Annotated in this window: 54 protein-coding genes (2 of these 54 running past the window's edge); 18 read left to right on the top strand and 36 right to left on the bottom strand. The window is 25.5% G+C overall.

The features are described 5' to 3' along the window. From KQI36_RS12095 to KQI36_RS12080, 4 genes are all read right to left on the bottom strand, one after another. On the bottom strand, window positions 1-665 hold the 5' portion of the coding sequence (locus KQI36_RS12095) for a DUF3298 and DUF4163 domain-containing protein (RefSeq protein WP_216451096.1). 34 nt of this gene lie to the left of the window's left edge; only the first 665 of its 699 coding nucleotides appear in the window; the start codon lies at window positions 663-665; its stop codon lies beyond the left edge, outside the window. A 268-nt stretch (window positions 666-933) separates the two neighbouring features. After that, complete coding sequence (gene cysS / locus KQI36_RS12090; protein ID WP_216451095.1) at window positions 934-2340, bottom strand: cysteine--tRNA ligase; 1407 nt, start codon at window positions 2338-2340, stop codon at window positions 934-936. A gap of 220 nt (window positions 2341-2560) precedes the next feature. Next, the gene (locus tag KQI36_RS12085) at window positions 2561-3013 is read right to left on the bottom strand and encodes a hypothetical protein (protein WP_216451094.1); all 453 of its coding nucleotides are present in this window, start codon (window positions 3011-3013) and stop codon (window positions 2561-2563) included. Between the two features lie 141 nt (window positions 3014-3154). Further along, a complete protein-coding gene (locus KQI36_RS12080) occupies window positions 3155-3523 on the bottom strand; it encodes a hypothetical protein (protein WP_216451093.1) in 369 nt (122 codons plus the stop codon). 315 nt (window positions 3524-3838) lie between these two features. Between KQI36_RS12080 and KQI36_RS12075 the strand changes: the two genes are divergently transcribed. Further along, window positions 3839-4066, top strand: a complete 228-nt coding sequence (locus tag KQI36_RS12075) for a DUF378 domain-containing protein (protein WP_010298401.1) — start codon at window positions 3839-3841, stop codon at window positions 4064-4066. A gap of 133 nt (window positions 4067-4199) precedes the next feature. Continuing rightward, window positions 4200-4841: a DUF2284 domain-containing protein gene (locus KQI36_RS12070; protein WP_216451092.1), complete on the top strand. Its 642-nt coding sequence runs from the start codon at window positions 4200-4202 to the stop codon at window positions 4839-4841. Here the strand turns inward: KQI36_RS12070 and KQI36_RS12065 are convergent. Beyond that, window positions 4831-5298: a hypothetical protein gene (locus tag KQI36_RS12065; protein WP_216451091.1), complete on the bottom strand. Its 468-nt coding sequence runs from the start codon at window positions 5296-5298 to the stop codon at window positions 4831-4833. The two genes, KQI36_RS12070 and KQI36_RS12065, sit on opposite strands and share 11 nt — an antisense overlap. A 29-nt stretch (window positions 5299-5327) precedes the next feature. On the opposite strand from KQI36_RS12065, the gene KQI36_RS12060 reads away from it, so the two are divergent. Both KQI36_RS12060 and KQI36_RS12055 read left to right on the top strand, forming a co-directional pair. Then, on the top strand, window positions 5328-5645 hold the full coding sequence (locus KQI36_RS12060; protein ID WP_216451090.1) for a hypothetical protein: 318 nt from the start codon (window positions 5328-5330) through the stop codon (window positions 5643-5645). A gap of 112 nt (window positions 5646-5757) precedes the next feature. After that, entirely contained in the window at window positions 5758-7200 is a 1443-nt protein-coding gene (locus tag KQI36_RS12055; RefSeq protein WP_216451089.1) for an NADP-dependent glyceraldehyde-3-phosphate dehydrogenase, read from the top strand. 56 nt (window positions 7201-7256) lie between these two features. On the opposite strand, the gene KQI36_RS12050 is transcribed toward KQI36_RS12055, so the two are convergent. Next, on the bottom strand, window positions 7257-7973 hold the full coding sequence (locus KQI36_RS12050) for a lysophospholipid acyltransferase family protein (protein WP_216451088.1): 717 nt from the start codon (window positions 7971-7973) through the stop codon (window positions 7257-7259). A gap of 181 nt (window positions 7974-8154) precedes the next feature. Here KQI36_RS12050 and KQI36_RS12045 point away from each other — a divergent pair, with 181 nt between their 5' ends. Continuing rightward, window positions 8155-9000: a ComEC/Rec2 family competence protein gene (locus KQI36_RS12045; RefSeq protein WP_216451087.1), complete on the top strand. Its 846-nt coding sequence runs from the start codon at window positions 8155-8157 to the stop codon at window positions 8998-9000. A 217-nt stretch (window positions 9001-9217) separates the two neighbouring features. Here KQI36_RS12045 and KQI36_RS12040 read toward each other — a convergent pair whose 3' ends face one another. The 10 genes from KQI36_RS12040 to KQI36_RS11995 all read right to left on the bottom strand — a co-directional run bounded on the left by KQI36_RS12040 (window position 9218) and on the right by KQI36_RS11995 (window position 20846). Beyond that, complete coding sequence (locus KQI36_RS12040; protein ID WP_216451086.1) at window positions 9218-10105, bottom strand: undecaprenyl-diphosphate phosphatase; 888 nt, start codon at window positions 10103-10105, stop codon at window positions 9218-9220. 167 nt (window positions 10106-10272) lie between these two features. Beyond that, the gene (locus KQI36_RS12035; protein ID WP_216451085.1) at window positions 10273-11406 is read right to left on the bottom strand and encodes a hypothetical protein; all 1134 of its coding nucleotides are present in this window, start codon (window positions 11404-11406) and stop codon (window positions 10273-10275) included. Window positions 11407-11593: 187 nt separating this feature from the next. Continuing rightward, on the bottom strand, window positions 11594-13165 hold the full coding sequence (pckA, locus tag KQI36_RS12030) for a phosphoenolpyruvate carboxykinase (ATP) (RefSeq protein WP_216451084.1): 1572 nt from the start codon (window positions 13163-13165) through the stop codon (window positions 11594-11596). 480 nt (window positions 13166-13645) lie between these two features. Continuing rightward, window positions 13646-14062 carry an HIT family protein gene (locus tag KQI36_RS12025; protein WP_216451083.1) on the bottom strand — a complete coding sequence of 139 codons (417 nt, stop codon included), beginning with the start codon at window positions 14060-14062 and terminating at the stop codon, window positions 13646-13648. A 144-nt stretch (window positions 14063-14206) separates the two neighbouring features. Then, window positions 14207-15175, bottom strand: coding sequence for a nucleoside hydrolase (locus KQI36_RS12020; RefSeq protein WP_216451082.1), 969 nt, complete (start codon window positions 15173-15175; stop codon window positions 14207-14209). A 337-nt stretch (window positions 15176-15512) separates the two neighbouring features. Then, window positions 15513-16271: an acyl-CoA dehydratase activase gene (locus KQI36_RS12015; RefSeq protein WP_216451081.1), complete on the bottom strand. Its 759-nt coding sequence runs from the start codon at window positions 16269-16271 to the stop codon at window positions 15513-15515. Between the two features lie 53 nt (window positions 16272-16324). Next, complete coding sequence (locus KQI36_RS12010; RefSeq protein ID WP_216451080.1) at window positions 16325-17473, bottom strand: double-cubane-cluster-containing anaerobic reductase; 1149 nt, start codon at window positions 17471-17473, stop codon at window positions 16325-16327. A gap of 235 nt (window positions 17474-17708) precedes the next feature. Further along, window positions 17709-18563, bottom strand: a complete 855-nt coding sequence (locus KQI36_RS12005; RefSeq protein WP_216451079.1) for an FAD-binding oxidoreductase — start codon at window positions 18561-18563, stop codon at window positions 17709-17711. Between the two features lie 134 nt (window positions 18564-18697). Next, window positions 18698-19648, bottom strand: a complete 951-nt coding sequence (locus tag KQI36_RS12000; RefSeq protein WP_216451078.1) for an L-lactate dehydrogenase — start codon at window positions 19646-19648, stop codon at window positions 18698-18700. Between the two features lie 298 nt (window positions 19649-19946). Further along, a complete protein-coding gene (locus tag KQI36_RS11995) occupies window positions 19947-20846 on the bottom strand; it encodes a LysR substrate-binding domain-containing protein (RefSeq protein ID WP_216451077.1) in 900 nt (299 codons plus the stop codon). Window positions 20847-21079: 233 nt separating this feature from the next. Here KQI36_RS11995 and KQI36_RS11990 point away from each other — a divergent pair, with 233 nt between their 5' ends. Then, complete coding sequence (locus KQI36_RS11990) at window positions 21080-22099, top strand: YeiH family protein (RefSeq protein WP_216451076.1); 1020 nt, start codon at window positions 21080-21082, stop codon at window positions 22097-22099. A gap of 29 nt (window positions 22100-22128) precedes the next feature. Here the strand turns inward: KQI36_RS11990 and KQI36_RS11985 are convergent, their stop codons facing one another. From KQI36_RS11985 to KQI36_RS11950, 8 genes are all read right to left on the bottom strand, one after another. Further along, window positions 22129-23466, bottom strand: coding sequence for a D-serine ammonia-lyase (locus tag KQI36_RS11985; protein ID WP_216451075.1), 1338 nt, complete (start codon window positions 23464-23466; stop codon window positions 22129-22131). Between the two features lie 222 nt (window positions 23467-23688). Continuing rightward, entirely contained in the window at window positions 23689-24033 is a 345-nt protein-coding gene (locus KQI36_RS11980) for a TM2 domain-containing protein (protein ID WP_010299005.1), read from the bottom strand. 6 nt (window positions 24034-24039) lie between these two features. Then, a complete protein-coding gene (locus KQI36_RS11975) occupies window positions 24040-24486 on the bottom strand; it encodes a TM2 domain-containing protein (RefSeq protein ID WP_216451074.1) in 447 nt (148 codons plus the stop codon). 160 nt (window positions 24487-24646) lie between these two features. After that, window positions 24647-26089 carry an amino acid permease gene (locus KQI36_RS11970; RefSeq protein ID WP_216451073.1) on the bottom strand — a complete coding sequence of 481 codons (1443 nt, stop codon included), beginning with the start codon at window positions 26087-26089 and terminating at the stop codon, window positions 24647-24649. A gap of 403 nt (window positions 26090-26492) precedes the next feature. Beyond that, window positions 26493-26633, bottom strand: coding sequence for a hypothetical protein (locus KQI36_RS11965; protein WP_155844788.1), 141 nt, complete (start codon window positions 26631-26633; stop codon window positions 26493-26495). Between the two features lie 4 nt (window positions 26634-26637). Beyond that, the gene (locus tag KQI36_RS11960; protein ID WP_216451072.1) at window positions 26638-27930 is read right to left on the bottom strand and encodes a hypothetical protein; all 1293 of its coding nucleotides are present in this window, start codon (window positions 27928-27930) and stop codon (window positions 26638-26640) included. Between the two features lie 294 nt (window positions 27931-28224). Beyond that, window positions 28225-29865 (bottom strand): hydroxylamine reductase, encoded by a 1641-nt coding sequence (hcp, locus tag KQI36_RS11955; RefSeq protein ID WP_216451071.1) that lies wholly within the window; start codon window positions 29863-29865, stop codon window positions 28225-28227. A 178-nt stretch (window positions 29866-30043) separates the two neighbouring features. Then, a complete protein-coding gene (locus tag KQI36_RS11950; protein WP_216451070.1) occupies window positions 30044-30235 on the bottom strand; it encodes a hypothetical protein in 192 nt (63 codons plus the stop codon). 182 nt (window positions 30236-30417) lie between these two features. Between KQI36_RS11950 and KQI36_RS11945 the strand changes: the two genes are divergently transcribed. Further along, window positions 30418-32022, top strand: a complete 1605-nt coding sequence (locus KQI36_RS11945) for an amidohydrolase (RefSeq protein WP_216451069.1) — start codon at window positions 30418-30420, stop codon at window positions 32020-32022. Between the two features lie 72 nt (window positions 32023-32094). On the opposite strand, the gene KQI36_RS11940 is transcribed toward KQI36_RS11945, so the two are convergent. Then, complete coding sequence (locus tag KQI36_RS11940) at window positions 32095-33066, bottom strand: patatin-like phospholipase family protein (protein ID WP_216451068.1); 972 nt, start codon at window positions 33064-33066, stop codon at window positions 32095-32097. A 377-nt stretch (window positions 33067-33443) separates the two neighbouring features. On the opposite strand from KQI36_RS11940, the gene KQI36_RS11935 reads away from it, so the two are divergent. Then, window positions 33444-35093 carry a SulP family inorganic anion transporter gene (locus KQI36_RS11935; protein WP_010299023.1) on the top strand — a complete coding sequence of 550 codons (1650 nt, stop codon included), beginning with the start codon at window positions 33444-33446 and terminating at the stop codon, window positions 35091-35093. Window positions 35094-35130: 37 nt separating this feature from the next. On the opposite strand, the gene KQI36_RS11930 is transcribed toward KQI36_RS11935, so the two are convergent. The 9 genes from KQI36_RS11930 to KQI36_RS11890 form a co-directional block, all read right to left on the bottom strand. Next, a complete protein-coding gene (locus tag KQI36_RS11930) occupies window positions 35131-36630 on the bottom strand; it encodes a phytoene desaturase family protein (RefSeq protein ID WP_216451067.1) in 1500 nt (499 codons plus the stop codon). Window positions 36631-36666: 36 nt separating this feature from the next. Next, window positions 36667-37308 (bottom strand): undecaprenyl diphosphate synthase family protein, encoded by a 642-nt coding sequence (locus KQI36_RS11925; RefSeq protein ID WP_010299029.1) that lies wholly within the window; start codon window positions 37306-37308, stop codon window positions 36667-36669. A 232-nt stretch (window positions 37309-37540) separates the two neighbouring features. Further along, window positions 37541-38800 carry a Gfo/Idh/MocA family protein gene (locus KQI36_RS11920; protein ID WP_216451066.1) on the bottom strand — a complete coding sequence of 420 codons (1260 nt, stop codon included), beginning with the start codon at window positions 38798-38800 and terminating at the stop codon, window positions 37541-37543. A 49-nt stretch (window positions 38801-38849) separates the two neighbouring features. Then, complete coding sequence (gene nagA / locus KQI36_RS11915; RefSeq protein WP_216451065.1) at window positions 38850-39944, bottom strand: N-acetylglucosamine-6-phosphate deacetylase; 1095 nt, start codon at window positions 39942-39944, stop codon at window positions 38850-38852. A 168-nt stretch (window positions 39945-40112) separates the two neighbouring features. Beyond that, window positions 40113-41039 carry a 1-phosphofructokinase gene (gene pfkB, locus KQI36_RS11910; RefSeq protein ID WP_216451064.1) on the bottom strand — a complete coding sequence of 309 codons (927 nt, stop codon included), beginning with the start codon at window positions 41037-41039 and terminating at the stop codon, window positions 40113-40115. Between the two features lie 5 nt (window positions 41040-41044). Next, window positions 41045-41896, bottom strand: a complete 852-nt coding sequence (locus KQI36_RS11905) for a class II fructose-bisphosphate aldolase (RefSeq protein WP_216451063.1) — start codon at window positions 41894-41896, stop codon at window positions 41045-41047. Between the two features lie 244 nt (window positions 41897-42140). After that, window positions 42141-43319 carry an SIS domain-containing protein gene (locus tag KQI36_RS11900; protein WP_216451062.1) on the bottom strand — a complete coding sequence of 393 codons (1179 nt, stop codon included), beginning with the start codon at window positions 43317-43319 and terminating at the stop codon, window positions 42141-42143. A 13-nt stretch (window positions 43320-43332) separates the two neighbouring features. Beyond that, a complete protein-coding gene (locus KQI36_RS11895; protein ID WP_216451061.1) occupies window positions 43333-44319 on the bottom strand; it encodes a BadF/BadG/BcrA/BcrD ATPase family protein in 987 nt (328 codons plus the stop codon). A gap of 370 nt (window positions 44320-44689) precedes the next feature. Continuing rightward, window positions 44690-45784 carry a HEAT repeat domain-containing protein gene (locus tag KQI36_RS11890; RefSeq protein ID WP_216451060.1) on the bottom strand — a complete coding sequence of 365 codons (1095 nt, stop codon included), beginning with the start codon at window positions 45782-45784 and terminating at the stop codon, window positions 44690-44692. Between the two features lie 378 nt (window positions 45785-46162). Here KQI36_RS11890 and KQI36_RS11885 point away from each other — a divergent pair, with 378 nt between their 5' ends. From KQI36_RS11885 to lipA, 10 genes are all read left to right on the top strand, one after another. Beyond that, window positions 46163-47239, top strand: a complete 1077-nt coding sequence (locus KQI36_RS11885) for a M24 family metallopeptidase (RefSeq protein ID WP_216451059.1) — start codon at window positions 46163-46165, stop codon at window positions 47237-47239. Between the two features lie 185 nt (window positions 47240-47424). Then, a complete protein-coding gene (locus tag KQI36_RS11880; RefSeq protein ID WP_216451058.1) occupies window positions 47425-48222 on the top strand; it encodes an N-acetylmuramoyl-L-alanine amidase in 798 nt (265 codons plus the stop codon). Window positions 48223-48396: 174 nt separating this feature from the next. Further along, entirely contained in the window at window positions 48397-49629 is a 1233-nt protein-coding gene (locus tag KQI36_RS11875) for an aminopeptidase (protein ID WP_216451057.1), read from the top strand. Between the two features lie 254 nt (window positions 49630-49883). Beyond that, window positions 49884-51152, top strand: a complete 1269-nt coding sequence (locus tag KQI36_RS11870) for a hypothetical protein (RefSeq protein ID WP_216451056.1) — start codon at window positions 49884-49886, stop codon at window positions 51150-51152. Between the two features lie 48 nt (window positions 51153-51200). Next, window positions 51201-51917: a DUF6320 domain-containing protein gene (locus KQI36_RS11865; protein ID WP_216451055.1), complete on the top strand. Its 717-nt coding sequence runs from the start codon at window positions 51201-51203 to the stop codon at window positions 51915-51917. 164 nt (window positions 51918-52081) lie between these two features. Beyond that, window positions 52082-53386: a condensation domain-containing protein gene (locus KQI36_RS11860; RefSeq protein ID WP_216451054.1), complete on the top strand. Its 1305-nt coding sequence runs from the start codon at window positions 52082-52084 to the stop codon at window positions 53384-53386. Window positions 53387-53409: 23 nt separating this feature from the next. Then, window positions 53410-54126: a DUF6320 domain-containing protein gene (locus KQI36_RS11855; RefSeq protein WP_216451053.1), complete on the top strand. Its 717-nt coding sequence runs from the start codon at window positions 53410-53412 to the stop codon at window positions 54124-54126. A gap of 314 nt (window positions 54127-54440) precedes the next feature. Beyond that, window positions 54441-54656, top strand: coding sequence for a hypothetical protein (locus KQI36_RS11850; protein ID WP_010299093.1), 216 nt, complete (start codon window positions 54441-54443; stop codon window positions 54654-54656). 104 nt (window positions 54657-54760) lie between these two features. Further along, complete coding sequence (gene lplA / locus KQI36_RS11845; protein WP_216451052.1) at window positions 54761-55741, top strand: lipoate--protein ligase; 981 nt, start codon at window positions 54761-54763, stop codon at window positions 55739-55741. A 37-nt stretch (window positions 55742-55778) separates the two neighbouring features. Further along, window positions 55779-56639: a lipoyl synthase gene (gene lipA / locus KQI36_RS11840; protein ID WP_216451051.1), complete on the top strand. Its 861-nt coding sequence runs from the start codon at window positions 55779-55781 to the stop codon at window positions 56637-56639. Between the two features lie 61 nt (window positions 56640-56700). On the opposite strand, the gene KQI36_RS11835 is transcribed toward lipA, so the two are convergent. Together KQI36_RS11835 and KQI36_RS11830 are read right to left on the bottom strand one after the other, a co-directional pair. Next, a complete protein-coding gene (locus KQI36_RS11835; RefSeq protein ID WP_155844791.1) occupies window positions 56701-56877 on the bottom strand; it encodes a hypothetical protein in 177 nt (58 codons plus the stop codon). Window positions 56878-57065: 188 nt separating this feature from the next. After that, a protein-coding gene (locus tag KQI36_RS11830; RefSeq protein WP_216451050.1) for a peroxiredoxin crosses the window boundary here: on the bottom strand, window positions 57066-57671 show its 3' portion. Its footprint extends 36 nt past the window's final position; 606 of the gene's 642 nt are visible here — the last part of the coding sequence; its start codon lies beyond the right edge, outside the window; the stop codon is at window positions 57066-57068.

Here is a 57671-nt window from a genome sequence, read left to right as displayed (position 1 = left end):
ATACCTAAAGTGTATGGACCTATATCATTCATATTAAAATATATAACCACATTTTTTCCCTCACAATAAAAATTAAAATTTTCATTTGAATTAATTTTTTCTATATAATACTTATCTTTACTTTTACGAATTTCTTTTCTTAATTGTGTTTTTAATCTTCTACATTCCTCATCTCTTACTAAATCTTTTAAAGATAATAACTTATCTTTTTTTAAATCAATATTATATGATTTTTTTTCTTTTATTTCATAATCACCACCAGTAAACTTATATATATTAAGTACTATGCTAATTATTTCTTTTCCTGTTTTTATGTCATAATCTACTTTACATCTATAATTTTTCAAGTCATAATTATTTAAATTAGCATATTCGTGATCATTAACGCTTAAGTCCTCTATATCTTTTTTTATAGAAGTTATGTCATTTTTTATCATTTCATTTATATTGTATTCTAAATTTTTATCTTGCAGTCCTGAAATTTTAGGAATTCTTATATTGTAATCTACTTTTCCTGTAGTAAAAATTTCGTTATCTTCTATTATTACAATATTAGACGCTTCTATAGCTTCAACATTTAAATTCAATTTCATACAAACAATAAAAGTAAACAAAATACATATTAACAATACAACTTTGTAATTTTTAAAATACTTTTTAAACATACTCTTACCTCCATACACAATAATCATATATTAGAAATTTATATAGATTATTTTTATTTGCACATCAACTTAAGTACATCTTACCATTTTATTCCAGTAAAATCTCAATTATTCTGTAACCTATCTATATTTTTTTATTACAATACATCATAATTATTGACACTTTATGGTTTTTATATTTCTTTTAATACCTTATTTTTATAAGACTTTTAAATTTTTGTCATAAAAAAAACACCTTAAAATGATTTATCATTTTAAGGTATCTTTTTTATTTTAATCTCCAAGTTGTTCCTTCTTTACTGTCTAATATTTCTATATTCATTTTAAGCAATTGATCTCTTATTTCATCTGCTCTAGCATAATTTTTAGAACTTCTAGCTTCATTTCTTTCTTTTATAAGATTTTCTATAGATTCAACATCTATATTTGATAAATCTTTTTCTACAGATGTTAATTCTAAAGATAATACTTTATCAAAATCTTCTATTAAAAATTTCTTTTCTAAATTTGTTAAATTTTCATCTTTTAAAACATCTAAAAGCACAGTAAATGCATTTGGAATATTTAAATCATCACTTATTTGTTTTTTAAACTTTTCATTATAATTATTTATATTTTCATTATTAAAATTATCATTTTCACAAACATTTTCTAATATTGTAGCAATTCTCTTTTTAAGTGCTTTAAAAGACTTTCTAGCTGCATCTAAATTTTCAAAACTAAATATTAATTGTTTTCTATATCTTGATTGTAAACAAAAATATCTATAATCTAATGGTGAAAACCCTTCTTCTTCTAATCTTTTTACCGTTAAAAAGTCTCCAGTTGATTTAGACATTTTACCACCATCTAATACTAAAAATTCACCGTGCATCCAATAGTTGACCCATTTTTTTCCACTATAAGCTTCTGATTGAGCAATTTCATTAGTATGATGTACTGGTATATGATCAATACCTCCACAATGTATATCTATACTATCTCCTAAATATTTCATTGACATTGTTGAGCATTCTAAGTGCCAACCTGGAAATCCTCTACCCCATGGAGATTCCCATTGCATTATTTGATTTTTAAACTTAGAATTCGTAAACCAAAGCACAAAATCAAGAGGATTCTTCTTATTAGGATCTACTTCTATTCTACTTCCTGCTTCTAATTCTTCAATGCTTAAATTTGCAAGTTTTGTATAGTCCTTAAATTTATCTATTTCAAAATATACATTCCCATTAGATTGATATGTATACCCTTTTTCTTCCAAAACTTCAATAAAATTTATCATCTCTTTTATATGTTCAGTTGCTCTACAAACCACATTAGGTCTCTTAACATTTAATTTTTTACAATCATCTAAAAATGCTTCTTCATAGAATTTTGCTATTTCCCAAACTGTTTTCTTTTCTCTTGAAGCACCAAGGGCCATTTTATCTTCGCCTTCATCACCATCTGACTGAAGATGCCCTACATCTGTTACATTCATTACATGTTTAACTTTATAACCAGCATATTCTAAAGATTTTTTAAGTACATCTTCAAATATATATGTTCTTAAATTTCCTATATGGGCATAATTATAAACTGTTGGTCCACAAGTATACATACCAACTTTTCCTGGAACTACAGGAATAAATTCGTCTTTTTTTCTTGTCATTGTATTGTATACATAAAAGCTCATTTTTAACTCTCCTTTTTGTAGATTTTTAATCAATAATAATCATTTTAATTCTATTATTTAATCTTAATGTTTTTATATTATTTTACATTAACTCTCAATATTAAACTTATTTAAATTGTATCACATTGAGATAAATTTACAATAATAATTAATAAATTAGTTTAGTATACTAAAATATAAAAATACAGAGTATATTAAATCTCTGTATTTTCACATTATACTATTTACATATACTTTTTATCCAATTTACTAAACTAATATAAAAATTTTCTGTTTTTATGTCCTTTGTATTTATATACTTTTCTCCTATTATATTGCATCCTAAAAATACACTTTCTTTATCAAAACACAAATTTTCATTAGCACCTAATGTAATTAAAATAACTTTTTTTCCATTTAAAATATTGCCAAAGCTACTTCTTTTTATACCAAAGTAAGATTTATAAAACCAACTAGGAAGAAGCAATATTAAACACTCATATTCCTTAAATTCTCCATTTAACTTTTTAACTAATAATACATCCTGAAAAAATTTAATATACTTATTATTGTTTTTCAAATCAGGCTCTATATTTTGTAATTCTATAACCTCACAATTCAACTCATCCTTTATCCTATGTGAAACTTCTTTTAATAAACCGTTACATGAATGAAATACTAAAAGAGTTTTCAAATTATCACTCCTTATTTTATTGATAATTATTATATATTTAAATTAACATTTTATACAAGTATATGTAATAAAATTACTTTTATATCTAAACTATAAAAAAATAAAACCTTTTGATTTTAAAATCAAAAGGTCTTGTTTTTGCTATTTCTTATTTTTTACTCTATTCGGCTTTGCTTTTGGTTTTATAACACTATTATTGCTTTTATTGTATTTTTTATAGTTACTATTATTATCTGTTTTTACATTATCAAATCCTTTTAAAAATCCACAAAGATCCATAAACCATAAAAATAATATTACAAATATTGTTGGTATTATATATTTGTTAACAATAACAGGCATTGTTGGCCATAAAAAATTAGGAATTAAAAATACAGCTAGTGCTATAATTAAAACTACCCACTTATTAATTTTAATTTTTGAAAATACATATACTCTTAAAGCACTGTATGCAATTAAAGAAATAATTGAAAAAAGTATTATTTCTAATATCATAGTTACTATTGCCATTTCATTCTCCCTCTTTCAATATCTATAATGATTTCAATACTACAATTATATAGTCTTATTAAGAAAGTAACAAGTTTTATAACATATTTTTATTTTTAATCTTTATAATTTATGTTAAAATTTATCTATAGGATTCCAAGTTAATTTTTAAAACTATTGAATAAATTAAATCTTGTCTTCCTATAACACTATAAAAATTTAATATAGATATTTTTACATTCCTTTTTATTTTATTATTATATACATTTTTCTGAATAAATTAATATTTTCAGGAAATAATAAGATTTAAATAATAAATAAAAGGAGTGACTATTAATGAAAGTATTAGACACAATAGCTCTTATATTAGTTATAATTGGTGCCGTAAACTGGGGACTAGTAGGATTATTTCGTTTTGATTTAGTAGCTGCATTATTTGCTGGCTCCAGTGCCTTTGGATCAATAAGTGGTTTTAGCAGAATAATTTATGGTTTAGTTGGATTATGCGGTTTATATGCGATTTCATTCTTTGCTAAAACAAACGATTCACATAGAGATATTTAATATCTCTATGTTAGTGAATATGATACAATATTAAACTTTAATATATCATATTCACTTTTATTTTTATTAAATCTTAAAAATAAGGGGGTTAAGGAATGTTATTTTTTAAAAATACTTTCCTATTAAAATTTATATGAATATGTTAAAAGAAAACTTTAATATTAAAAAAGTAACTATTACGGAACTTTTAAATTATTATAAACCTGAAACAATTAATAATTATTGTAAAAAATGCGAAAAATTTAATAAAGTTTGGTCTTGTCCAACTTTCAACTTTAACACTATTGATTACATAAATAAATACAAATTTGCCTATATAATCGCATATAGAATTAATATAACTGCACAAAACAATATAGAAGATGATTTTAATTTTATAAAAGAATTTATACCAGAAGTAACTGAATATAAAGATGACTTTGATAAAATTTTTAAAACACTATATTATAGTGCACGTTTACATTTAGACAAGCTTCTCCTTAACTTAGAAAAAGATTTTAAATCATCTTTAGCTATTTTCTCAGGAAGATGCTTATTTTGCAAAGTATGTCAAAAGGAATATGGATTAAAATGTTTAAATGAAAATAACCTAAAATACTCTTTAGAAGCACTAGGGTTTGATGTTTCAGATATATTAAAATCATTACTTAATATTGAAATTCAATGGAGTAAGGAGTCCTCTTCTCAATATGTTACTTGTGTATCTGCACTTTTTTCAAAAGAAGAAATTAATATTTCAGAATTAAACAAATCTATTTCTAAAATTATCGAGTAAATCTAATTTGTGCCACTAAAGTATTGCCACTTCTTCTTATAACCAATATGCTATAAGTAACATTTTCATTTAATAATTCCTCAATTATTTTGCTTATTTCTATATCTAGACTTTTTATAGTGTTTTTATTTTTATCTATAATATTATATGCTTCTCCGCTTTTTTCAAAAAATAAATTATCCCATTGTTCTAAATTTAAATAGCCTTCTAAAAAAAATGTAATTCCTTTTTCAGTCAACATTTTTTTTATTTTCTTATACTTAAGTTCTGTATCTGCTACTTCTTTTTCTATTTTTTTTAAATATTGTTTTTTTAAATCTATATTTTTTTTAACAATCTCTATATTTTCTTTCACATTCAAATTTTCATCATCTAACTTATTCATATATTTATTTACTTTTTTTATGTATTTTTTACTATTAAACATATTTTTATCTTGCCTTTCTTCTACTAACATATATACAATATTCTTGAGGTGATTTTTAAATGGAAGAATTAGAAAAATTGTTAAATATATTAGTAGATTTTTTTATAGTTACATTTAAAAAAATAAATATTTTTTTAGTTACTTATTATGATAAACTATTATTTTATTTTAATAAACAAAATACTATTAAAAAAATGTATGAACCATCTATAAAAAAAAGAATAGAAAAAAATAATAAATTGAATATTACTTTAAAAGAAGTAAAGTTAGAAGAGTATAAATTAAATGATTCTATCAAAAATAATAAGGATAAACTCTTTAACCTAGAAAAAAAAATGAATATTATTGAAGATTATATCAATAATAATTTACTGTAACACTATCAACTAATTTTTTTAAATTTCTCTTTATAAATTTTTTAATAAATGCTAATACTAAGACTTGATTATAGGCATTAAATAAAAGTAATTTATAAAGAGGTGATAAATTTTGATTAACTCTATAAAAAAAGATAATATTTATCATAACTTATATGATGGTAAATGGATTATATGTGACAATACTATAGACATATTTTCTCCAACAAATGGAGAATTAATAGGAAAGGTTCCCGCAATGTCAAATCATGATGTTGATAATTTTTTAGAAAACTCAAAATTTAGTCAAAAACATTGGGAATTAACTTCTATAGACTCTCGAGCTGATATATTATATAAAACTGCTAAAATTCTTGAAGATAATATAGATGAAATTTCTGAAATTTTAATGTTAGAAATTGCAAAGGATAAAAAATCATCTATTTCTGAAGTAAAACGTACTGCTGATTTTATTAGATATACAGCTGATACTGGAAGAAATTTGTATGGAGAATTTATTCAATCAGATAGTTTTCCAGGCTTTTCAAGAAATAAATTATGTCTTACAACTCGTGTTCCATTAGGTGTAGTTTTAGCCATATCTCCTTTTAATTATCCTATAAATTTATCAGCGTCTAAAATAGCTCCTGCATTAATGGCAGGTAATAGTGTTTTATTAAAACCACCCACCCAAGGTTCTATAAGTGCATTATATTTATCAAAGGCTTTTATGATGGCTGGCCTTCCACATGGTGTTCTGAATACTATTACTGGAAAATCATCATCAATTGGTGATTATCTCGTATCTCATAAAAATGTAAATTTTATAAATTTCACTGGTTCAACAAAAGTAGGCACTCATATAGCAAGTATCTCTAATATGGTTCCACTTATGATGGAATTAGGTGGCAAAGATGCTGCAATAGTTTTAAAAGATGCAGATATTGAAAAAACAGCTAAAGAAATCATTAGCGGAGCATTCAGTTATTCTGGCCAAAGGTGTACTGCTATAAAAAGAGTGTTAGTAATTGAAGATATAGCTGATAATTTAGTTAATGCTCTGTTAAATGAATTAAAACAACTTAAAGTCGGATTACCTGAAGATAGTTGTGATATAACTCCATTAATTGATAGTAGTTCCTGTGACTTTGTTATGAATTTAATAAAAGATGCTTTAGATAAAGGTGCTAATTTAATTACTGGATATAAAAGATCTGGTAATATAGTGCATCCTACATTATTAGATAACATATCATTAGATATGGATATAGCTTGGGAAGAACCTTTTGGTCCTGTTCTTCCTATAATAAGAGTAGCTTCTAAAGAAGAAGCTATATCTATAGCAAATAAATCACAATATGGACTTCAATCTTCTATATTTACCAAGAATATAAATGATGCTTTTGACATTGCAAATAAATTGGATGTTGGTACAGTTCAAATTAATAGTAAAACAGAAAGGGGACCAGACCACTTTCCTTTCTCTGGTGTAAAATCCTCTGGTATGGGAACACAAGGAATAAAGTATAGCATAGAATCTATGAGTAGATTAAAATCTATAATTATTAATATTTAAACTAAAAAGCAACTTTAAAATAAAATTAACTTTAAAGTTGCTTTTTTTATAGTTTTTTATAGTTTTTTTAAAGTATTATCTATAATATCCTGACATTTTTCTACTAAATCATTTAACTCATCTTTCGATAAACCTTTTGTATATATAGGTTCATGGATTACACAAATACAATCCTTATCTTCTTTTTTAGCATCTTTGTATCCTTCATAAATCTTATAAGTACCCTTTACTGTAACTGGTACAATTGGCATACCTGACTTTATTGCCATTCTAAGACTGCCTTTTTTAAATTCACCTATTTGTCCATTTTTACTTCTTGTTCCTTCTGGAAATATAAGCATAGACTGCCCATTCTTTAAATTTTCAGTTCCCTTTTGTATAGCTTTTATACCTTCTCTAGGATTTTCTCTATCTAAAAATACACATCCTATTGCTTTACACCAATATGATAATACCGGTATTTTTTCCAATTCTTTTTTAGCAACAGCTCCTAATGGTTTTTCTATCACTGAAAATATTAATGGTATATCCACTATACTTTGGTGATTAGATACATATAAACACGGACCTTCTATATCATTTTCTTTACCTTTTACTATTATATTAAGCCCAGTTGCTTTTAAAAGGAATTTAGACCATTCCTTTCCTTTAATATTTGTATAGTCTTTATATTCCTTTTTTGATTTTTTCTTTAATTTTTCAGCTTTAGGAATAAAAATAGCTGAAAATGCTGTATATATTACAGTTTGTAACAAAAACCAAAACTTTCTCATTTATATCACCTACTCTTTAAAATTTACATAAATTATACCTTTTCTAACTAAGCCCTATTTTTTATTATACCAATATTATAAAAAAAAAGTCTATATATAAACATGTTTTTATTGCTTTTGTTTAATTTATTATCTTTTGGATAAACTTTTTAATATCACTATATAATAGAGGTGATGTTATTTGAAAAAATATATTTCTAGAAATCATGTTATTATTTTTATCTGTATTGTATCTTTTTTGTTTTTATTTATACCTAAAAATAGATATGATAAGGAATTGATTGTGCATTATATTGATGTTGGACAAGGTGAAAGTATATTAATACAAAATGAAAATTTAAACATTTTAATAGATAGTGGCACTGAGGATACTTCTCCTAAATTATTAAATTATTTAAAAAAACAAAATGTACATACTTTAAACTATGTTTTTCTAACTCATCCTCATGATGACCACATAGGTGGTATTACTTATATATTAAAAAATATGAAAACAGATAAAATATTTTCTCCTAAGATTACAGCTAATACCCCTGTTTTTAAAAATCTAATAAAAGAATTAAATACAAAGAACATTAAAATCACTCCTCTTGTTGCTCCAAAAACAATGAAATTAAATGAAAACATTAAACTAGAATTACTTTCTCCTACAAAAGATTGTTACGATAATTTAAATAATTATTCTTTAGTTTTTAAATTAAATTTTAAAAATTATAATTTTTTATTTACTGGAGATGCTGAAAAAGAAATTGAAAATCAACTTTTAAATTTAGATATACAATCCAACATTTTAAAAATTGGACATCACGGAAGTAAAACCTCTTCTATTGAACCTTTTTTAGATAAAGTTGATCCTGATATTGCTATCATTTCCTGTGGCTTAGGAAATGATTATGGTCACCCTAATAAAAAACTTTTAAACAATTTATTAGATAAAAATATTAAGGTTTATCGAACAGATTTAAACGGTTCTATAACCTTAATTTGTGATAAAAACTCTATAAAAATAAAAAAAGAAAAATCTTAATAAGATAATTTTATAATATATTTATAATATATAGGGTTCTGTTGTACTTACTTTTATAATCTCGTAATAAAATTTTAGTAAATAAAGTTTAATATGCATTTAAATCCATATAAAAATAAATATATTTTTAAAGTAATCTAAAGTTATGTATTTTAAAACCAAATATTAAAAGAGCATCTTTGAAATAAATATAAAAAAGATGCTCTTTTAATCAATATTATAAACTTATTACATTTGCAAAAATTAATACAAATAATATTATAGAAACAAATATTCTATATATAGCGAAAGTTTTCATTGGTTTCTTTTTTAAGTAATTAACAAATTTATCTACTACTATTAGTGCTACTATAAATGCTACTATAAACCCAATAGCTAATACTAGCCACTCTCCACTAGTTATTCCATTTAAGTTTTTAAATATCTTTAACCCTGAAGCACCAATCATAACTGGTATAGCTAAGAAAAAAGAAAACTCCGTTGCTGCTACAGTAGAAATTCCCCCAAACCATCCTCCAATTATAGTGGATGAAGATCTAGACATGCCTGGCCACATTGCTAAACATTGAAATACACCTACTTTTAATGCTTGTGCCGAATTTATCCCATCTATATCCATAGTCTTTTGTTTCTTTTTTAATGGTTTTTCTGTTAATAATAGTAAAAACCCTCCAACAAATAATCCTATAGCCACTGTAAGCGAATTAAATAAATATTTATCTATTAAATCATCAAATAATAAACCTAATATCATTGCAGGTATAGTTGCTATAATAATATTCTTCCAAAACTTTATACTATTTCTTTGTTTATAATTTAAATTTTTTACTTTTCCTTTTCTGCTAATATTACCAAATATAGTTCCCATAGCACTAAATAATTCTTTAACTGAACCAAATAATTTATCCCAATATAATACAACTATTGCAAGTATAGCACCAAGTTGTATTACTATAGAAAATATGTTAGCAAAATTTCCTTTAAAATTTATTAAATCTCCAACAATAATCATATGACCTGTAGATGAAACTGGTATAAATTCAGTAATTCCTTCTACTATGGCAATAATTACTGCCTTAAGTATTAATATCAAATTTAATTCCAAATCTTTTTCCTCCTTGATAAATATAAAATTTCCCCAATTAGTGTTTTATAAAAATCATTTTATAATTAACACCATAATTAATATTATATCAAAATTTCAAACCTATTACTATTTGTGCAAAGAAATATTTTAAGACAAAATAGGAAGCATTTAATTGCTTCCTATTTTTATTTCCTCTCAAAATATATTTCCCTTATAGGTTTTTTTCCATCTATTGAAAGAGATATTTTAGTTTTTCCATCTAAAATTGATAAATCATAATAATCATTTACCTCTGAATAAGTTCCATCATTTAAACTTATATAGTATTTTTTCATCATGACGCTATCATTAAATACTCCAACCGTAAACTTAATTGATCCATCCGTATCCTCTTTTTTATCCTTCTTAGATATTATTAGTGTAGGAATCTCATCTTGATTTTTATCGCCATTAATTATTTGTGGATTTAAATTAAACAAATCTGGTTTAGTTACAAATAAAGTTGGACTTATATATCCACTTTGATTTTCAATTTGAATATCCTCACCATTTTTAACAAATGTTACAAAAGAGTTACTTTTAGGTGATGTAAACTTATTATTATCTATGGCAATGGTATAAGTATTAAAATATTTTGCCATATCCTTTTTATATTGTCTTACTTCTTTTTCTGAATTTAAGCCAACAATGTTTACATTTTCTAACCCATTTTCTATAATTTCAACAGCACTTAATGGAATATCGTTTAGTGTCATATAACAACCGTTACCACCATCTATCATTACCCATTTTCCATGTACATTACTCCATACTTCAATTACTTTAAACCCTTGCTTAGGCTTAGGTTTTATATGATTTTTAGTAGCTAATGAACCTTTTCTTACATATGTTCCTAAAGAAGATAAGGACTCCTCTAAAATTATAGAATATCCGTCATCAGACAGTGATTTAGTAGTTGTCAATTTTTCTAATATTTCTTTTGTTGTATCTCCATTCTTCATAGCACTAATATTAAATTCAGCTTTTTCTTTGATCCAATTTATTATAGCGAAAGCTTTTTCTATATCATTTCCTGATTTTTTTACTATATCATCAAATTTATATTCTTTTTTCATATTTTTTTGATAATCATTTTCTCCATCCATATAGTAAAATTTTATATTATTGCCTTCATATATATTATTATAATTTGTTATTTTAACATTGTATTTATAATCATAATAGGATAGTTTATTTTTATTAAATATAATAAATATTCCAACACATATAACTATCATTAACAAACCTATTATTTTACTTTTTTTTGGGCCCTTACTCATTTTAAGTCCTCCTAAAATATTTCTTAGTATTTTTATCGCCTTTAATTTTAATTTATTAATAGTTATTATAATTTTTTTTTATATTTTAAAAATATTAAAAGAAAAAAGGTTGTACAAAAATTAAGTTTTGTACAACCTTTTTGAAAGTTAAAATAATCCTTTTGTTTGGTAACAATTGTATATGAATTTATTTATATTCAGGACCGGCATTTAATATGTCCTTACTCACATTTTCAAATTTTTTAAAATTATCATGGAATTTTCCAGCTAACTCTTTTGCCTTTATATCATAATTATTTTTATCTTCCCAAGTATTTTTAGGATTTAAAATTTCACTTGGCACATTTTTTATATCTTTTGGAACTAAAACTTTAAATGTCTCGTGTTCTTCAAATTCAGCATTTCTAAGCTCTCCATTTAAAGCAGCCCTTACCATTGCTCTTGTATATTTTAAGTTCATTCTTTTTCCAACACCGTATTGTCCACCAGACCATCCAGTGTTAACTAAGTAAACTTCTGTATTATGCTTAATTATTTTTTCGCCTAATAGTTTAGCATATACTTCAGGATTCATTAACATAAATGGCTCCCCAAAGCATGCTGAAAAAGTTGCTTTTGGACTTGTTATTCCTCTTTCTGTCCCTGCTAGTTTACTAGTATATCCTGACATAAAGTGATACATTGCAGCTTCTTTTGTTAGTTTTGATATTGGTGGTATAACACCAAATGCATCTGCAGTTAAGAATATTACAGTACTTGGGTTTTGACCTTTTCCACTTAATTCAGCATTATCTATATACTCTACTGGATATGCTCCTCTAGTATTCTCTGTTAACTTTTCATCATCAAAATCAGGATTCCTTTTTTCATCTAAAATTACATTTTCTAAAACTGCTCCAAATTTTAAAGCATTATATATTTGAGCTTCTTTTTCCGCATCTAATCTTATAGTTTTTGCATAGCATCCACCTTCAAAATTGAATACACCATCATCAGACCAACCATGTTCGTCATCACCAATTAACTTTCTATCTGGAACTGCTGACAATGTTGTTTTTCCTGTACCTGAAAGACCAAAGAACACTGCTGTGTCTCCATCTTCTCCTATATTAGCAGAGCAATGCATTGGAAATACACCTTTTTGAGGTAATAAGAAATTCATTACTGAGAATATTGATTTTTTAATTTCTCCTGAGTATTGAGTTCCCCCTATTAATATAATTTTCTTTTCAAAATTTACTAAAACAAAAGCTTCTGAATTTATACCATCTTCTTTACCACTAGCTTTAAATCCTGGTGCTGCTATTACTGTAAATTCTGTATTATGCTTATCTAATTGTTCTTTTGTAGGTCTTCTAAATAACTGAGTTGCAAAAAGAGCTTGAGATGCATATTCAGCTACAACTGTTATATCCATTTTATATTTTTCATCTGCTCCTACATATCCATCAAATACATACAGATTTTTATCTTCTAAATAATTAATAACTTTATTGTAAAGTTTATTGAAAGTTTCTTCATCTATTGAAAGATTAGTATCATTCCAGTTAACTAATGATTTTATACTTTCTTGACAAACTATAAATCTGTCTTTAGGCGATCTTCCTGTATATTTTCCTGTTTCAACAACAATAGCTCCACTTTGTGAAAGTTTACCTTCTCCATTTTCAAGTGCAAACTCAACTAACTGTGATACTGCTAAATTTCTATATATATTCTCTGATGTTTTAATTTTTAAATTTTCTAAGTTAATACTCATTAATATTCCCCCAAATAATTTTATATTTAATTAATTTACACCTCGTAAATTATATGTACTCTTTTTATTTATTAACACTAACTTTATTAATTTTTAATATATTTGTTTTTTTATTTGTAATTTTTTATATTTTCTTCTGACAGTTATTAGTATAACACTTTTTCGTAAAAAGTACAGTATATTTTTCATTTTTCTTCGTAAAATGTTACACTTTATATTTTTTTGACAGATTTATTGTGTATAAAATGAATTTTTTTTTATTTTTTTATTCAATTTTGAGTCATTATTTACTTTTATGAATAATTGTATTTTAGTAATTTATTAATCATTTTATATTGGTATATATTCTACCGCCTTATAATTAGTTATTTTACATGTTTTCATAAATTATCATAATTTTAACATTTATTATATATATTTATTTCAACTTCACAAAAAAAGCAAGTCTAATATTTTAGACTTGCTTTTTATAATAAATGTTTATATTTTTAATTTTTTAATTTTTTCTATCAATTTATTTTGAGTCTTATTTAAAATTAAATTTGCACAATACTTATTTTCTGGATCTCCATAATTGAATCCATCATTTTCGTATCTAGGAATTACATTTACATGTAAGTGGTATAAATCATTAAAAATTCCACCATTTTGAATTATAGTTATACCATCTGGATTAAAAGTTTCTTGTAATAGTTTACTCATACTTCTTAAAACATCAGAAAGGTTGTTTAATTCTTCTAAAGTTAAATCATAAATTTCCTTAACATGCCTTTTAGGTAAAATTAATAAATGTCCTTCATTAAATGGAGCTTTATCAAGAATTACAGAAAAAAAGTTGTTTTCATAAACTTTGTAAACTCCTAATTCATTATTAGCCAATCTACACCCTAAACACATAATTTATCACCATACCTTTAATTTTATTAATAGTTCCTAATTATTATTTTATATTATAAGATAATGCATTTCTATAAATTTTGAATTTTTGAGAATAGATTAAATTTTCTAAATTTTCCTATTTATTAGTTAACTTCAAAGTTTCTAAAACAATAACTCTATATATTTTTCCACTTCTTCTTTTTTATCTTTTAATAATAATCTTATAAATTTTTTCAAAAATTTCTGTGCATCTACCTCTGTAAGTATTATAGAATTGTGTTCCTTTTGCCATAAATTATTTTTATCTACTATACACATACCCTCTGCAATACCATCTTTGCAAATTTCTGTGTAAGAAGAAAAGCCCTTACATATATTTTTATCTATAAAATATCCTACCGCTAATGGATCATTTATAACTGAACCTAGTATCTTATCAAACTTCCAATAAAATTCTCCATAAAATTTTGTTATTTCAGAAACTACTTTTGATAACTTTCCATCAATCATTCTGATAAATTCAACCATGTTTGGAGTCAAAACTGTTTTGTTAGTAACATCTAATCCAATAATATGTACTTTTTTACCTATGTTTTTTAACACATAATCGGCAGCATGGGGATCAACATAATAATTAAATTCAGAAACTGGAGTACAATTTCCACATTCTTTAAAAGTTCCACCCATAGAAACAAATTCATTTAAATTTTCAAATGCACTCTTATCTTTCATTATAGCTTTAGCTATATTAGTAAGTGGTGCTAATGCTATAATAGATACTTCTTCATTATTATGTAAAGTTTCTATTATAAAATCTTCTGCACCATAATTTAACACTCCATTTTTAACTTTTGGTAGATTAGTATTGCCTAACCCATCAGCTCCATGTACATTTTCTGCTTTTTCTAACTTTTTACAAAGTGGCTTGTCATTCCCTAAGTAAACAGGTATATGAAGAGAATTAGTAAGTTCTAGTGCCTTTAATGCATTTTCTCCACAAGTATTCAAATCTACATTTCCACCTACTATAGTTATACCTAAGACTTCTAATTCTTCTGAATTTAAAGCTAACAATAATGCTAAAAAATCATCTATTCCTGGATCACAATCAATTATAACTTTCTTTTTCATAACTTCCTCCTATGTTATCTAATTTTAATGTAAAATAGTATTTCTAATATATTTTTTATGCTGCACATATATTAGTATGCAAAACATTTGTAAACGATAAGTCTTATATATCATACAAATTTTCTAGTTATTTTTCAATTAGAAATTTTTCAATACAAATATAATATTTAATAATAGCAAAAGAAATGCCTTAAAATGACGAGTAAATCACTTTAAAGCATTTCTTTCAATTTATATAATAAGAAATAGAAATTTTAGTCCTATAGAAAATTAATTTCCTAGAACTTCAGTTGAAAGTTTTTTTTACTAACAACCTAAATATAATAATTCATTATAACTATTTAATATTTTTGGCCAAAAGTGCCGCCCCGATTGCTCCTGCATGATGTGCAAGAGTATGAGTTTTTAAATCTTTCCCAAGCTTTTCACCTAAGCTTTTAACTACATAAGGACAATTACTAAGACCACCTGTTAAATAATATTGTTCCCCATCTCCAAATTTATTACAAAGTGATGAGACTTTGTTAACTACAGAGTCTATAACTGCAAACGCTATATTTTCTTTTTTTTCACCACTGCCAATTAAACTTATAACTTCTGATTCAGCAAACACTGTACACATAGAACTTATAGTTACACCACTACCATTTTCAGCAAAATTACATAATTCCTTTATACCTAAACCTAAAATATTTGCCATTATTTCTATAAATCTTCCTGTACCTGCTGAACACTTATCATTCATAAGGAAATTAGTAATCATACCTTCTTCTATTGATATAACTTTGGTATCTTGTCCACCTATATCTATAACTATTGCTTTATCACCCATTAAGTATGCAGCACCTTTTCCATGACATGTAATTTCAGTAATCTCTTTATTTGAATATGGTACAGAAACTCTACCATATCCAGTTGCTACAACTTTTCTTTTTTCTTTTGTTATACCTTTTGAATTTAGTATTTCCTCTATTTCTCTTGCAGTTTCTTTACTATTCCATCCAGTTTTCATTAACAATGTATCTATAAGCTTGTCTTCCTCAAAAACTGCAACTTTAGCTGCTGTTGATCCTATATCTATTCCTATATAATACATCTTTTACTCCTTTTCAAAACTTTCACTTTAGTTATTATCAATCTATAAATTTACTAAAGCATTTCAATAAATGCTGCTATTCTTGTTTTTATTTGACCTAAATCTGTTTTAGAGTAATCAGTTTCTAAGCTCATATATTGTACATTTTTTTCATTTTTGACAAAGTTCTTTACTTTCATTGATTCTACATTATAAGTATGACAAGCTTGCAGTGTAACGTCTATAACACCATCTACTTTATACTCATCTATAAGCTCATCTAAAAGTTCTAATCTACCATCATTATTTGACATTACAGAGCATGGTATTTTTAAATATTTTTCTGCAATAGCTTCAATTGGCTCTTTATTTTCATCTACAAGCTGAGCTTTTTCTTTTACTCCACCACAATTTTCAAAACATACAACTACCCCACCATTTTCTTCCACAGTTCCTACAACTTTTTCTATAGCTCCTCCAATAGGGCATCCTGTAATTAAGATTCTTTTTGCATTTTTTGATATTTTACTTCCATTTTTATTATATTCTTCTTTTATATCATCAATCATTTTTCTCATATTATTATTTTGTTCTATTTTATCAAAACTAAATCCAGTTCCTTCTAGAACCTTATACATTTGAAGTCCTCCTATTGGTGGTGGAGTTAACTTTGATAATGAATAAAATTCTTGAAGTAATTTTCTCTCTTCATTTTTTATTTTTATAGCTTCTCTTAATTTTTCATCTGTAATTTTTACATTAAACTGTTTTTCTAAGCACTCTTTTAAGTATTCTATTTCATTTTTCCACACCTTAAGTGCATGTTCTCTGTCCTGAGCTTGTGGCAAATGCATTACATGCATAGGTTTTATTTTACCTAAATATTCATACATTTTCTTTTTTCCATCACAAGTAGTTTCTCCAACTAATAAATCTGAAAAATATGTATATGGACATTTTTCTGTTAAGGCAAATCCATAGCTTGATTTTATAAGTGGACATAAATTTTTAGGAAGATGTTTTTCTGCATCTGGTATTGGTTCATCACTCATACCACAAAGTCCTACTGGAATAGCCCCTGATGCATATATAACCTCGTATGGAGTATATGTACAAAATACACCTACTACATTTTTTCCACTTTCTTTAAAATTCTTAACCTTTATAAATCCATTTTTTCTTGCTTCACTAAATTCTTCAAAAATACTTGGTAAATTATTCATCCTTTTTCCCCCATATTTTATATATAATAAATAAAATTTTTCATATTTTTATTTTTCTACTTCTATGTATCATATTATTATACTTAACCATTTTTTTCTATTGTTATAATATTTTCAAATAGTTACTAGTTATTTATTATAAATTTGAATTTTTAAAATTAAAATGTCCTTAAATATTCTTATAACAAAAAGTCTACTATTAAGTAGACTTTTTGTTATAAGAATATTTTTTCCTTTAGTCAAGCATATCTTGTTTAGGTCCAAAAAATTCAAAATTAATATATTCTTCTTTAACACCTAATTCTTTTAATGCTCTATAAATTCCTTTCATAAATGGAGGTGGTCCACAAAAATAAAAATCACCATTTAACGGTAGATTGTTTTTAATCCAATTGTAATCTACTCTCCCTTTAAAGTCATAATCTTTGCCTAAACTATCATCATCCTTAGGATTGCTATAAAAAACTATATTCCTTACATTATCTCTACTTTTCATAATTTCTTTCATTTCATCTTTAAAGGTTTCAACATCAGAATTTTGTATAGCCTGAACAAAGAATATTTGTTTTCTTATTTTTACCTCTTCATAAAGCATAGATATAAGTGGAGTTATTCCTATTCCTCCTGATATTAATATAAGTGGTTTTTCTTTATTATTTTCATTTATTGTAAACAATCCCATAGGAACCATCCCATAAATAATATCACCTACTTCCACTTTGTCATGCAAATAATTACTTATAAGTCCACTAGGCACTTTCTTTACGCTTATTCTATAAAACTCTTCATTTGGCATCATTGATAAACTATAAGTTCTTATCTCATCTTTATACTTTTCATCTTCACTATTCAATTTTATAGTAAAAAATTGCCCTGGCTTATGTTTCAAAAGCTTACTTTTATCTTTTGGTTTAAAATAAAATGAAATCACATCATTATTTTCTCTAATCTTTTTAATTACTATAAATTCCTTAAACCCATTCCATGCCATAGGCTTTTCAGAATTAACATTAGAATTGCTATACTTACTCATAATTTCTTGTATAGAATATTCCGACTGTTTTCCATAAACATCTTTTATTTTATTCATTTAACTCACCCCTTAAATACATTATACACTATATTGTTTAATATTGACTATCTTTTAGTAAACATTATCCAAATTTTTGATTAATGAAAAAGACTATATGAAAAATTTATATAAATTTTTCATATAGTCTTTTTTTAATAACCTAATTTAGATATGTATTCTTTTAAAATAGTGGCTGAATTATTAAATTTATATTTTTCATTTTCTTTTAGATCTAATTCAATTATTTTTTCTATTCCATTCTTACCTAATATACTAGGAACCCCCATATATACATTGTTTTGTTCATATTCTCCTTCTAATAAAGCAGAAACTGGAATCACTTTTTTCTCATCATGAAATATAGCTTTAAGAACTCCAACAACAGTAGCTCCTATGCCGTAATAAGTACTTCCCTTACCATTTATTATTTCCCAACCAGCTTTAGCAGTTTCTTCTACCATATTATCTAGATCATCCTCTTGAAACTTATCGTAATTACTAATTAATTTTAAAAAGGATTCTCCTGCTACAGTTACACAAGACCATGGAACCATTTGAGAATCTCCATGTTCTCCCATAGCAAATGCTTGTATTGACCTTGTATCTATACCACCTAGTTTTTCTGATATTATTGATTTTAATCTAGCTGTATCTAGCGCCGTTCCTGTTCCTATTACTTTATTTTTAGGAAGTCCTGATAATTTCAATACGTGATATGATATTACATCAACTGGATTTGACGCTAATATAAAGAATCCATTGAATCCTGATTTCATAATCGGCTTTACTATTGAATTACATATTTTAGCACTGACTTCTAAAGTGTCTAATCTTGTTTGCCCTGGTTGTGGAGGTGGTCCTGCAGTTATTACAACTGCATCTACATCATTACAATCTTCATAACTACCAACTCTAACTTTAGTTCTTAAAGACATGTATTCTACAGAATGCATTAAATCTAATGCCTCACTTTTAGCTCTATCCTTATTAATATCTATCATTATTATTTCTTCACATACACCTTGATTAACTAATGCATAAGCACAACTAGAACCTACTAATCCAGTCCCAACAATTGCAACTTTTCTTGATTTGATTGACATTTTAATCTCTCCTTAAACCTAAAACCTAAATATATTAATTTTATATCAAGTTTCATTTATAAAATCGTTAATATTTTAACATTAAATTCATTAAACATATTGTACAACTTTTATAATAAAATGTGAATACTTTAACATTTTTTCGCAATTTTTGCAACATTAAAGCTTTTAGATTAAAGTTTTTAATTATAACTTCAATGTAGTTTGAATTTTTTTTAACAATCAAAGTTGCAAAACACTTAAAATTTATTTTTTAACATATTAGTGGATAAATCCACTAATATGTTTTTCTTACTATTTATTTAAAACAATTTATAGTAGATGAATAATCTACAAGTTTTTTTATAAAAACATCAGTAGCCTTAGAACTCATTATATCTTTTGGTGTTATATAAGAAAAATGTCTTTTATAATTTTCCTTTAATTCTATTACAGACAATTCTTTATTTTTCACTCCTTCTTCAGCTACATAATTTGATATAAGAGTTATTCCTAAATTGTTTTTAACAGCTTCTTTAACTGAATAATTACTCCCAAGTACCATCATTGATTTGGGTACAATTTCCTTAGTTGTTAAAAACATATTCAAATATTCCCTAGTTCCAGATCCATTTTCTCTAGCAATCCATCTTCTATTTTTAAGTAAAGTGTAAGAAAACTCTTTTGAAACCATTGGATCATTATAAGGCAGCATAAGTACCATTCTATCTTCTAAAAAATAATTTTGATTAAAATCAAAGGACGGCGCAACCCCTTCTATAAGTCCAATATCTATTTTTAAATTCTTTATCTTATCACATATGTTAGTGGTATTTTCAATAAGCAACTCTATCTCAACATCCGGATATTCTTTAGAAAATTCACTTAGAAAACCTGGTAAAAAATATTCTCCTATAGTAAGACTTGCGCCTATTTTTAAATGTCCTTTTATTGTGTTAGATACATTTTTTAATTCATCCTTAGTATTTTCTAAAAGTTTTAAAATTTCTTTTGCTCTTTTATAAAGCAAAACTCCACTTTCAGTAATTGCTATAGTTTTTTTCTTTACCGATCTAGTAATAAGTTCTGTATTAAAATAAGCTTCTAAATTTTTAATATGTACACTAACACTTGGCTGTGATAGATTTATACTTTCCCCTGCCTTTGTAAAATTTTCATATTCAACAACTGCTATAAATGTTTTTAATTCTTCTAACATAATTTATCTACATCCTAACAATAATATTTTTTTATCACTAAAAAATGCTTCCTATACATTATTATATAGTATTGGATAAAAATTTGAATATATAATCATTATTTTTTTTAATGATTATCATGATATATATTTATTTTACTTATGGTTTTTTCAGTATTATACTTTTTTTATAGTTTCAAATCACTAATAAACAAGTTAAATAAAATACTTTTTACATAGAAAGGATTGTTATAATGAATAAAAAACTTAATAATTTTATAAGCAAAAGTTTTGAAATTTTTCCTGGACTTTTTATTTCTATAATAGTGGCTTATATAAGTATATCTTTATCAAAATTTTTACCTAAACTTGGAGCATCTTCAATATCTATTTTTCTAGGCATGGCTTTAGGAAACACTTGTTTACATAAGAAAAGTTTGCAAAAAGGATATAAATTTGCAGAAACAGATTTATTAGCTTATTCAATAGTGCTTTTAGGTGGTACATTAAGTGTCTCTACAATACTAAATTTAGGACTCTCCGGCATAGCATTTATAGTATGCCAAATGTCTGTAACTATTTTTGCAGCTCTTATAATTGGTAAAAAATTAGGTTTTAGCGACAATTTCAGATTTTTAATGGCTAGTGGAAATGCTGTCTGCGGTTCTTCTGCAATTGGAGCTACAGCCCCTGCTATAAATGCAACTGATGATGAAAAAGGAATTTCTATAGCTATAGTAAATGTAACTGGTGTAATTTTAATGATTTCTTTACCTTTAATATCAGGATTTTTATACAATCATGAAACTTTTAAAACTTCTGCTATGATAGGTGGTATTCTTCAATCAGTAGGACAAGTTGTTGCCAGTGGTGCTATGGTTAATGACTCTGTAAAAGATTTATCTTCTATATTTAAAATCGTACGTATAATATTACTAGTTGTAGTTGTATTATTCCTTGAAACTCTTAAAAATAAAAAAACTATTACAAATAACAACATAAATCATAAAAAGAAAAAATTTAATATTCCGTGGTATGTTATAGGCTTCTTTATTACCTGCGCCCTATTTAGTTTTAACATTATACCAAATTCTCTTTCAAAATCCTTTAAAATTTTAAGTAATAACCTTGAAATAATAGCACTTGCAGCTATTGGACTTAGAGTTAATTTTAAAGAACTTATAAAACATGGAAAATCTGTCTCATTATACGGACTATCCATAGGAATAATACAAATAGTATCTGCTATAACTTTAATAGGCATATTTTTATAAAAATATGCCTATTAAAATTATATTTTATTTTAAATAATTTCATCCTTTTTTACTAGGTCTAATCCTTTTCCATAATATTCTTCCCATATATCCTTTGGAACCATTGATCCACCTGTTGCCCATACTATATGAGTTGGAATAACATCTTTTTTTATATAATTTTCTTTACTTAATTTTAATGGACCAATAAAAGATGCTGTAGCTGAAGGCTCTAACTTCAAATGTTCCTCATTATAAGCTATAGCTAACAGCCTATATAATTCCTTATCTTCTAATGTGTATCCTCCTGCTATTGATTTTTCAAGTAATTTCCCAACAAACCCTGATGGCTTACCTACAGCTAATCCATCAGCATCAGTTTTACCATCTATCCCATATTTTTTTACAGATATATTTTCATGTTGCCCAGTCATAAGTCCCAAAATCATAGCAGGTGCATGAGTAGGTTCTACCCAAAAACAATGAACATTCTCACCAAAAATACTTTTAAGACCAAATGTTATACCACCTGGCGCTCCGCCTACACCACAGGGCAAATAAACTATTAAAAGGTGTTTTTCATCTATTATTATATTATTATGTTTTAATTGTTTTTCTAACCTTAATGCTGCAACACCATATCCTAAAAATAAATCTTTAGAATTCTCATCATCAATAAAATGTGCGTTTTTGCTTAAATCAGCTTGTTTTCTTGCAAGTTCTACAGCTTTACTATAATCACCTTCATGTTCAATTACATTTACTCCCAAGTCTTTCAAAAGCTCTTTTTTCCATGCTTTAGCATCATGTGACATATGAACATCAACTTTAAATCCTAATTTAGAAGATATTATACCTATGCTTAGTCCTAAATTACCTGTTGATGCAACTATTATATTATATTCTGAATAAAATTTTTTAAATTCTTCACTATCTATTTTAGAATAATCCTCTTGAGAACTTATAAGATTATGTTTAGTAGCTAAATCTTCTGCATATTTTAAAACTTCATATATTCCACCTCTGGCTTTAACAGATCCAGATATAGGTAATTCATTATCACACTTGCAGTATATATCTCCAATTATGATTTGTTTATAATAACTTTCCATAAAAACTTTCATTTTATTTATATTTACCAATCTTGACTCTATAATTCCATTAAATTCATTAGTTTCACAAAAAACTTTATTAATGTATGGTGCAAATCTTTCTAGCCTTGCTTCTGCCTCAATCAATTCTTGAAAATTAATTTCTTCTATTTTTCCATTTGGAACATATTTTTCATTTTTCCAAAAAAACTCTTTCATATTTATTATATTATGAAACATAACACAACCTTTAATAACTTTTTTTATTTTTTCTTTATCTAATCTTCCTTTTTTCATTTAATTTGCCCCCCTACAAATATAGTTAAATCCTTTACTTATTTCTATATATGTATATAGTATTCCTTTGTTACAAATTCATCTAGGTTTAAAAGTTTATTTTAAAATCATTCACTTAAACTTCTGTATTATTTATTATAAGCTTAAGTAAATTTTACTATAATCAAAAGGGCATACTCCTTAAGACTAACTTTGAGAATGCCCTTTTACTTTTTCAAATTATTAATTGTTAATTATTTCATTATATATTCTTTTCTCTATTTCGTTATTAGCCTCTTCTACATATTTACTTATAGAAAACAAGTCAACTATTATCCATATTAAAACCACAAGTAATCCTATTAAACCAATGATTATTAAACAAGCTACTGCACTTACGATAGTTGTTATTAATTGTGATTTTGCAACATCTTTTCTTCCCAAATATACATTATGGAACCCTAACATTCCTCCTAATACCCATAATATATAAACTAACGGAAGTTTAACTCTTTCCTTTTCTACTAGATATTCATAAATTTTTAACTGTTTATCATCTAACACTTTCAATTCTTGAGCTGTAATCAAAATATATCACTCCTTATTTAAACTATTGTATATGCTTTTTTCAGAATTTTCATTTATGTTATCTATAATATTTTTAGCCAAAAATAAGTCTACAATAACCCACACTAATACTATTAAACCTAGTATTGAGTTTAAATTAAAGAACCCCCAAAAACAATTTTTAAAATTTTCAATAGTTATTTGATTGTTCGTAATCATATCTACTATTCTTTCCACAGCCATATTATTATGATTTAATATATTTTCTAATATTAAATTTACAATAGTTATACTTAACTGTGCTATAGCTACTTTAGGTCGATTTAAATAAAAGTTATGAATTCCAAATTTTTTTCCTATTGCCCATAGTATATAAAATAAAAATATTTTTTTTCTTTCTTTTTTTGCATTACTACAAAAAATACTCAGATCTTTTTTATTTAACTTATTAAGCTGTCTCACCGTTAAATCCATATTTTACCTCCTAACTGTAAATACTCTCCTTATTTTTATATTATTATATATTGTAATATTATTCTATAATTTTGAAATTGTTTACAGATTGTTAACTATATATTCTTGTAAAATAAAAATTACCTTATAACATATTTTATATTATAAGGTAATTTAAAATCTATTTTAATTTATTTTTTTTAGCTAATGTAGGGAATATAAATCCTAATGCAATAAGAATAAATGGAGTTAATACATTTAAAGTTATTTGAAATATCCATTGTGATGAGAATACTTCTACACCCTTAGGAAACATTCCCATTATACATGCAAATGCAGTAAATAGAAAACACCATGAACCTATCACCATTGCTAACTTAGAATTTTTAACAAACTTATATTCTAAATTGAATGTACCTTCTTTTGCTTTTCTAAGTGCTACATATGCTAAGAATACCCATAAATATCTCATTGGCATTACAATTGAGTTAAGATCCAATAACCAGTTAAATAATGAATTCATATCGCCTATTCCTAATGCTGGGACTATAATTAATATCCCTACTAATATCAAAGTTATTTTATATCCTGTTATAGGCGTTCCATTTTCATTTGTTTTTAATAAACCTTTTGGCACATACTCTTCATCTGCTTCTGCTAAGAATACTTTTAATGGTGCATCTATTGAAAATACTAATGCAGATATTTGAGCTAGCAAATTGGCTATAGCATATAATACAACAAATGTATTTCCTAATCCATAATAATCTCCAAGTATAGCAAAAGCATAGTACTGACCATTCATCTTCAGATCTGTTGGTATGTTATTTGCATCAAACATCATGGACATTGCTATTGAACCAAGTATAGCACATATTGCAACCATGCCTGCTAAAATCATCATTCCTCTTGGGAATTCTCTTGATGAATCTTTAGTATTATTAACATATGGAGATAATTTTTCTGCTCCACCTACCGCAAATACTAACATTGATAATGTAGTAAAATAAGCAAAATTAAATTCAGGCATTATAGATTTAAATGTTATATTTGTAGTCGCTGGTTCAACACCTCTTAACATAGGTGCTGTAACAACTAACAATATGTACAACAAAGACATAACAAACACAGCTGTTCCTGCTATTGTTCCAATTTTTTTTATTGAATTTATACCTTTAGCTGCAACCCACATGAAAAATATAAATATTCCCAAAATTAAAAATTGAGCAACTAACGTACTAAACGAATCCATAAATTTACTATCTGGAAGTATAGCCCAATCCAATGCTATCAAAACTGACTGAGGTTTCTGAGCTAAATACGGTATATGAACTACCCAATAAGTAAATCCTGCAAAATATGCTAATTTTCTTCCACTAGCTCCTGTAGTTTCTCTTATCCAAGTACTAACTCCTGCTTTACCATCTTTAAAAGCAGAACCTAATTCACCAACCATTAAAACATATGGTATAAAGTATAAAGCTATAATAAGGACCCATGACACTATAACTTTTAATCCTTGATTTGCATAGTTATTAACTACATTACCGAAGCCCCAAACTGAAACAAACCCCATTAAACCAAGGTTATACCACCTTAACTTTTCTCCTTCATTATCACTCATTTTTTCCAACTCCTTTTTTTGGTATTAAAATTTAAAAATTTCTTAAAAAAATTTTAACACATATTTAAAATTAATCAAAACATTTTATATTATTATATTTTATTTAATTAAATTGTTATGATAATTATTGGTAATATTTTTTATTTTTTTATTTTTTTGTAGTTTTTTCGACTTTTAATTTTTATATATAGTATAACTAAAAATTTTATATCTAATTCATTGTGTATAACTAAAATTACTTTTATTCATAAAAACAACGGTATGTTCTTTAAATGAATATATTTATTTGTAATTATATTTTTACTTTTCTAAATACAAATAATTATTGTTTATTTTCAAAAAAATAATTGAAATAATGAATAGTTAACTTTTTCATTATTTCAATTGCTTTTTACTATATAAATTAGAATTGTTTATTCTCTGTTATTTCTTTTTCTATAGTTTTTATAATCTTATCACTTCCCCCCCTATTTTGTTTGTAGCATTTTTTATATTTAAATTTTAAATAATTCACAAAATACTCTTTATTGTTTTTACTATGCATTACATTATTCCTCCTTACAGCATTTAGTTATTTCTCTATAATAATTTTCAAAAAAATGATGATTATATTCTGGCTTAAAATATTGTTTTTTCTTAATCCAAATGAATCCATCTGCCTTTGATATTACCGCTACGTCTACTGGTCCACCAACTGTTAATGCTTTTTCATCTAATGCTACTTGACGCTTAAATGATGTTAAATTTACTAAAGACTCTGCCATAGATGATAATTCTTCAATTGGTAAATATCTTATAGCTCTTAGTACAGGTACTAAATATTCTTGTTGAGAATACTCTAATATATTTTTAATAACTTTTTCAAATCTACAATTCATTTCTTTTTTTAGTTCCTCTTTTTCTGTTTTAGAGATTTTATTTTCATCTATTTTATCTATTAAATTTAAAATATTATAATTAAATGATTTTTCAATTATATTTATATAATCTAAACTTATTCCTCTTAAAAAAGTATTTACTATATCTACTTGCGCAAAAGGAATTATGCATTGATCCATTTCTAAATCAACCTTTTCATACATATCTATTTTATATTTTAAAAAACCCTTTATATAACCTGAAATTTTATAACATACTAATACTGGAAAAATATCTTTGTCTCCAAACCCTGATATAACTACTCCTGTATAATTATTTAAAAATATATCTTTTTCAAATATCATATTACACATATCTATTACTTTTTTTAAATGAATTTCATCCATACAATCTTTTCCTAAGTATTCATCTATATATTTTTCACACAAATCATTATATGAATTTCCTATTAAAACAGATAAATCTTTTGGTGCCTCCTCCAATGTTTTTGCCTTATCTATTTTTTCATAATAAAGATCTATAACCTTATTAGAAATACTTTTCAATTCACTTTCTTCTAACGGCCTTTCTAACCCCTCAACCTTTTCAAAATAATCTTTTTCTATTTTCGAACTTATTTCTTTTATAAGTGGTATTATCATTTGTAAATAATATTTTTTCTCATACTTTTCAAATTTATATATATTATCTTTTAACCTTCTTATAAAATCCTCACCATATTCTATAAGATAATCTTTTTTTATCTCTCCTAATTTTATTTTATAATCCTTTATTATAATTTCCCAAGGTATTCCCATAAATTCTGCATTATTATAAATCATTATACCTAATGGCTCGTATTTGGATAACCTAAAAAGCTTTTTTGCAGTATTATAGAATTTATTTCTATCCCCAATAGTTACTGCACTATCTGCTGCTAATGCTATTGCCTTTTTATTCATAATAGCTATCTCTGCAGTCATATTATCCCTCCTAAGCGCCAATTTGCATCATGAACACAAACTGTTGTATAAAGTTTCAACTATATTATTTTTAATTTTATAATTCATATTATGATGCAACATTGTTTAAGGTACTTATTTTACAGTTTTTCTATTACGGAGTAACTTTAATATAATAATTAACTTTTAAATAAAATAAAGAACACTGAAAGATTTCTTATCTTTCAATGTTCTTTGTTTTATAAGATTTCCAATTCCTAATTATATAGAGAAAGTATCTGTGGTTACAATATCAATTTGTCCCTATATAAACACTTATTTTAAAAACATACTTAAATCATCTTCCACAGTTGTTATTGCACCAATATTAAATGTTTCTATTAAAATATTAGCTACATTTTGTGATAAAAATGCTGGTAATGTTGGTCCTAAGTGTATATTTTTTACACCTAAATGTAATAATGCAAGTAATACTATTACTGCCTTTTGTTCATACCATGCTATGTTATAGCATATAGGCAAATCGTTTATATCATTTAATTCAAATACTTCTTTTAATTTTAAAGCTATTAATGCAAGTGAATATGAATCATTGCATTGGCCTGCATCTAGCACTCTTGGAATTCCATTTATATCGCCAAGATTAAGTTTATTATATTTATATTTTGCACATCCTGCTGTTAATATAACAGTATCCTTTGGCAGCCTTTCTGCAAATTCAGTATAATAATTTCTTGATTTTGCTCTACCATCACATCCTGCCATTACAAAGAATTTTTTAATTGCTCCACTTTTAACAGCTTCAACAATTTTATCTGAAAGTTGAAAAACTTGGTTGTGTGCAAATCCACCAGTGATTTCTCCTGTTTCAATTTCTGTTGGACTATTGCAATTTTTAGCATGCTCTATAATTTGTGAGAAATCCTTAACCCCATTATTATTTTCATTTATATGTTTCAAATCTTTATGCCCTACTATACCAGTAGTATATACTCTATCTTTATAGGATTCTTTTGGTGGTACTAAACAATTTGTTGTCATTAATATTGGCCCGTTAAACTTTTCAAATTCTTCCGTCTGTTTCCACCATGCGTTTCCATAATTACCCACTAAATGAGAATATTTTTTAAGTTGTGGATAATAATGTGCTGGTAACATTTCACTATGAGTATACACATCTACTCCTGTACCATCAGTTTGCTTTAACAATTCTTCAATATCTTTTAAATCATGACCACTTATTAGTATTCCAGGATTATTTCTAACACCTATATTTACTTTTGTAATTGTAGGATTACCATAACTTTCAGTATTGGCCTTATCTAATAAAGCCATTCCTTCTACACCAAATCTACCAGTTTCTAAAGTTAATTCTATTAATTCATCTATAGTTAACTTATCATTTAATGTTGAAGCTAATGCCTTACTAATAAATGCATCTATATCTTTATTGTAATATTTTAATTGCCTAGCATGCTTTACATAAGCACATAATCCTTTAATACCATATGTTATCATCTCCCTTAAAGATCTTATATCTTCATTTTCTGTAGATAATACGCCAACAGTTTTAGATTTAGCTAACATTTCATATTCTGATGCATAACTCCAACAAGCGGCTTGTGGTAATTTTTCTAGCCTTCCACCATTTTTTTCTATTTCTTTCTTTAAATTTTCTCTTAATTCTATTCCATATTTTATTCTTTCTATAAAAATACTTTCATCCCAATTTGCATTCGTTATAGTTGCAAATAATGATTCTATTATAAATTCATCTACAAGTTCATCTTCAACATTTATTTTTCTTCCAATCTCACTTACTGCAGAAATGCCTTTTACAACATAAACTAATAAATCTTGAATATTAGCAAGTTTTTCACTTTTACCGCATACTCCCTTTATTGTACAGCCTTTACATCCTGCTGTTTCTTGACATTGATAACAAAACATACCCATATCTTTTAGCCTCCTAATTTTTTAATTCATCTAAATATTTTATAAATTTATCTTCAATTTTTATTTAATTTGCAATTACTTTATGGCTTTATTATAGAGTCTACAAAGATAATTTTCGGTATCATATGTTACCTTTTTATAAATTTTTATAATAAAAAAGAGTCCTATAATTTGAACTCTAATTTTCTTCTTTTTTTGTAATTTTGATTATTAAATTTTCATCTATTAACTCACTTTTACTAAATCCCTTTTTAAAATATCTTATTTGTTTATATTTTGTTCCATTCATATTAAAATCTAGTACATCTATTCTGTCACCTGTATATGTTACAGGCTCCTTTTTATCTTTTAATTTTATAATAACTTCCATAATGTATTCCTCCATTTTAACTTTGATTATTGTATTATAAATTATATCACAATTGAAATTTACTTTATATAAAAAACAATTATAATATACATATATACAACTTTGGGCAATACACTTTAATTATATATGAAAAAAAGCTCCAATTTATTTAATAAATTCAAGATTTTTAGGGGGACGAGTTTATGAAAACTTTATTTATTAATGGGAAAATTTTTTCTGCTAATAAAAATAATGATTTTTTTCAAGTTATAGGCATAAGAGAAAATATTATTGATTTTTTAGGATATAACAAAGATATTAAAAATATTAACTCTAATTATGACTCTATAATAGATCTTAACGGAAAACTAGTTGTTCCTGGTTTTAATGATAGTCATATACATCTATTAGGTTATGGTTATGCTAAGCATATAATTAATTTAAATAACTGCAAATCCTTTTATGAAATTATTAAAACTTCCAAAGATTATATATCTAAACATAAATATAATTTGCCTAAAGTAATTTTAGGTCGAGGATGGAATCAAGACAATTTAGTTGAAAAACTAATACCAACTAAAGAGATTTTAGATAAAATTTCCACAAACATTCCTATAATTTTTACAAGAGCCTGTGGACATATAGCAGTTTGTAACTCTAAAGCATTAAATTTATTATGTAACAATTTCAATGAAAATATTTTACAAAATAATTTAGATTTTAAAAATGGCATTGTTAAAGAAGATGGCTTAACTCTATTAAATACACTTGTTGAAAATCCTACATTAAATGAATTAAAAGAAATGATTTTATCTACTTGTGATGAACTTATAATCAACGGTATAACTTCTGTTCAAAGTGATGATTTTTGTGCACTTCCAAAGCGCGATTGTAAATTAGTTTTACAAGCTTTTCAAGACTTAGCATCAGAAAATAAACTCCCTGTAAGAGTTTATGAGCAATGTCTATTCTCTAATATAAATGAATTTAAAATTCTAGTTAATAATAAAGATTTACAATTTCATAGTGGAAATAATTTTTTTAAACTAGGACCATTAAAATTACTTTTAGATGGTGCTCTTGGTGGAAGAACTGCTTATTTAAATAATCCTTACAAAGATGATTTAAATAACTATGGTATATCAAATTTATCAAAAGAAGAATTAGATGAATTTGTTAACTTTGCTAATAAAAATAAAATTCAAATAGCAGTACATGCAATAGGTGATAAAGCAATAGATTGGGTTTTAGATTCCTACGATAAGTTTACAGAAAAACATAATCCTCTTAGACATGGAATTATTCATTGCCAATTGACTACCGAAAAGTCACTAAAAAAAATGGCTGATTTAAATACTTTAGCATATATTCAACCAATTTTTCTTAATTATGATATTCATATCGTAGAAAATCGCATAGGCTATGATAATGCTAAATTCACCTATGCTTTTAACACTATGAACAACATTGGTATAAATATTTCAAGTGGTTCTGACGCTCCTGTAGAACATTTCAATGTTTTAAACGGTATTTACTGTGCTGTAAATCGAAAAGACTTATGCAAATATCCTAAAAATGGTTGGTTTAATAATGAATGCTTATCTGTTTTAGACTCTGTAAAATCTTTTACTATAAATGGATCTTATGCTTCTTTTGATGATAAAATTAAAGGTTCCTTAGAAAAAGGAAAATTAGCAGATTTGGTTGTATTAAGTAAAAATATATTTGAAATCCATACTGAGTGCATTAAAGATACTTCAGTTTTATTAACTATGATAGATGGTATTATTAGATATAATAATTTGTAAAACCAAAATTAAAGGTGAAATTTTTCACCTTTAATTTTATTTTTTTATTTTAATATGTGTTTTATAATATTTTTATATATCTGAATTATTATCTAAGTCATTATTTTTTTCACACATTCCTAAAACATTTTTCATATTTCCAATGATTTTATTAATTTTATTAGAATTATTATTTTTCTCTAATACATTAATATTTGCATTTGTTTTTGCTGATATATTACTATCTTCTATAAATCTAGTTAGATTCATTATTGGACTAAATACATTTATAGTATCTTCATATCCAAGTTTGATACGTTTTTGTGCTCCTTCTATAGTAAAATCTAAAGTTCCACCTAAAACACCTTCTTCAATAATGGATGGAACTATATCTATTATTGAAGTATTAGGAAATGCACTCTTATTGATCATGTTTCCTTTGGATAAATGTACTAAAATTATCAAATCACATCCTTCACCATATACAGGTTGAATAGGTAAATTATCAACTATTCCTCCATCTAAATATTGGGTGTATTCTATTTCTTCACATTCATATATCATAGGCAACGCAGATGTTGCTAATAATATTTTTTTTATATCTTCCTTTTCTTTATTATTTATATAAAAATATTTAGGCATTAATGTAGAAACTTCTGTACATGCAACATAACAGCTTTTGTTACTATTTTTTATTATATCAAAATCTATTTTTTCCATAATTTCTATAAGTCCATCTTTAGATATGTTTCCACCTACTATAACTTTAGGCATATGTTTTTTTATAAATGCTATATTCTTTAACCCTAAAGCTAATAACATACCTTTTTTAGTTAAATCTTTTTCATTTACTGGTAATATTTTTTCCTTGGTTATATTTCTCCACATATTTTCTGCTAATTCTAAATCATTTTGCATAAATAAAATTGCGTTTAAAGCTCCGATTGATGTTCCTGAAATTATATTGATATATTTATCTATTTCCAGTTCCTTCAAAGCTTTCCAAACTCCTATTTGATAAGCTCCTTTAGCACCACCACCAGCTAGAACCATACCTATTTTCATAAAAAAATATAACCTCCTATATATAAATTTATACTATAAAATTAAATTGATATTACAATTTATTACCTCTTATTACCAATATATTATCTTTATTTAATATTGTGTGGTGTAATGACATATTATTATTATTGATTTAAACTAAAATTTTAGTTTATTCTTATAAAAATTTAAGTTATTTTCATATTAATTGCTTATTTTTAAAGTTAATAGCTTAAATTTTTGCTTTAAATTAAATATTTTATTAATTTTCTCTTGAAGATTTTTTTGAAAGGACTATAATAATATATGGTTTGTTAAAATCATATATTTTTTGCATTATATTTTGAATTAATTGGATTTAATTCCTTTTATTTAAATAACCACAAGGAGGCAGTTAAATGACACAACCTAAACTTTTACATCTTTTTAGAAAAAAAAGTTTTTCTAAAGAGCAATTTTTCAAAGATATGATAGCTGGAATAATAGTAGCTATTATAGCATTACCACTTTCTATAGCCCTTGGTATATCATCAGGTGTAAGTCCTGAAAAGGGTCTCATAACCGCAATAATAGCAGGTTTTTTTATTTCTTTCTTAGGGGGTAGCAGTGTCCAAATTGGTGGACCTACAGGAGCATTTGTTGTAATTGTTTATGGAATTATTGAACAATATGGCATTGAAGGACTAATAATTGCTACACTAATGTCTGGTATAATTCTTGTAATATTAGGCCTTTTAAGGTTAGGTTCTCTTATTAAATTCATACCATATCCTATAACAGTAGGGTTTACAGCTGGTATTGCAGTAACTTTGTTTACTACTCAAATCAAAGATTTTCTAGGACTTTCTATTGATAAAGTACCTTCTGAGTTTATACCTAAGGTAATTTCCTTTATATCAAATATAAATACTATAAATTTTACAGCATTATTACTAGGAATTGCTTCTATTGCTATAATACTTTTATGGCCCAAAATAAATAAGACCATTCCTGGTTCATTAATCGCGCTTATTATTACAACATTAGTAGTATGTATATTTGATTTGCCTGTAGCAACAATAGGTAGTCAATTTGGTCAAATAAGTTCTAAATTTCCAAGTCCATCAATACCAAATGTTAACTTAAACACAATTTTAAGTCTTATAAAACCAGCATTTACAATTGCTATACTTGCTGGAATAGAATCTCTTTTATCTGCTGTTGTTTCAGATAAAATGATTAATGATAAACATGATTCAAACATGGAACTTATAGGACAAGGTGTTGCAAATATTTTTTCAGGTTTATTTGGTGGAATTCCAGCTACTGGAGCTATAGCAAGAACTGCTGCAAATGTTAAAAACGGCGGAAGAACTCCAATTTCTGGAATAATACATGCAATTACTTTATTTTTAATAATGAAAATATTTATGCCTTATGCTAAATTTATACCATTAACAACTCTTGCTGCTATTCTTATGATTGTTTCCTATAATATGGGTGATTGGAGCTGCTTTAAATCAATGCTGAAAGCACCTAAAAGTGATATTTTAATATTATTTACCACATTTATCTTAACTGTTGTTTTTGATTTAGTTATAGCTATAGAAGTAGGAATGGTTATAACTATGTGTTTATTTATAAGAAAAATGTCGCTACATACCAAAGTAAATCATTTACCAATAGAAGAAAGTGTACATGATTCTTTAAAAGATCACATAATGATTTATGATATAGATGGACCATTATTTTTTGGTGCTACTGATACTTTTCATGATAGTATAAACAATATAATAGGAAAACATCGCTCTAAAAAAATATTAATACTTAACATGGATAAATCTAAACTTATGGATATTACAGCATATACTGCTTTAGAATCTATAGAAGAGTTTTGTACTGAGAATAAGATTAGACTTATTTTATCTCAAGTTCATCAACAACCTATGAAGGTTATTACTAATATGGGCTTATTAAAAAGAATTGATAAAAATAATATTACAGTATCCTTAAATGAAGCTGTAGAATTAGCTAATTCTATATTAATAAAACAAAAAGTTATTGCATAACAAAAAAAGCTGTCTAAAAAGGCAGCTTTTTTGTTGTTTAATTAATATTTTTGAAATCTTTTAAAATTTCATCAGTAACTATTTTGCTTGATTTTAAAACCATTGCTACCCCTGCTCCAGGGTGTATTGAATCACCGACAAAATATAAATTTTTTAATTTTTCTATTTTACACTGTGGCCTAAACCAATTTGTCTGACTTAATGTAGGACTAATCCCAAAAGCACAGCCATTAAAACAATTAAATTTACTTTCTAAATCTTTTGGTGTTAAATAGTTTTCATATATTATATGTTCCTTCAAATCTTGTAAACCATCTATAGATAATAAAATAGATAATATTTTTTCTTTCAAAAGTATTATAGTGTTTTCATTCCATTCTACAGAATTTTTGCATAAATTTGGAACTCTAACTATAATATTTAATATTTCTTCTCCATTTTTATTTATTGTATTATCTATTTTACTAGGACAATAAATGTAAATTGATGGATCTATAGGTAATTCACCTATAAATATCTTTTGCGTATTATCTTTAAAATTTTTATTTAAATATATGTTATGAACTTTTAAAATATCATATTTCTTATTTAATGCTAAATACATTATAAAAGTAGAACAAGTATACTGTATTTTTTTCATAGTATATTTTCCAATTTTTAATTGTGAGTTGTTCTCGCTTAAAAGTTTTTCTATTGTATATGAAAAATCACTATTACAAACTACTAAATCGCACTTTTCTAACCCTTTGTTTGTTATTACACCAACAACTTTATTATCCTCTATATGTATTTTTTCTACATTTTTTCCGCACTCTATTTCTCCACCTAACTCTAATATAAATTTTTCTAATACTTCTACGTACCTATACATTCCCCCTTCAATATGCCATAATCCATGAAGCTGAGATATCATAGGAATTAATGTATAAATACTAGGTCCATCAAAAGGAGATATTCCAACATACATACTTTGAAAAGCTAAAAATTCTGTAAGTATATTGTTATCTATAAACTTCTTGATATAATGATATGAGCAATTACTAGTTTTTAAACTTTCTATCACTTTAATATTTTTAGGTTTTAAAATTTTAAATTTATTTATTTGGCTTTTACATAAAAAATAGTTATTTGCAGCTATATAATGTTTATATGTATCCCCTAAAAATTTAATATATCCATAAGAATCCTTTTGTGAAAAATCTTCTAATGTATTCATAAGTTTATACAACTCATTATTAAAATCATAATATTTATTTTCATATGAAAATACCCTATATATAGGATTTATACTTTTCACATTAAAAAACATACTAAAATCCTTGTCAATATATTCTATTAGCTCCTTATACGGTTCTATAATCATTAATATAGAAGCTGTTAAGTCAAATTTAAAATTCTTTTCTTTTAATAAATTAACTTTTCCTCCAACCCTGCATTCTTTTTCTATAATTTTGACATCATAACCATTTTTCAATAGCCTTAAACCAGTTGCTAATCCTCCAATTCCGCCACCTATAACTATTACTTTTTCACCCATAAAAAAACCTTCTTACTAATAGAATTTATTTATAAATTAACCACCTAAAGTCACATCTTGTGTATCATACCAATTTAATGCATCTAAAAAATGTTGTTTTTCAAATTCTGGCCAAAATTTATCTATAACATAAAAATCAGCATATACAGATTGAACTGGTAAAAAACCACTAAGCCTTCGTCTTCCACCCCAACGTATTATAAGATCAATTCTTGAAACTTCTTTTGATTTAATATTATTATTAATATTTTTTCTATTTATATCTGCTATTTTTAATTCATTTAAATCCCATTCCCATCCATAATTTACTAAAAAATTTACTTTTATTCCACCTTTTCCAAAAACTTTTCTTTTAGTAAAGGGTACCAATTCTTTTGGAAATACAGGTGATTCAGTATTACCAACTACCAAAAGTTCTGCATTTTCTTTTGACAATATGTTTACAGCACTTATACATGCATCTATAAAAGCTTTCTTTTGATTTGCAGGTCTTTTAGTATTGTCTGTTGTAAATCCATAATAAGTAATTTCTTCTATTCCTAATTCCTCGCAAGTCTTAAAAAGCGCTAATCCTGGGTTTATACCAGATTCATATCCATCCTCTTTGTTAAGACCATTTGATACTGCCCATCTCCTGTTTCCATCTGGGATTATACCTATATGTTTTGGTAATCTCATAAAATTCACCTCTTATAAATTAAGTCTATTCATATTAATTCTTACCAAATATAAAAAATATAATCTTTAAATAAGTATTATTTTTGTGCATTTTAAAATAAATAGCTTCATATTATACGCTTCGCTTTCACACAAAAATGGAGCTATTCCTTTTTAACCTATATCAGTTAAATTTACAACAGCTCCACTTTTATATTTAAGTTATTAAAATAAATCATACATTAAATATTAATTATATACCTTCTATTTTATTATTCCAAAATTCATTCATATTAACAACTTTCCCAGTTACCCTAGATTCTTCTGCTGCAAAGGCCATGACATGGCTCTCTACAGATTTTATAGCAGGGGTTTTTGCTTGACCATCTTTACCTCCTACTAATGCTATAAAATCCTCCATTATTTTTGTATCGCCACCTAAATGACCACTTTCAACAACCTCAGGAATTATAATCTTCCAATCATTTTCTGTAAATTTCTTAACTTCTATTACATTTTTACCATCATGAGCTCTTACTTCACCATTAGTAAACATAAGCTTTAAAGTTCTATTACAATCCTGTGTAAATGCACTTAGATTAAAAGTTGCTGTTATATTATTCTCAAACTCTAATATAGTTACCATATGGTCAACAACATTATTATCACACTTATAGACACATCTTCCATAAGGCCCACTTTTTAAAGCTTCTTTTAAATTTTCTTTTGTTGGTACCGGATGTACTACAGTTTTAAATATAGGTTTTTCGCCTAAATATAATTTCACTGCTGAATATGGACATTCTTCCTTATATTTACACTCTATACATTTGTCAGTCATTCCTTCTTTAAAATTTGAATTATTCATGTGAGATAACTCACCGAATGATGCTATTTTTCTACAGTTCGAATTAGAAAACCATAAAAGTATATCCATATCATGGCAACTTTTTGCAAGTATTAATGGACTAGTTTCATTACTGTTCCTCCAATTTCCTCTTGTAAAACTATGTGCAAAATGCCAGTAACCTATATTTTCATTATGTTGTATATTTACTAAATCACCTAATTCCTTTGAATCTATAATTGCCTTTAGCTTGCTGAAAAATGGCGTATATCTTAATACATGACATATCATAAATATTTGATTTTCATATTTTTTTGCAAGTTCTCCAAGTTTTATAATATCCTTTAATTTATTGCTCATAGGCTTTTCTAGTAATACATTATAACCCTTTTCTAAAGCTATTTTAGTTGGCTCATAATGTGATTCATCATTATTTGCTATTATTATTGCATCTGCCAGCCTTTCTTTTTTTAATAATTCTTCCCAATGTGAAAAAGTATTTTCATCATTTATGTTATATTCTTCTTTAAATTGATTTCTTCTAATATGATTTGGCTCAGCTACTGCTACGAATTCTAAAAGTTCTTTATTTTCTTTTGCATATGGTGCATATGCATACATACCTCTTGCGCCGGCACCTACCAATGCCACTTTGACCTTTTTCATTATAATTCCCCCAATGTTAAAACAAAATTATGTCATAAATAATATTTCTTTATTTATAAAATACAATCTTTCCTTTTTTATATGTTCTAATCACATCTAAATTTTCATCTAATATACAAATATCAGCTTCTTTTCCTAAATCTAAAGTTCCCTTCCTATTATTTATACCTAATCTTATTGATGCATTAGTACTTGTCATCGCCACAGCATCTTCTAAAGAGCAATTTGTGTAATTAATTATATTCTTAAAAGCATCATTCATTGAAATTGTACTTCCTGCTAAATTGCCTGATTTTAATCTTGCTTCATTACCTTTTTTTATAACATCTAATCCACCTAATTTATATATTCCATCTTTAAGCCCTCTAGCTCTCATAGAATCTGTTATCAATATAATTTTATCACTACCTTTTAATTTTAATGTTGTTTTTACTACATCTTTATTTACATGTATCCCATCACATATCATCTCTATCATGATGTTATCAAAATATAAACCTGCTGTAACTACCCCTGGATTTCTATGACTATGGCTACTACATCCATTATAAAAGTGAGTTATATTAAAATCCCTTATTTTTAATGCTTCACTAATTTTTTCAAAATTAGAATCACTATGACCTATTGAAGAAACTATGTTTTTACTTTTAAGATATTTAGTAAATAGAAAATCAATATCATTTTCTATAGCATAAGTTACTATTTTTATATTTTTGCATACCTCTTCAAACTTTTTAAAATCCTCTATATTAGGATTAACTATTAAGTGTTCATCATGAGCTCCTTTAAAACTTTTATTTAAAAATGGTCCTTCTAAATGAACTCCTAATACTTCAGCTCCATAATCATTAAAATTTTTCATATAATAATCTATTGTCTTTAAGGATTTTTCTATGTTTTCTTTACTTTCTGTTAATGTTGTAGGATAAAAAGATGTAGTGCCACTTTTCAAACTTTCTTTAGTAATACACTTTAACCCATCAACATCACCATCCATAGCATCTTTATTAAATCCACCATGAGTATGAATATCAATGAATCCTGGCACAGCTATACAATTTTTAGGTATTTCGATTTTTTCACCATATTTACTTATACATCCATACATTGTGTATATATAACCTTTTTTTATGACTTTACTCATAACACACCTCCATGTATTATAGGGAAACAAGCTCACATTTAAATTTATTTATTATTACTTCTTAATAGCATAATTTTGGAATTTTCAGACTTATCTTCACTCCTGTGATTGTATATATAGTTAGAGAATCTTCAATTTAAAGCTACAGCAATTTATATAAGCGAAAAACTAAAGTCTTATTATATCTATTTCTTTTTTTATTTTATTTACCATATTGTAATCTACCTTTCCTGTTTCTAAATACATAGCATTGCTTATTCCACAACTATTAGCTAATCTTAAGATATCTTCAATATGATATTTACTTTCAATTCCTGCAGCTAATCCAGCAACAACAGCATCACCACAACCAACAGTACTTGTTATGTTTATCTTAGGTATTTTTACTAAATAATTTCCTAAATCACCTACGAAAATCATTCCATCTCCTCCTAATGATACGGCTACATTTTTTGCTCCCATATTTTTCACAATATTAGCACCATTAACTACTTCTTCAATTGAATTTATTTTTATTTTAAGTAATTGCTCTAATTCTTTCTTATTAGGTTTTATGAGAAATGGTTTGCTATTCAATCCATATTCAAGAAATTTTCCACTTGTGTCTAAAATAAATTTCACATTATATTCTTTACACTTTTCTCCTATATTTCTATAATAATTTTCAGGCAGTCCTTTAGGTAAACTGCCTGATGCTACTAATATATCACTTTTAATCAGTTCAGTTTCTAATAAATTTTCAAACTTTTCTCTATCACTTACTGTTATCGTTGGACCACTTTCTAATATTTCTGTAGATATTCCTTTAGCGTTAATAATGTTAATGCATTGCCTTGTATTATCATTGATTTTTATAAAATTTGTATTTATTTTCTTATGTTTTAATTGATCATTTATTATATTACCATTTACTCCACCTAAAAACCCTATACAGTTAACCCTCTCACCTATTTCATTACAAACCTTTGCAACATTTATTCCTTTACCCCCTGGTGTTTTGTAATATTTTAAACATCTATGAACTTGTCCAATTTCCAAATCTTCAATAAAATAAGAAATATCAATTGAAGGATTCATTGTTATAATAGTTATCATAACTTCTATATCCTATTATAACTATTGCAAAGAATTATTTTTTCTTTTACAACATTACAAATTGCTTCTTTTCCATAAGGAACATATTTTCTTAAATCTATACAATTAGGATTTTTAAATAAATAATTTTTTATAGCATTTGTAAAAGGGACTTTTAATTCAGTTGCTATATTTATTTTATTTATTCCTAAAGCTATAGACTTTCTTATATCTTTTTCTTTTATCCCTGATGCACCATGAAGTACCAGTGGTAAATCTACACTGCTTTTTATTTCTTTTAATCGTTGAAAATTCAATTTAGGCTCTTTTATATATAATCCATGAGCAGTTCCAATAGAAATAGCTAAAGAATCTATATTGGTTTCATTAACAAATTTTATAGATTCTTTTACATTGGTAAAAAACTCCTCTCCTTCTAACTTTTCTAAATCATTAGTCATAACTACCCTTCCAAGTTCTGCTTCAACAGTTACACCTTTTAAGTGTGCATAATCTGTTATCTCCTTAACCAAAGCTATATTTTTTTCTAGGTTTAATTTAGAACCATCTATCATAATAGATTTAAATCCTAAATCTATACTTTCTTTTAAGTCATCTATATTTTCATGATGATCCAAATGAAATACCATTGGTATAGTACTTTTTTTCATAGCACTATTTGCTAATCCCAATATATAATCTTTTCCACAATACTCTATAGTCGAGGGGCTTATAGCTAAAATTACTGGTGACTTTAAAAATTCACACCCTCTTATTATACTTTGCAGTGTTTCCATATTATAAAAATTAAAAGCTGGAATAGCATATCCATTTTTTTTTGCATCTAAAAGCAACTTCTTACTATTAATAAATTCCATATAACACCTCATAAACCTTCAACTTAATTTTTTATTTTTCAAAATATGGGGTTCCAAGTTAAGTTTTAAAATTATTCATTTATCAAATGAGAAAACTCAAATTAATATTTTATAAATAACTAACAGATTATTTTAGTTAAAAAAGTTAAGAGTGAATAGTGAAAAGTTGTAGTTATTTTTCTCAACTGATAAAAAAAATTTGATGAATAAATTTAAATCTGAGCTTATTCCCCTATATATATCATCATTTTTCAAAGTCAAATTCATATATATTAACTCCTTTTACAACTCTATTAACAACCCCACTTGGACAGGGATTATCAATATTTATCCCCAAACTCCATCCTTTATAAAATGCTAAAAGTTGTCCAACTATTATATATTGTAGTGATTGTATAATATCAGTATAATTATCTTCTATAAGGGTATTAAAATTTAATAAATAGTCACAAAATCCTTCTATTTCATTTAACTCTTCTCCAACTGCAATTATAATATTTTCTTTCTTTTCACTATGCATTTCTTTTAATAAATCAATTTCATATTTTCTTTTATGCTTATCTTTTGAAATATAAAAAACGGTTACTGTTTTATCATTTATAACTGACTTTGGACCATGTCTAAATCCTAATGCAGTATCATAACTAGAATTTACCTTTCCATTAGTAAGCTCTAGCATTTTAAGTGCAGACTCTCTAGCTATTCCTTTTAAAACCCCTGTTCCTATATAAACTATCCTTTCAAATCCTTTCATTGCTATGTTTTTTATATTATTTATATTATTTGTTATAAATTTTTCATTTAAATTTATACAGTATTTAATACTAGATATAAGATTATCTATATTATTAATGTCAAATATTCCAATTGCAGTTAAAAGCATTGTAGTAAAACTACTAGTCATTGCAAAGCCTATATCATTACATTGTTTAGGCATTAATACAGTCAAATCTTCATCACTATTTCTAAATTTTTCATACAAATTTCCACTTTTATTACAAGTTATAATTATTTGATTTAATTTTTCCACCATTTTTTCAGCAATACTCACAGCTGCAACACTTTCAGGACTATTTCCTGATCTTGCAAAAGATACCATTATAGTTTCTGTATCCTCATATAAATATTCTAATGGATTTAATACTATGTCTGTTGTAGCTATACATTCTACAGACTTTTTAAACTTTTTACTTAAATATGGTCCAATAACTTGTCCGACAAAAGCTGAACTACCAGCACCAGTTAAAATTATTCTAGTTTCTTTTTTACTAAATTTTTTCAAAAAATTTTGTATTTTATAAGCTTGATTTTTTATATTATCTAAACTTTGCATCCAAACTTCATTTTGTTGAAATATTTCTTTTAGTGTATAATATGAATTTCTTTCTTTTAATTTTTCTAATGGAATTCCCACTTTTTCCACAATATACCTCCTGTTATATAATATGTTCATTTTGCTTACATAGGATTAAATTATCAATAAAGTTATTAACCTTATTTATATCATTATTAATACTCTTAAACGCCATTAAGCAAGCACCTAGCTCTGGAGGAAGTATTGGTTTTACTAAAGTAATATTCTCATAACATAAACTATTCATTAGTGGTGTAAGTATTAAGTTTTTCGATTTAAATACTCCTCCTGAATAAGACAAAAATATTTCTTCATCTCCTTTGAAATTTTTAATAAGCGCCTTTACAATATTACTTAACTCCAAGGAAGCTTTGGTAAATACATTTTTACATAATACATCGCCTCTAGTTGCTGCTTCAAAACATAATTTTGATATTTTTGCTATTTCTTTTCTTTTATCTATTAAGTCATTAGAAAAATATTTTATAATATCAAAGTTGTTATTTAAATTAAAGTATTTTTTAATCAAGTAATATAATAATGTCTTTTCATATCTTCCATCACACTGTTTTGAAAAAATCTCTAAAGTTTTCTTTCCTATCCAATAGGCTGACCCTTCATCTCCAAATTCTGGACCCCAACCACCAACTCGAGTTATTACACCCTCCTCATTTAAAGAAATACCAATTGAACCAGTTCCACTTACAATATGAATTCCTTTTTTTCCAATAAGAGATCCATTAATACTTATTATTCCATCATTTTCAACTATAAACTTTTTAACAAAATGAAACTCTTCTTTAACTATTTGATCTATAATTTTCGTTACATTTACTACTTCTTTATAACTTGGCATTCCTAAACCTACAACAATATCATCTTTTTTTATATCATTTATATTGCATAAAATTTCTTCCACCAACTGATGTAGTACTGTTTTTATACCATCTTTTCCTATTTGATAATAATTTAAACTTCCTTTATACATTGTATATTTAATTTTTCCATATTCATCACATAATACTGCTTTTGTTTTACTTCCCCCTCCATCTATTCCTAAAAAATACAAAATCTCATCTCCTAAAAAATAGATTTTCAATCTATACTTTCCTTTCAAAATTCACTTAAAATATCTACCTAGTTCTTTTAGAAAGTTTTATTTACTTATATCATTTTCAAAACTTGGATACCCAAAATAGTGAGACATGCTCTGAATCACCCAAATTCAATATTACATTTTGTATAAAATTATTAAATAAATTTAAATTAGAGCTCGTTTCCCTATATTTATATATATTATAAATATAGAAATTATACCTATATTTTTTATTTATATATGTTATGTGATTCCACAGTCTTAATCTAAATTAAAATAAAAAAGGATGTTTCAAAACAAAATTCAATTTTATTTTGAAACATCCAAATTATAATAAATTTAATTATAAACTTAAATTAACATCTTTTAAATCATCTAATTTATATTCCACTCGACGCTGTAAACAATCTATATTTTTAAGTTTAACATTATTTATTTTTGCAGTAGCTAATAACTCTCTTTTTAAATTTAATATACTTTTATTATAGTTTTCATTTTTAACAATATCAGCTATATAATCAATATATTTAACTTCATAACTTTTACATAATGCTGAGGCTAATACTCCTCTCATTGTTTTTGTATTTTCTTTTTCAAGCAATTTAAAACATGTTTCTGCTGAAAAATCTGTTTTAACACTCTCAAATACCATTGATATATATAATTTAATTGACGTATTATTACATTCTAACATTTTTTTATAAACAGCTTGTATAACTGTATCTCCACCAATTTTACTTAAAGCTTCTCCTATAACTTCATTAGTTAAATCATCATTTTCTTTTAATTTTGAAATTAAAATATCTATACAACTTTTATTCCTTAATTCACCTAATATATAAACTAAATAAATTATATAATACTTGCTATTTTCATTTTTTAATTCTTTGACAATATAATCCAAATTCAAATCTTCCCTATCACTTAAGATTTTACCTATATTTATTCCTTTATTATAATCAAAGTCATTTTCTTTTCTTTCTTCATTGTTTTTTGCCAAATCTTTTAATTGTTTTAATAAGTTTTCAGTTGAACATTCATCTAAAGTTTTTAATTTATTATAATGCTCAAATAATTCCAAACTACTATCTTTATTAATAAAGAATTTTTTTTCTTGTATTCTATCATAAAAACTTTCTATAATATCAATTCCTTGTTTAATTGCTAATGTCACTATGTTATTTTTAAAATATATATCTTCACCATAATCTAAACTCATTAGTTCATTAATTTGAGTTTCGTTAATATTTAAATTTTCACAATTAGCCATTAAATAATTTCTTTCAAAAGAATCGTCATACTTTCTTATGGCGTCAATAACCCTATCAATAACCTCACTATCCCTAGAGTAACTCTCATTAAAATAACTTAATGCTGCACATCTAACAATAAAATCATTAGAGTTAATTAAACCTTTCATATAATTCTCATTTACCATTAAAATGCACTCCCTTCTAATATTAAAGAAATTTAGTTATTTTACAAACCAATGTAAATATTTTGTAATCATTTACATTATTATACTACATACTTATTAATATAACATAAACAATATGTAAATTATGTAAATTATTTCAACTCATATATTTATCTTATAATTTTTATACATAAAACACATAAATAAATTAAAGATTTATTAATAAGGTTAATAAATCTTTAATTTATTTGTATATTTTTAATTAAATATATATTACAATTATTATATATATGGTTATTAGTTTATTTGTTAAATTATTTTTTAAAACTTAAAAAACCATATAATTATGTAAGTTTAATTAAATTTTAAATTAATATAAATGTATTGGAGGAGATTATTTTGAAACAAAATAGACTTAACAAAGTTATAGAGGGAATGAATGATAGAAAAATAACTCAACTGCTAATATCTGATCCAGCAGCCATTTTTTACTTAACTGGAAAGTGGATTCATCCTGGTGAAAGATTGTTAGCATTATATTTAAATATTAATGGGGATCATAGATTATTTATAAACAAATTATTCCCTGTACAGGAAGACTTAGGTGTTGAAAAAGTTTGGTTTGACGATAATAGTGATGCTGTAGAAATAATAAATAACTACATAGATAAAGACAAAACTTTAGGTGTTGACAAAAATTGGCCTGCTCGTTTCCTTTTAAGACTTATGGAGCTTAAAGGTGATTCTAACATAGTAAATGGTTCTATAATAATTGATACTTGTAGAATGTTTAAAGATGAAGAAGAAAGAGACTTAATGAGAGCATCTTCTAAAATTAACGATATGGCTATGGAAAAAATACAAACTTATATAAAAGATGGACTTAGTGAAAAACAAATGGCTTCAAAACTTTTGGAAATATATGAAAATCTTGGAGCTGAAGGATTTTCCTTTGACCCTATAATAGCTTATGGAGCAAATGGTGCAGATCCACATCATGGTAATGATAATTCTATGGTTAAAGAGGGAGATTCTATAATTATAGATATGGGATGTGTAAAAGATTCCTATTGTTCTGATATGACAAGAACTGTATTTTATAAGAATGTATCAGCAAAATCTAAAGAAGTCTTTGAGACAGTACTTGAAGCTAATAAAAAAGCTATATCAATAATTAAACCTGGCGTAAGATTTTGTGATATAGATAAAGCTGCTAGAGATTATATTGATTCTAAAGGATATGGCAAATACTTCACTCATAGAACTGGTCATTCAATTGGACTTGAAGTTCATGATCTTGGTGATGTATCTTCTGTTAATACTGATGCTGTTCAACCAGGAATGATATTTTCAATTGAACCTGGAATATATATTCCAGGTGAAGTTGGAGTGAGAATAGAAGATTTAGTTCTAGTTACAGAAGATGGTTGTGAAATTTTAAATGAATTTAATAAAGAATTAGTAGTTATAGGATAATTTTTAATGTACTATCTTAGAATAAATTTTATTATTTTAAGATAGTACATTTTTTATTTATATAATATAAAATTTAATTTATTATTTTAAATCATAAATTATACACTAACATAAATGTATTATCATATTATATTATGTAAAGTATCTTATATACAAAATGTACTGATATAAAAGAGGTGCAAATTATGAAAATTGGGGGAAGATCTGGCCATAATCCATTAGCTCCAGGTGCTAGTGGTATAATTGATGAAACTACTGAGGCTAGAAAAATATTCTTATATTCTAAAAAATATTTAGAAAAATATCATCAATTTATAGATTGTTACCCTGGGAATATGAATGACGCTAATATAGAATTAATGTGGGGTATAAATAAAGCTAATTCATCAAATGTAGATTTTTTCTATTCTATTCATTTAAATAAAGCGTATGATTCATACAACGGGGCTATTGGTTCAGAAATTTGGGTTCATCCAAATTGTAGCCAAGCTACTAAAGATAAAGCTAATAGAATATTGAGTAATTTTCAAAAACTTGGCTTTATCAATAGAGGCATTAAATTTTCAACTGAACTTGCAGAACTCAACTCTACTTCTATGGAAGCTATGATAGTAGAATGTTTTTTCTGTGAAGCAGTAAAAGATGTTGAATTATATAAAAAATTTGGTGAAGATAAATTAGGTTTTGCTATAGCAAATGGAATTGATCCTACAATACAAAACTCTCCACCAACCCCTGAGGTGAATAAAGTGAAAAATTTAATTATATATAACAATGATATAGATAAAAGAGCTGCAGAATATTTAGCTGATTTTCTACTTTCTCCTGTAGTAAGAGAAAGTAATTATAACGCCGCTACAATGCCTGCTGAAAAAATTTTTGTAGTTGGTGGTGGTGTAAAAATTAAAGGCGATATTAGATTAGAAGGCAGCGATAGATATGAAACTATTAAGGCTGTTTTAAAATATATGAATAAATTATAGAGTTTTATTTAAAGTAGGAATGGGTATATGTCCATTCCTATTTTTTTATCAATACTTTACAAATAAAAATATTGATTATTCAAATTTTTTTGCTAATATGTTCTTAATATATTATAATTAATGTATTTTATAAAAAATATAATTGAAATATAATTTATTTAGGAGGAATATAAAATGAATAATTTCCAAGAAACATTAATGAAATATGCAGATCTTGCAGTTTGTGTTGGTATAAACATACAAAAAAATCAAACTTTAGTTGTTAATTCCCCTATTGAATGTGCTGAATTTGCAAGAGCTATATCTGAGTCTGCTTATAAACATGGTGCTAGAAATGTTATAATTAAATGGAATGATGAAAAAGCATCTTTAATAAAATTTTTAAATGCTCCAGAAGAAGTATTTAACGAATTTTCTAAATTTGAAGCTGCTGAACTTGAAGACTTGGCAAAAAATAATGCTGCATTTTTAAGCATATACGCACAAGACCCTGAAATTTTAAAATCTGTAGACCCTTCTAGAATAGCATCTGCTAACAAAGCCCGTTCACTAGCTACTAAAGCTTTTAGAGAATATACTATGAGTAGTACTGTTGCATGGAATGTAGTGTCTGTTCCTACCGAAGCATGGGCTAAAAAAGTATTTCCTGAAGTTTCACCAAAAGAAGCTGTTGAAAAATTATGGGAAGCTATATTTAAAATAGTAAGAGTTGATAAAGATAATCCTGTTGCTGCTTGGAATGAACACCTAAAAACTCTTGAAAAAAGTACAGCATTTTTAAATGAAAAGAAATTCAAAAAATTACATTATAAATCAAGCATCACCAACCTTACTATAGAACTTCCTGAAAATCACATTTGGTCTGGTGGTGGAGAATACAATGGTAAAAACACTTTTTTTGTTGCTAATATGCCGACTGAAGAAGTTTTTACGCTGCCACTTAAAACAGGTGTTAATGGAACTGTAACTAGTACTAAACCTCTTAATTATGGTGGAAACTTAATTAATGATTTTACTTTAACTTTTAAAGATGGAAAAGTTGTTGATTTTACAGCAAAAGAAGGTTATGAGACATTAAAAAAATTATTAGATACAGATGAAGGTGCTAGTTATTTAGGTGAAGTTGCCTTGGTTCCTTTTGATTCTCCAATTTCTAATTCAAATACAGTATTTTATAATACATTATTTGATGAAAATGCTTCATGTCATTTAGCATTTGGAAATGGTTATCCTACATGCTTAGAAAATGGAAGTGAAATGTCTGAAGAAGAATTTAAAAATGCTGGTGGTAATACATCCTTAACTCATGTTGATTTTATGATAGGATCAAAGGATCTTGATATAATTGGAATAACTAAAGAGGATGAAGAATTTTATATATTTAAAAATGGTAACTGGTCATTTTAATAAAAAATAAAGTTTTAAAGGGAGTGTCTTTAAATGATGAACCTCCCTTTTTTGTAGTTCACAATTTAAATTTAATAGTACTTTTTTATTGTTTTTATAATATGAATATTTATATAAGGCATATAAAAATATAAAGTTAAAATTATTACACTATATGTTTATAAGACAATAAATTTTATTGGTGTAGTATAAAAGATTAGCAAAATATAACTTGTTATTTTTAGTATGTTTAATTATTTTTTTATGAGGTAATTATGAATAATAATAAATTTGACTGGTACGTTCTTGATAATGCAGGCAAATTATATCCCTCAATAATGTCTTGGAGGGTTACCACTGTTTTTAGAATTTCTGCTACTTTAACTATTGATATAGAACCTAAACTATTACAAAGAGCTTTAAACAAAACAATTAATAAATTTCCTTTTTTTAAAGTGAACTTAAAGCCAGGATTATTTTGGTATTATTTTGACTATGTAAACTTTTTTCCTACAATTGAAAAAGAAACTTATTATCCTTGTACTGGAATGGAGCTTAAAAAGAAAGGGAACTTTCCATTTAAAATTTTATATTATAACAAAAAAATTTCTTTAGAAATTTCTCATTGTATTACTGATGGTCATGGGGCATTAATATTTATGAAAAGCTTACTATATGAATATTTTTCTTTTAAAGATATTATAAAAGAATCAGAAGAAATTAATAATTACTCTTCTAATTTATTTTTTGAAGATTCCTTCAAAAAACATTTTAATCCAAATGTACCTAATCCATCGCCACTACCTTTTGCTTTCCATTTCCCTATGGAACTAGACTCTAAAGGTATATATTATATAGTTACAGGTTCTCTTCCTTTGGACAAAGTACTTAATATTTGCAAATCTAAAAATGCTACTGTTACAGAATTTTTCTTAGCAGTATATTTTGAGACAATACTAGATTATATTAAATTGTTAGAAAGATTTGACTTACCATTTAAAAAGTCACCTATAATACTAAATGTACCAGTAAATCTTAGAAAAATTTACAATTCTAAAACCCTTAGAAACTTTTTTATTTCTATAACACCAATGATTGATCCAAGATTAGGTGACTATACTTTTGATGAGCTTTTAATCTATATCAAAAATTATATGTATATTAATACTGATAAAAAGCAAATTAATCAATATATTAGCAAAAATGTTAAAACAGAACTTTTCTTTTTAAATAGAGCAGTTCCTCTTATATTTAAAAATTTATTTTTACCTATTGCTTATAGCACTTTTGCTGAGGGACATTATACCAGTGGCCTTTCCAATTTAGGTAAAATAACTATTCCTCAGGAACTATATCCTTATATAGAAAAATTTGAAGCATATCCTCCACCCAGTGAAGGTAATAAAATTAAACTTGTTTTATTAAGTTTCAAAAACAATCTTTATATAACTTTTGGCAAAGTGACCACAGATTCAAATATTGAAAGAATATTTTTTAATAAACTTAGGAAAATGGGCATACCTATAAAAATAGAAACCAATTAATATAAATATATATTTTTCTATATTAAGATTTACTGGAGGTGTTAATAGTTGTCTTATTGTCCTAAATGTGGTGTGGAAGTTAACCCTAATGTAAAAAAATGTCCTCTATGTAAGTTTGCTTTACCTTACATAGATACGAATTCTTCAGAGAGTTTTTATGATAGTTTTCCTAATGCAGTTAATATTTATAATAAAAAAGTTAAAGAATTTAAAAAAATACTTTTTTCTATAATTAAAGCATTTTGTATATGTAGCATGTTTATAACCTTATTTTGTAATTTTTATATTTCTGGGAAACTTACTTGGTCAAAATACTCTACGGTTTGTATAATTGCAGCTATGTTTTATTTTTATCTAATGTTAGATTTACAATGGAAGTTTAAAAATTTTATAATAGGATTTGGTTTGAATACTTTTATATTAATATTATTATTAGATATTTTTGATGGCAACTTATCTTGGTCTATAAAATTAGGACTTCCATTTATAGTAATGACTATATGTCTTTTATCCATATGCTATGAAGTATTTAGAATTGCTAAACATAAATATTTTAATGTAGCAGGATACACTTTAATTGCCTTATCCGTATATTGTATTGGAATTGATGGTTTTATATCTTTAACTTTATATAACTCATTCAAGTTAAGATGGTCTTTATTAGTAACTATAGTTTTATTGCCTTTAGGTTTAGTACTTATTTATATACATCATAAATTACCTGTTGAATATAAAATTAAATTGAAGAAAAAACTTCATATATAATTAAATTTCAATTAAACCGATATACTATAAATAATACTATTAATTGTTTATAACATAAAAAATCATTCACCATTTAATTTTTAGAAAAATTAATCTACTATTTAAATGATTAATGCTATAATTAGATTAGTTTTAAATTTAGGTTTATTGAAAGAGGTTTATTTATGAAAAAAAAATCAAAATCAAACTGGTACCCTTTAGATAATGCAGGAAAATTATATCCTTCAATAATGTCCTGGAGAGTAAGTACAATTTTTAGAATTTCTTCAACCTTAACAGAATATGTAGATTCTATTTTGCTTCAACATGCATTAAATTTAGTTATTAAGCGTTTTCCTTATTTTCAAGTAAATTTAAGACCAGGATTGTTTTGGTATTATTTTGATCATACAGAAAAAATACCAACAGTTGAAGAAGAAAAATACTATCCTTGCATTCGTTTAGAACTAAAAAAAAAGGGCACCTTTCCTTTTAGAGTAATATACTATAAAAAAAGAATTGCTGTTGAATTTTCACACAGTATAACAGATGGTACCGGTGGAATAATATTTTTACAAAGCCTTTTAAAAGAATATTTTAAACTTAAAAAAATAAATTTTATAGATAAAGATACGTCTTTTTTTAATTATAATGACATTCCAAAAGAAGAAGAATTTGAAGACTCCTTCAAGAGATACTTTAATAAGACTACACCACCACCTTATAAGTTACCGAAGGCATTTCATTTTCCTATGCCTTTAGATACTAAAGGGGTATACCATGTAGTGACAGGAATATTACCTGTTAAAAATATTTTGGAAATTTCTAAAGTTCATGGGGTAACTCTTACTGAATTTATCATAGCTGTTTATTTTGATACTATATTAGATTATATAAAAGAATTAAAAAAAGAAAGCCCTAAAATGAAATTGAATCCAATAATTTTAAATGTACCAGTTAGTTTAAGAAAATCATATGATTCAAAAACACTTAGAAACTTTTTTATCTCTGTAACACCTATGATAGATCCTAGACTTTTAGATTATAATTTTGATGAAATATTGACTTATGTTCATCAATATATGAGAGAAAAAACTCACAAACGTTTTATTAATCAGCAAATAACTAAAAATATAAAAAGCGAACTAAGTTTTTTAAATCGATCTACGCCTCTTTTTATTAAAAATTTAGTGTTACCTATTGCTTATAGCAGACTTGGAGAAGGTAGTTACACCAGTGGAATATCTAATGTTGGTAAGATAACTATGCCTAAAGAACTTGAACCATTTATAGAGCGTTTTGAAGCATATCCGCCTCCTAGTGAAGGTAATAAAATAAAAATCGTTATGGCTAGTTATAAAGATAATCTTTATATAACTTTTGGAAAAGTAACCTACGACAAAACTATAGAAAAAATTTTTTTTAGAAAATTACGAAAAATGGGTATAATTTGCAAAATTGAAACAAACGACAATCCTAGACATAAATAAAATTTAAGGAGGTGTTTTCTTTTATGCCTTATTGTCCTAAATGTGGTATAGAGGTAGAGTATACTTTAACTGAGTGTCCTCTTTGTGAATTTTCTTTACCAAATACAACTCCAGATAGTTTCATTAAAGAAGAAAATAAATTTCCTGATGCTACAAATATTTACCCTTCTAAGCATGAACAACTTAAAAAAGTAATATTTTCAGTATTATTAGCTATTTCCATATGCGGTATTTTTATAGCAACTTTACAAAATATATATTTTTCTAAAACTATTACTTGGTCAAGATATAGCACTGTAAGTATTTTATCTGGAATAATTTACTTATACATAATACTTAAAACTAACTTGTCTTTAGACAAATTTATAAAATCAATGGCTACTAATACTTTATTTTTAATTATTTTATTAGATATTGTTGATGGTGAATTATATTGGTCTATTACATTTGGGTTACCTTGCATTTTTTTGGCTACAATTTTCATACTATCTCTTGTAAAATTAATTAGAATAAGTAAAAATCCAGGATTTAATATAGCTGCATATGTTATATTTCTTTTAACTTTATATTCTTTAGCCATTGACACACTAATATGTCTAAATTATAAAGAATCTATAATATTAACTTGGTCAATAATAATTTCCTTTATAGGATTTCCTCTATCTATTGCTTTATTATACATACATCATAAATTACCAGAACAATATAAAGAAAAGTTTAGAAAAAAATTTCATATATAGTTGTTTTAATATTCCTTTAAATAATATTTTTTTATTTAAAGGTTTTTTATTTCTAACTTTTTAACTTATATTTTTGTTTTTTATTACATATGTCAATAAGTTTTACCATTTATTGTATTATTTTTCTTTCTAAATTTTTGAATTTATTTATATTTAAAGCATATTTTTGAAATAGATTTTACTTTTTCTCAAAACAACTTTTTATTGATTAAATATTGTGTTTTTTTTGAATTTTGTATTTATTTTGTTAAATTTTAGGAGTATAATAATAATCGAAGTTAAAAATATGTATTTAATCTTAGGAGGATTTTAAAATGAAAAAAGTTCTTTCAATCGTATTATCAGTAATGTTAACATTATCTTTAGTTGCTTGTGGTGGAAACAACGCTACTGAGAACAAAACTGAAGGAAATAACACAAAGGTAGAAGACACTAATAAAAAAGATGACACTAAAAAAGATGAAACTAAGGATGCAAATGCAAACAAAGATAAAGATACAAATAAAAAAGAAGAAACTAAACAAAACTAATATTATTTATTCTTAATTATTTAGTTTTAAATAAAAAAGAAAGAGTATAAATTTTCTCTTTCTTTTTTATTTTATACATAACTAAAAAGAAAGGTTGCTAAATAATGATATTTATAAATCACAATAACATAAACCCATATTTTAATCATTCTGCTGAGGAATATATTTTAAAGACTTTAGATAATGATTGTTTTATGTTATGGCAAAATGAGCCTTGCATACTTATTGGTAGAAATCAAAACGCATTTGCTGAAATAAATGAAGATTATGTAAGTAATAATAACATTAAAGTAGTTCGAAGACTTACTGGTGGTGGTGCAGTTTTCAATGATTTAGGGAATATAAATTTTTCTTTTATTTCTCAAAATACTGGTGATGTTACTTCTAACTTTAAAAAATTCACTCTTCCTATAATTAAATCTCTTCATAGTCTAGGAATAGATGCTAAATTTTCAGGAAGAAATGATTTGGTTATAGATGAAAAAAAATTTTCAGGTAATGCTCAATATTATTATAAAAATAAAGTTCTTCATCATGGTACACTTTTGTTTTCAAGCTCTATAGTAAACTTATCTTCAGCTTTAAAGGTAAATCCTCTAAAATTTAAGCATAAAAGTGTATCTTCAGTTAAATCAAGAGTTACTAATATTTCTGATTACCTTAAAGAAAATATGACTGTGCTTAATTTTAAAAAGTATGTATTAGATTTTGTTATGAATGAATTCAATGAAAAAAAGCTATATTCCTTTGATGATACAGCTTTAAAAGAAATTAATAATATTATGAATATACGTTTTGCCACACATGAATGGAATTTTGGTAAGAATTCTAAATATAAATACTCAAAAGAAAAAAGATTTAATGGTGGAACTATTGAAGTTAATTTTAATATTGAAAAAGGAATTATTAAAGATTTTAAATTTTACGGAGATTTTTTCTTCACAAAAAATATTGAATATCTAGAAAGCAAATTTATTGACAAACCGTATAACCCAACTATATTAAGTAATCTACTAAACTCATTTAATATAGAAGATTATATAAAAGGTATATCTAATAAAGATTTAATTAATCTTATGTTTTAGTATAACAATTATTATATTAAGTTGTGGAGGTATTTTTATGTATAAAAGAAAACCAGATTGGTTAAAAGTGAAATTGGAACATAGTGATAATTTTAAAAAAGTACAAGCTTTAACTCGCTCATTATCTTTAAATACTGTATGCACAGAAGCTAATTGCCCAAATAGATTAGAATGTCATAATAAAGGAACTGCAACATTTATGATTTTAGGTAATACCTGCACTAGAAATTGTAGATTTTGTAATGTAACATCTGGAACTCCAACAGATGTAGATCCGCTTGAACCTATACATGTAGCAGAAGCTATTCAAAAACTTAATTTAAGACATGCAGTTATAACTTCTGTAACTAGAGATGATTTAGTTGATGGTGGCGCTTCTCATTTTGCTAATGTTATAAACTGTATTAGAAAGCTTAATCCGTCTACTACAGTTGAAGTTCTTATACCTGATTTAAAAGGAAATTGGAACGGATTGAAAACAATTACAGATGCAAAACCTGAAATTTTAAATCATAATATAGAAACTGTTCCAAGTTTATATAGTAAGGTAAGACCTCAAGCAATTTATTCACGTTCTTTAGAACTTTTAAAAATGGTAAAAAAATTAGATTCCAGTATTTTAACTAAATCCGGTTTTATGCTAGGTTTAGGTGAAAATGATGATGAGGTAATATCTTTATTAAAAGATTTAAGAACTTATGAATGCGATATTGTTACAATTGGTCAATACCTTCAACCTTCTAAAAATCATATTGAATTGGTAGAATATGTTCATCCAGATAAATTTAATAAATTCAAAGACATAGGTATGGATATGGGATTTCGTTATATTGCCTCAGCACCTTTAGTTAGAAGTTCATATAATGCAGCTGAAGCCTTAGATAGTAAAGCCTTGTAAATTTTTAACAACATAAAAAGCAGTATACATTAATTTTAAAACACTGCTTTTTATGTTATCTTCATTTCAGTTTTTTTTCTACAAATCTAAGAGCAAATATATCTATAATAATTACTATTAGAAAAAATAACATCCAAAATATTGATTGCTTATAAGCAGAAATTAACATACATACCATAAATAAAGGTATCTCAAAATTGAATGCTATTTTAAAATATCTTAATGTTTTTCTATCCATTTTAAGTACATCTCCTAAAGCATACATATGCTATTTACTATTTTTCCTTAGATTTATTAATTCTTTTATTAAACATATATAAACTACCTTTATATAACATATAACTTATTCATAAGAATATATTTTACATTAGTTCTTCTTAGTATATATTTTTTATTCTATTTTTTCAATGATTATTAAAATTTATTCTAATCATCTAAACTTTTATACATAAACCATGAAGATAACTTACATATATTTTCATCTTTAATCCTCTTCTCTGTAACTTCTTCACTACTTCCAATTAAAACTTTACTTCCTATAATTTTATTATTAGGCCAATTTGCAGGTGTAAATAAATGCTTTTCACTAGCTATTTGTAAACTTTTAACTATCCTTATTATTTCATCTATGTTTCTACCAATTTCTTTAGGATATTCTAATATAGTTCTTACAGTTCCCTTAAAATCTACTATAACTACTGATCTCGCTGTTGTCGTATCCTTTTGTTCATCTCTTATCATTCCTAGTCGTCTAGATATTTCCTTATTGCTATCATCTATTATTGGGAATTTAATTTCTACATTTAAATTTTCTTTTATCCATAAAATCCAATTTTTATGTTCTTCAATGGTATCAACACTTAGTCCTACAAGTTCAGTATTTAACATTTCAAACTTCTCTATCATTTCTTGAAATGCTACAAATTCTGTTGTACAAACAGGAGTAAAATCTGATGGATGACTAAAAAATACAAACCATTTTCCATAAAAATCATCTGGCAAATTCATCTTCCCTTTTGTAGTAATAACATT

Origin of the sequence: Clostridium senegalense (assembly GCF_018916625.1) — a bacterium.
Lineage (GTDB): Bacteria > Bacillota > Clostridia > Clostridiales > Clostridiaceae > Clostridium_J > Clostridium_J senegalense.
Note: the sequence above shows the minus strand (reverse complement) of the source record. Positions and strands in the feature narration are given on the sequence as shown.

What these genes read in the sequence shown, in the direction of transcription:
- cysS (WP_216451095.1), bottom strand. Translation starts at nt 2,340, where the DNA reads ATGAGCTTTTATGTATACAATACAATGACAAGAAAAAAAGACGAATTT.
- KQI36_RS12080 (WP_216451093.1), bottom strand. Translation starts at nt 3,523, where the DNA reads ATGGCAATAGTAACTATGATATTAGAAATAATACTTTTTTCAATTATT.
- KQI36_RS12075 (WP_010298401.1), top strand. Translation starts at nt 3,839, where the DNA reads ATGAAAGTATTAGACACAATAGCTCTTATATTAGTTATAATTGGTGCC.
- KQI36_RS12070 (WP_216451092.1), top strand. Translation starts at nt 4,200, where the DNA reads ATGAATATGTTAAAAGAAAACTTTAATATTAAAAAAGTAACTATTACG.
- KQI36_RS12065 (WP_216451091.1), bottom strand. Translation starts at nt 5,298, where the DNA reads ATGTTAGTAGAAGAAAGGCAAGATAAAAATATGTTTAATAGTAAAAAA.
- KQI36_RS12060 (WP_216451090.1), top strand. Translation starts at nt 5,328, where the DNA reads ATGGAAGAATTAGAAAAATTGTTAAATATATTAGTAGATTTTTTTATA.
- KQI36_RS12050 (WP_216451088.1), bottom strand. Translation starts at nt 7,973, where the DNA reads ATGAGAAAGTTTTGGTTTTTGTTACAAACTGTAATATATACAGCATTT.
- KQI36_RS12035 (WP_216451085.1), bottom strand. Translation starts at nt 11,406, where the DNA reads ATGAGTAAGGGCCCAAAAAAAAGTAAAATAATAGGTTTGTTAATGATA.
- pckA (WP_216451084.1), bottom strand. Translation starts at nt 13,165, where the DNA reads ATGAGTATTAACTTAGAAAATTTAAAAATTAAAACATCAGAGAATATA.
- KQI36_RS12025 (WP_216451083.1), bottom strand. Translation starts at nt 14,062, where the DNA reads ATGTGTTTAGGGTGTAGATTGGCTAATAATGAATTAGGAGTTTACAAA.
- KQI36_RS12020 (WP_216451082.1), bottom strand. Translation starts at nt 15,175, where the DNA reads ATGAAAAAGAAAGTTATAATTGATTGTGATCCAGGAATAGATGATTTT.
- KQI36_RS12015 (WP_216451081.1), bottom strand. Translation starts at nt 16,271, where the DNA reads ATGTATTATATAGGAATAGATATAGGATCAACAGCAGCTAAAGTTGCA.
- KQI36_RS12010 (WP_216451080.1), bottom strand. Translation starts at nt 17,473, where the DNA reads ATGAATAATTTACCAAGTATTTTTGAAGAATTTAGTGAAGCAAGAAAA.
- KQI36_RS12005 (WP_216451079.1), bottom strand. Translation starts at nt 18,563, where the DNA reads ATGAATAAAATAAAAGATGTTTATGGAAAACAGTCGGAATATTCTATA.
- KQI36_RS12000 (WP_216451078.1), bottom strand. Translation starts at nt 19,648, where the DNA reads ATGTCAATCAAATCAAGAAAAGTTGCAATTGTTGGGACTGGATTAGTA.
- KQI36_RS11995 (WP_216451077.1), bottom strand. Translation starts at nt 20,846, where the DNA reads ATGTTAGAAGAATTAAAAACATTTATAGCAGTTGTTGAATATGAAAAT.
- KQI36_RS11990 (WP_216451076.1), top strand. Translation starts at nt 21,080, where the DNA reads ATGAATAAAAAACTTAATAATTTTATAAGCAAAAGTTTTGAAATTTTT.
- KQI36_RS11985 (WP_216451075.1), bottom strand. Translation starts at nt 23,466, where the DNA reads ATGAAAAAAGGAAGATTAGATAAAGAAAAAATAAAAAAAGTTATTAAA.
- KQI36_RS11975 (WP_216451074.1), bottom strand. Translation starts at nt 24,486, where the DNA reads ATGGATTTAACGGTGAGACAGCTTAATAAGTTAAATAAAAAAGATCTG.
- KQI36_RS11970 (WP_216451073.1), bottom strand. Translation starts at nt 26,089, where the DNA reads ATGAGTGATAATGAAGGAGAAAAGTTAAGGTGGTATAACCTTGGTTTA.
- KQI36_RS11965 (WP_155844788.1), bottom strand. Translation starts at nt 26,633, where the DNA reads ATGCATAGTAAAAACAATAAAGAGTATTTTGTGAATTATTTAAAATTT.
- KQI36_RS11960 (WP_216451072.1), bottom strand. Translation starts at nt 27,930, where the DNA reads ATGACTGCAGAGATAGCTATTATGAATAAAAAGGCAATAGCATTAGCA.
- hcp (WP_216451071.1), bottom strand. Translation starts at nt 29,865, where the DNA reads ATGGGTATGTTTTGTTATCAATGTCAAGAAACAGCAGGATGTAAAGGC.
- KQI36_RS11950 (WP_216451070.1), bottom strand. Translation starts at nt 30,235, where the DNA reads ATGGAAGTTATTATAAAATTAAAAGATAAAAAGGAGCCTGTAACATAT.
- KQI36_RS11945 (WP_216451069.1), top strand. Translation starts at nt 30,418, where the DNA reads ATGAAAACTTTATTTATTAATGGGAAAATTTTTTCTGCTAATAAAAAT.
- KQI36_RS11940 (WP_216451068.1), bottom strand. Translation starts at nt 33,066, where the DNA reads ATGAAAATAGGTATGGTTCTAGCTGGTGGTGGTGCTAAAGGAGCTTAT.
- KQI36_RS11935 (WP_010299023.1), top strand. Translation starts at nt 33,444, where the DNA reads ATGACACAACCTAAACTTTTACATCTTTTTAGAAAAAAAAGTTTTTCT.
- KQI36_RS11930 (WP_216451067.1), bottom strand. Translation starts at nt 36,630, where the DNA reads ATGGGTGAAAAAGTAATAGTTATAGGTGGCGGAATTGGAGGATTAGCA.
- KQI36_RS11925 (WP_010299029.1), bottom strand. Translation starts at nt 37,308, where the DNA reads ATGAGATTACCAAAACATATAGGTATAATCCCAGATGGAAACAGGAGA.
- KQI36_RS11920 (WP_216451066.1), bottom strand. Translation starts at nt 38,800, where the DNA reads ATGAAAAAGGTCAAAGTGGCATTGGTAGGTGCCGGCGCAAGAGGTATG.
- nagA (WP_216451065.1), bottom strand. Translation starts at nt 39,944, where the DNA reads ATGAGTAAAGTCATAAAAAAAGGTTATATATACACAATGTATGGATGT.
- pfkB (WP_216451064.1), bottom strand. Translation starts at nt 41,039, where the DNA reads ATGATAACTATTATAACAATGAATCCTTCAATTGATATTTCTTATTTT.
- KQI36_RS11905 (WP_216451063.1), bottom strand. Translation starts at nt 41,896, where the DNA reads ATGGAATTTATTAATAGTAAGAAGTTGCTTTTAGATGCAAAAAAAAAT.
- KQI36_RS11890 (WP_216451060.1), bottom strand. Translation starts at nt 45,784, where the DNA reads ATGGTAAATGAGAATTATATGAAAGGTTTAATTAACTCTAATGATTTT.
- KQI36_RS11880 (WP_216451058.1), top strand. Translation starts at nt 47,425, where the DNA reads ATGAAAATTGGGGGAAGATCTGGCCATAATCCATTAGCTCCAGGTGCT.
- KQI36_RS11875 (WP_216451057.1), top strand. Translation starts at nt 48,397, where the DNA reads ATGAATAATTTCCAAGAAACATTAATGAAATATGCAGATCTTGCAGTT.
- KQI36_RS11870 (WP_216451056.1), top strand. Translation starts at nt 49,884, where the DNA reads ATGAATAATAATAAATTTGACTGGTACGTTCTTGATAATGCAGGCAAA.
- KQI36_RS11860 (WP_216451054.1), top strand. Translation starts at nt 52,082, where the DNA reads ATGAAAAAAAAATCAAAATCAAACTGGTACCCTTTAGATAATGCAGGA.
- KQI36_RS11855 (WP_216451053.1), top strand. Translation starts at nt 53,410, where the DNA reads ATGCCTTATTGTCCTAAATGTGGTATAGAGGTAGAGTATACTTTAACT.
- KQI36_RS11850 (WP_010299093.1), top strand. Translation starts at nt 54,441, where the DNA reads ATGAAAAAAGTTCTTTCAATCGTATTATCAGTAATGTTAACATTATCT.
- lplA (WP_216451052.1), top strand. Translation starts at nt 54,761, where the DNA reads ATGATATTTATAAATCACAATAACATAAACCCATATTTTAATCATTCT.
- lipA (WP_216451051.1), top strand. Translation starts at nt 55,779, where the DNA reads ATGTATAAAAGAAAACCAGATTGGTTAAAAGTGAAATTGGAACATAGT.
- KQI36_RS11835 (WP_155844791.1), bottom strand. Translation starts at nt 56,877, where the DNA reads ATGGATAGAAAAACATTAAGATATTTTAAAATAGCATTCAATTTTGAG.